General features: G+C 39.2%; 59 protein-coding genes (1 of these 59 running past the window's edge). 53 read left to right on the forward strand and 6 right to left on the reverse strand.

Annotated elements, in window-relative coordinates:
• Positions 1-602, reverse strand: a 602-nt coding sequence (locus E7276_RS04855; protein ID WP_294214439.1) for an ABC transporter ATP-binding protein, incomplete at its 3' end; no start/stop codon positions are given.
• Between the two features lie 215 nt (positions 603-817).
• On the opposite strand from E7276_RS04855, the gene E7276_RS04860 reads away from it, so the two are divergent.
• The 4 genes from E7276_RS04860 to E7276_RS04875 all read left to right on the forward strand — a co-directional run bounded on the left by E7276_RS04860 (position 818) and on the right by E7276_RS04875 (position 6801).
• Positions 818-2875, forward strand: a complete 2058-nt coding sequence (locus E7276_RS04860) for a DHH family phosphoesterase (protein WP_294214442.1) — start codon at positions 818-820, stop codon at positions 2873-2875.
• A complete protein-coding gene (gene rplI / locus E7276_RS04865) occupies positions 2872-3318 on the forward strand; it encodes a 50S ribosomal protein L9 (protein ID WP_294214444.1) in 447 nt (148 codons plus the stop codon). The genes E7276_RS04860 and rplI overlap by 4 nt, the downstream gene beginning before the upstream one ends.
• A gap of 2 nt (positions 3319-3320) precedes the next feature.
• Positions 3321-4670, forward strand: coding sequence for a replicative DNA helicase (gene dnaB, locus E7276_RS04870; RefSeq protein ID WP_330598924.1), 1350 nt, complete (start codon positions 3321-3323; stop codon positions 4668-4670).
• An 823-nt stretch (positions 4671-5493) separates the two neighbouring features.
• The gene (locus E7276_RS04875; RefSeq protein ID WP_294214446.1) at positions 5494-6801 is read left to right on the forward strand and encodes a zinc ribbon domain-containing protein; all 1308 of its coding nucleotides are present in this window, start codon (positions 5494-5496) and stop codon (positions 6799-6801) included.
• A 170-nt stretch (positions 6802-6971) separates the two neighbouring features.
• On the opposite strand, the gene E7276_RS04880 is transcribed toward E7276_RS04875, so the two are convergent.
• Both E7276_RS04880 and E7276_RS04885 read right to left on the reverse strand, forming a co-directional pair.
• Positions 6972-8288: an IS4 family transposase gene (locus E7276_RS04880; RefSeq protein ID WP_294214449.1), complete on the reverse strand. Its 1317-nt coding sequence runs from the start codon at positions 8286-8288 to the stop codon at positions 6972-6974.
• Between the two features lie 210 nt (positions 8289-8498).
• Entirely contained in the window at positions 8499-8705 is a 207-nt protein-coding gene (locus tag E7276_RS04885) for a DUF1858 domain-containing protein (RefSeq protein WP_015550586.1), read from the reverse strand.
• A gap of 343 nt (positions 8706-9048) precedes the next feature.
• On the opposite strand from E7276_RS04885, the gene E7276_RS04890 reads away from it, so the two are divergent.
• Positions 9049-9219 carry a DUF362 domain-containing protein gene (locus E7276_RS04890; protein ID WP_294214459.1) on the forward strand — a complete coding sequence of 57 codons (171 nt, stop codon included), beginning with the start codon at positions 9049-9051 and terminating at the stop codon, positions 9217-9219.
• 226 nt (positions 9220-9445) lie between these two features.
• Here E7276_RS04890 and E7276_RS04895 read toward each other — a convergent pair whose 3' ends face one another.
• Positions 9446-10195, reverse strand: a complete 750-nt coding sequence (locus E7276_RS04895) for an adaptor protein MecA (protein WP_294214461.1) — start codon at positions 10193-10195, stop codon at positions 9446-9448.
• Positions 10196-10440: 245 nt separating this feature from the next.
• Between E7276_RS04895 and E7276_RS04900 the strand changes: the two genes are divergently transcribed.
• The 23 genes from E7276_RS04900 to recR all read left to right on the forward strand — a co-directional run bounded on the left by E7276_RS04900 (position 10441) and on the right by recR (position 30081).
• Positions 10441-11739 (forward strand): serine/threonine protein kinase, encoded by a 1299-nt coding sequence (locus tag E7276_RS04900; protein WP_294214464.1) that lies wholly within the window; start codon positions 10441-10443, stop codon positions 11737-11739.
• Positions 11717-12328: a hypothetical protein gene (locus E7276_RS04905; RefSeq protein WP_294214467.1), complete on the forward strand. Its 612-nt coding sequence runs from the start codon at positions 11717-11719 to the stop codon at positions 12326-12328. Before E7276_RS04900 ends, E7276_RS04905 begins: the two co-directional genes overlap by 23 nt.
• Before the next feature lie 213 nt (positions 12329-12541).
• Complete coding sequence (locus E7276_RS04910) at positions 12542-14308, forward strand: glycosyl hydrolase family 18 protein (protein WP_294214470.1); 1767 nt, start codon at positions 12542-12544, stop codon at positions 14306-14308.
• A 106-nt stretch (positions 14309-14414) separates the two neighbouring features.
• Positions 14415-15476 carry an L-threonylcarbamoyladenylate synthase gene (locus E7276_RS04915; RefSeq protein ID WP_294214472.1) on the forward strand — a complete coding sequence of 354 codons (1062 nt, stop codon included), beginning with the start codon at positions 14415-14417 and terminating at the stop codon, positions 15474-15476.
• A 20-nt stretch (positions 15477-15496) separates the two neighbouring features.
• Positions 15497-15949 (forward strand): arsenate reductase/protein-tyrosine-phosphatase family protein, encoded by a 453-nt coding sequence (locus tag E7276_RS04920; protein WP_294214474.1) that lies wholly within the window; start codon positions 15497-15499, stop codon positions 15947-15949.
• Between the two features lie 112 nt (positions 15950-16061).
• Positions 16062-16547: a deoxycytidylate deaminase gene (locus tag E7276_RS04925; RefSeq protein ID WP_294214477.1), complete on the forward strand. Its 486-nt coding sequence runs from the start codon at positions 16062-16064 to the stop codon at positions 16545-16547.
• Positions 16548-16577: 30 nt separating this feature from the next.
• Complete coding sequence (locus E7276_RS04930) at positions 16578-16874, forward strand: AtpZ/AtpI family protein (RefSeq protein ID WP_294214666.1); 297 nt, start codon at positions 16578-16580, stop codon at positions 16872-16874.
• Positions 16867-17268, forward strand: a complete 402-nt coding sequence (locus E7276_RS04935) for a hypothetical protein (RefSeq protein ID WP_294214479.1) — start codon at positions 16867-16869, stop codon at positions 17266-17268. Before E7276_RS04930 ends, E7276_RS04935 begins: the two co-directional genes overlap by 8 nt.
• Before the next feature lie 21 nt (positions 17269-17289).
• Positions 17290-18018, forward strand: a complete 729-nt coding sequence (atpB, locus tag E7276_RS04940; protein ID WP_294214482.1) for a F0F1 ATP synthase subunit A — start codon at positions 17290-17292, stop codon at positions 18016-18018.
• Positions 18019-18045: 27 nt separating this feature from the next.
• Complete coding sequence (atpE, locus tag E7276_RS04945) at positions 18046-18303, forward strand: ATP synthase F0 subunit C (RefSeq protein WP_015550578.1); 258 nt, start codon at positions 18046-18048, stop codon at positions 18301-18303.
• 164 nt (positions 18304-18467) lie between these two features.
• The gene (atpF, locus tag E7276_RS04950) at positions 18468-18983 is read left to right on the forward strand and encodes a F0F1 ATP synthase subunit B (RefSeq protein WP_294214484.1); all 516 of its coding nucleotides are present in this window, start codon (positions 18468-18470) and stop codon (positions 18981-18983) included.
• Positions 18971-19537, forward strand: a complete 567-nt coding sequence (atpH, locus tag E7276_RS04955) for an ATP synthase F1 subunit delta (protein ID WP_294214487.1) — start codon at positions 18971-18973, stop codon at positions 19535-19537. The genes atpF and atpH overlap by 13 nt, the downstream gene beginning before the upstream one ends.
• Positions 19534-21039 carry a F0F1 ATP synthase subunit alpha gene (gene atpA / locus E7276_RS04960; RefSeq protein WP_294214490.1) on the forward strand — a complete coding sequence of 502 codons (1506 nt, stop codon included), beginning with the start codon at positions 19534-19536 and terminating at the stop codon, positions 21037-21039. The genes atpH and atpA overlap by 4 nt, the downstream gene beginning before the upstream one ends.
• Positions 21040-21054: 15 nt before the next feature.
• Positions 21055-21921, forward strand: a complete 867-nt coding sequence (atpG, locus tag E7276_RS04965) for an ATP synthase F1 subunit gamma (RefSeq protein ID WP_294214493.1) — start codon at positions 21055-21057, stop codon at positions 21919-21921.
• 97 nt (positions 21922-22018) lie between these two features.
• On the forward strand, positions 22019-23413 hold the full coding sequence (gene atpD, locus E7276_RS04970) for a F0F1 ATP synthase subunit beta (protein ID WP_294214496.1): 1395 nt from the start codon (positions 22019-22021) through the stop codon (positions 23411-23413).
• Positions 23414-23423: 10 nt separating this feature from the next.
• A complete protein-coding gene (gene atpC / locus E7276_RS04975; RefSeq protein ID WP_294214499.1) occupies positions 23424-23828 on the forward strand; it encodes an ATP synthase F1 subunit epsilon in 405 nt (134 codons plus the stop codon).
• A gap of 6 nt (positions 23829-23834) precedes the next feature.
• Positions 23835-24068 carry a hypothetical protein gene (locus E7276_RS04980; RefSeq protein WP_294214502.1) on the forward strand — a complete coding sequence of 78 codons (234 nt, stop codon included), beginning with the start codon at positions 23835-23837 and terminating at the stop codon, positions 24066-24068.
• Between the two features lie 167 nt (positions 24069-24235).
• On the forward strand, positions 24236-24739 hold the full coding sequence (locus E7276_RS04985) for a GreA/GreB family elongation factor (protein ID WP_294214504.1): 504 nt from the start codon (positions 24236-24238) through the stop codon (positions 24737-24739).
• Between the two features lie 191 nt (positions 24740-24930).
• Positions 24931-26367 carry an aminoacyl-histidine dipeptidase gene (locus E7276_RS04990; RefSeq protein ID WP_294214507.1) on the forward strand — a complete coding sequence of 479 codons (1437 nt, stop codon included), beginning with the start codon at positions 24931-24933 and terminating at the stop codon, positions 26365-26367.
• Positions 26368-26424: 57 nt separating this feature from the next.
• On the forward strand, positions 26425-27498 hold the full coding sequence (locus tag E7276_RS04995) for a 6-phosphofructokinase (RefSeq protein ID WP_294214510.1): 1074 nt from the start codon (positions 26425-26427) through the stop codon (positions 27496-27498).
• A 27-nt stretch (positions 27499-27525) separates the two neighbouring features.
• The gene (gene dnaX, locus E7276_RS05000) at positions 27526-29118 is read left to right on the forward strand and encodes a DNA polymerase III subunit gamma/tau (protein ID WP_294214513.1); all 1593 of its coding nucleotides are present in this window, start codon (positions 27526-27528) and stop codon (positions 29116-29118) included.
• 17 nt (positions 29119-29135) lie between these two features.
• On the forward strand, positions 29136-29477 hold the full coding sequence (locus E7276_RS05005; protein WP_294214515.1) for a YbaB/EbfC family nucleoid-associated protein: 342 nt from the start codon (positions 29136-29138) through the stop codon (positions 29475-29477).
• Positions 29478-29481: 4 nt separating this feature from the next.
• Complete coding sequence (gene recR, locus E7276_RS05010) at positions 29482-30081, forward strand: recombination mediator RecR (RefSeq protein ID WP_294214517.1); 600 nt, start codon at positions 29482-29484, stop codon at positions 30079-30081.
• Positions 30082-30115: 34 nt separating this feature from the next.
• On the opposite strand, the gene E7276_RS05015 is transcribed toward recR, so the two are convergent.
• Positions 30116-30973 (reverse strand): Rpn family recombination-promoting nuclease/putative transposase, encoded by an 858-nt coding sequence (locus tag E7276_RS05015; protein WP_294214518.1) that lies wholly within the window; start codon positions 30971-30973, stop codon positions 30116-30118.
• 400 nt (positions 30974-31373) lie between these two features.
• Here E7276_RS05015 and E7276_RS05020 point away from each other — a divergent pair, with 400 nt between their 5' ends.
• From E7276_RS05020 to E7276_RS05100, 17 genes are all read left to right on the forward strand, one after another.
• Positions 31374-34286, forward strand: coding sequence for a DUF6240 domain-containing protein (locus E7276_RS05020; protein WP_294214520.1), 2913 nt, complete (start codon positions 31374-31376; stop codon positions 34284-34286).
• Between the two features lie 120 nt (positions 34287-34406).
• A complete protein-coding gene (locus E7276_RS05025; protein ID WP_294214523.1) occupies positions 34407-36071 on the forward strand; it encodes a flagellin N-terminal helical domain-containing protein in 1665 nt (554 codons plus the stop codon).
• A gap of 128 nt (positions 36072-36199) precedes the next feature.
• A complete protein-coding gene (locus E7276_RS05030; protein WP_294214525.1) occupies positions 36200-36676 on the forward strand; it encodes a flagellar export chaperone FliS in 477 nt (158 codons plus the stop codon).
• Between the two features lie 125 nt (positions 36677-36801).
• Positions 36802-37269: a prepilin peptidase gene (locus E7276_RS05035; protein WP_294214527.1), complete on the forward strand. Its 468-nt coding sequence runs from the start codon at positions 36802-36804 to the stop codon at positions 37267-37269.
• Between the two features lie 21 nt (positions 37270-37290).
• Positions 37291-38280, forward strand: a complete 990-nt coding sequence (locus E7276_RS05040) for a hypothetical protein (RefSeq protein WP_294214529.1) — start codon at positions 37291-37293, stop codon at positions 38278-38280.
• The gene (locus tag E7276_RS05045) at positions 38249-39487 is read left to right on the forward strand and encodes a CpaF family protein (RefSeq protein ID WP_294214669.1); all 1239 of its coding nucleotides are present in this window, start codon (positions 38249-38251) and stop codon (positions 39485-39487) included. Before E7276_RS05040 ends, E7276_RS05045 begins: the two co-directional genes overlap by 32 nt.
• Entirely contained in the window at positions 39421-40197 is a 777-nt protein-coding gene (locus E7276_RS05050; RefSeq protein ID WP_294214532.1) for a type II secretion system F family protein, read from the forward strand. The genes E7276_RS05045 and E7276_RS05050 overlap by 67 nt, the downstream gene beginning before the upstream one ends.
• A gap of 13 nt (positions 40198-40210) precedes the next feature.
• A complete protein-coding gene (locus tag E7276_RS05055; protein ID WP_294214534.1) occupies positions 40211-41419 on the forward strand; it encodes a type II secretion system F family protein in 1209 nt (402 codons plus the stop codon).
• 16 nt (positions 41420-41435) lie between these two features.
• A complete protein-coding gene (locus tag E7276_RS05060) occupies positions 41436-41615 on the forward strand; it encodes a Flp1 family type IVb pilin (protein ID WP_294214536.1) in 180 nt (59 codons plus the stop codon).
• On the forward strand, positions 41615-43102 hold the full coding sequence (locus E7276_RS05065; protein WP_294214537.1) for a DUF5702 domain-containing protein: 1488 nt from the start codon (positions 41615-41617) through the stop codon (positions 43100-43102). The genes E7276_RS05060 and E7276_RS05065 overlap by 1 nt, the downstream gene beginning before the upstream one ends.
• Positions 43103-43124: 22 nt before the next feature.
• Positions 43125-44036, forward strand: a complete 912-nt coding sequence (locus E7276_RS05070) for a TadE/TadG family type IV pilus assembly protein (protein ID WP_294214539.1) — start codon at positions 43125-43127, stop codon at positions 44034-44036.
• A gap of 9 nt (positions 44037-44045) precedes the next feature.
• Complete coding sequence (locus tag E7276_RS05075; protein ID WP_294214541.1) at positions 44046-44483, forward strand: prepilin peptidase; 438 nt, start codon at positions 44046-44048, stop codon at positions 44481-44483.
• Positions 44480-44686 carry a hypothetical protein gene (locus E7276_RS05080; protein ID WP_294214542.1) on the forward strand — a complete coding sequence of 69 codons (207 nt, stop codon included), beginning with the start codon at positions 44480-44482 and terminating at the stop codon, positions 44684-44686. Before E7276_RS05075 ends, E7276_RS05080 begins: the two co-directional genes overlap by 4 nt.
• A 4-nt stretch (positions 44687-44690) precedes the next feature.
• Positions 44691-45809 carry a DUF6382 domain-containing protein gene (locus E7276_RS05085; protein WP_294214544.1) on the forward strand — a complete coding sequence of 373 codons (1119 nt, stop codon included), beginning with the start codon at positions 44691-44693 and terminating at the stop codon, positions 45807-45809.
• Between the two features lie 86 nt (positions 45810-45895).
• Complete coding sequence (gene secA / locus E7276_RS05090; RefSeq protein ID WP_294214547.1) at positions 45896-48466, forward strand: preprotein translocase subunit SecA; 2571 nt, start codon at positions 45896-45898, stop codon at positions 48464-48466.
• A gap of 1 nt (position 48467) precedes the next feature.
• Positions 48468-49262 (forward strand): class I SAM-dependent methyltransferase, encoded by a 795-nt coding sequence (locus tag E7276_RS05095; RefSeq protein ID WP_294214548.1) that lies wholly within the window; start codon positions 48468-48470, stop codon positions 49260-49262.
• A 140-nt stretch (positions 49263-49402) separates the two neighbouring features.
• Positions 49403-50242 carry a DUF5688 family protein gene (locus E7276_RS05100; RefSeq protein ID WP_294214551.1) on the forward strand — a complete coding sequence of 280 codons (840 nt, stop codon included), beginning with the start codon at positions 49403-49405 and terminating at the stop codon, positions 50240-50242.
• A gap of 239 nt (positions 50243-50481) precedes the next feature.
• On the opposite strand, the gene E7276_RS05105 is transcribed toward E7276_RS05100, so the two are convergent.
• Positions 50482-51339 (reverse strand): AraC family transcriptional regulator, encoded by an 858-nt coding sequence (locus E7276_RS05105; RefSeq protein WP_294214554.1) that lies wholly within the window; start codon positions 51337-51339, stop codon positions 50482-50484.
• Between the two features lie 159 nt (positions 51340-51498).
• On the opposite strand from E7276_RS05105, the gene dapF reads away from it, so the two are divergent.
• The 8 genes from dapF to E7276_RS05145 all read left to right on the forward strand — a co-directional run.
• A complete protein-coding gene (gene dapF, locus E7276_RS05110) occupies positions 51499-52332 on the forward strand; it encodes a diaminopimelate epimerase (RefSeq protein ID WP_294214557.1) in 834 nt (277 codons plus the stop codon).
• Position 52333: 1 nt separating this feature from the next.
• The gene (locus E7276_RS05115; RefSeq protein ID WP_294214559.1) at positions 52334-53806 is read left to right on the forward strand and encodes a UDP-N-acetylmuramoyl-L-alanyl-D-glutamate--2,6-diaminopimelate ligase; all 1473 of its coding nucleotides are present in this window, start codon (positions 52334-52336) and stop codon (positions 53804-53806) included.
• On the forward strand, positions 53793-54686 hold the full coding sequence (gene dapA, locus E7276_RS05120; RefSeq protein ID WP_294214561.1) for a 4-hydroxy-tetrahydrodipicolinate synthase: 894 nt from the start codon (positions 53793-53795) through the stop codon (positions 54684-54686). Before E7276_RS05115 ends, dapA begins: the two co-directional genes overlap by 14 nt.
• A gap of 2 nt (positions 54687-54688) precedes the next feature.
• On the forward strand, positions 54689-55318 hold the full coding sequence (locus E7276_RS05125) for a rhomboid family intramembrane serine protease (RefSeq protein WP_294214564.1): 630 nt from the start codon (positions 54689-54691) through the stop codon (positions 55316-55318).
• A 234-nt stretch (positions 55319-55552) separates the two neighbouring features.
• Positions 55553-55846 (forward strand): type II toxin-antitoxin system RelB/DinJ family antitoxin, encoded by a 294-nt coding sequence (locus E7276_RS05130; protein WP_294214566.1) that lies wholly within the window; start codon positions 55553-55555, stop codon positions 55844-55846.
• Entirely contained in the window at positions 55846-56127 is a 282-nt protein-coding gene (locus E7276_RS05135; RefSeq protein ID WP_294214570.1) for a type II toxin-antitoxin system YafQ family toxin, read from the forward strand. The genes E7276_RS05130 and E7276_RS05135 overlap by 1 nt, the downstream gene beginning before the upstream one ends.
• A gap of 440 nt (positions 56128-56567) precedes the next feature.
• Complete coding sequence (locus tag E7276_RS05140; protein ID WP_294214571.1) at positions 56568-57563, forward strand: SCP2 sterol-binding domain-containing protein; 996 nt, start codon at positions 56568-56570, stop codon at positions 57561-57563.
• A 24-nt stretch (positions 57564-57587) separates the two neighbouring features.
• Positions 57588-57671: the 5' portion of an HIT family protein gene (locus E7276_RS05145; RefSeq protein WP_294214572.1), read on the forward strand. Its footprint extends 333 nt past the window's final position; 84 of the gene's 417 nt are visible here — the first part of the coding sequence; its start codon is at positions 57588-57590; the stop codon falls past the right edge of the window.

Here is a 57671-nt window from a genome sequence, read left to right on the forward strand (position 1 = left end):
AGTGTCATAGCCTCTGTCTGATCATGTGTAACGTAGATCATTGTAGCGCCAAGTGAATCATGAAGCTTAGAAATCTCTGTTCTCATCTGAACACGAAGCTTTGCATCAAGGTTTGAAAGTGGCTCATCCATAAGGAATACCTTAGGATTACGAACGATTGCACGACCCATAGCAACACGCTGTCTCTGACCACCTGAAAGAGCCTTAGGCTTTCTGTCAAGAAGCTTCTCAAGGTCAAGAATCTTAGCAGCTTCACGAACCTTCTTATCGATTTCATCCTTTGGTACTTTTCTAAGCTTAAGACCAAATGCCATGTTATCGTAAACTGTCATATGTGGATAAAGAGCGTAGTTCTGGAATACCATTGCGATATCTCTATCCTTTGGCTCTACGTCGTTCATACGCTTGCCATCGATGAGAAGGTCACCAGAAGAAATCTCCTCAAGACCAGCGATCATACGAAGTGTTGTAGATTTACCACAACCTGAAGGACCTACGAAGATGATGAACTCCTGATCCTTAATGTCAAGATTGAAATCCTTAACAGCGTGGAAGCCGTTAGGATACTTTTTGTTAATGTCTTTTAATACGATGTCTGCCATAATAAAATATCCTCTCTTTTATAAATTTAGGTTACCCCGTTTACTAATACCAATTATAAAAAATGGTGAAATTGTGAACAATGTTAGAATAACCAAAAAATCAAACTGCCTTTCGTTATTTTAACGTAATAGAAAAAAGACTTACTTTATATAACATTGTTTTATGTTATAATGACAAAGAATGGGAGAAATTATAGTTTCGGGAGAATTGTACTATGGAAGCATTAAAATATAGGAATCGTTTAAGACGATATCTTAGATTTCCTCTTTATATGCTTATTATTTTTATAATAGGCTGTATCGCAGTTGGCTTTGTTGACAAAAAGACCGCAGGGGTTATGACGGCTTTTGTGGCCTGCTACGGAATCATATGCATAATCTATTACAAAGCTAATCTCAAATCATTCAAAAACACTATAGTTGAATATGCAGTTCATTATGGAACAGTTCAAAAGGAGCTTATCAAGAAGTTCCGTTTGCCATATGTGCTTTTGGATTCCACTGGTAGAATCATGTGGATGAATGAGGAGTTCTGTGAATTAGTAGACAAGAGCAAGACTTACAACAAGTCGATTACTAGCCTTTTCCCAGAAATCACACGTGAAGGAATCGAGCATGCAAAGGACGACAATTTTGACATTCACATAGAGTACAACGAGAGAAAGTACTTGGCGTGTTTACAGCGCCTTGATATGACTGAACCACTTTCAGGTGGCAATATGGTTATAAATATGGATGAATCAGCAGATGGACTAGTTGCAATCATCCTTTTTGATGAGACAGACATTCAGGCTACAAAGGCTAAAATTAATGACCAGGCAATGGTTATGGCCCTTTTATATGTAGACAATTATGATGAAGTATTTGATCAGGTAGAAAATGCAAAGCGCTCGATGCTTCTTGCACTTTTAGATAGAAAAATAAATAAGTACTTTGGCGAGGCAGAATCAATAGTTAGACGTCTCGAAAAGGATAAATACCTTATTGTTTTCCAGCACAAATATCTAGAGCAGTTTGAGAAAGACAAATTCTCCATTGTCGAAGATATTACCAGCATCAAAATGGGAAATGACAAGGACATTACAATCAGTATTGGTGTTGGACTTGGCAGCGACAACTACACACAAAAGGCACAATATGCCCACATGGCAATCGACCTTGCTCTTGCCCGTGGCGGATGCCAGGTTGTTGTTAAAAATGGTCAGAACGTTTCTTATTATGGTACCCACGGCAAGGAAGTTGAGCGTACCACTAGAGTAAAGGCTAGAGTTAAGGCTCAGGCCCTTAGAGAGCTTATGGAGACCCGTGAGAGAATCATCGTTATGGGTCACAACCTTTCAGATGCGGATTGCCTAGGCGCATCAGTAGGTGTTTACTGTGCAGGCCGTGAGATTGGCAAGCCAGTTAATATCGTAATTGACACAATTACAGGAGCAATGAGACCGGTAGTTGAGAGCTTCACATCCAAGGACGAATATCCAGCGGATATGTTTATTACCAGCGAGCAGGCCATTAATTTGTGCAATGACAACACACTTATTATGGTTGTTGATACAAATAGACCAAGCTACGTAGAGTGTCCTGGACTTCTCTACAAGAACAAAAACATTGTTGTAATTGATCACCACAGACAGGTTGAGGAAATTATTGAGAATCCAATTCTTTCCTATATCGAGCCTTATGCGTCATCAGCTTCAGAGATGATAGCAGAGGTTTTACAGTATTTCGCAGACAAAATTACAATCACACCTACTGAGGCAGATTGTATTTATGCAGGAATCCTTATTGATACAAACAACTTTATGACAAAGACCGGTGTTCGTACCTTTGAGGCCGCTGCATTCCTTCGTCGTAATGGCGCAGAGGTTACACGAGTACGTAAAATGCTCCGTGAAAATATGGAAACCTACAAGGCACGTGCTGAAATCGTTAGAAATGCAACCACTTACCGTGATGCATTTGCAATTTCAGAATGCGAGCCAGATGGCAACCTCGAGTCACCTACAGTTGTAGGCGCTCAGGCAGCAAACGAGCTTCTTAATATAGTTGGTATCAAGGCATCCTTTGTATTAACTAAATTTATGGACAAAATCTACATCAGTTCCCGTTCAATCGACGAGATTGATGTTCAAAGCATTATGACTAGACTTGGCGGTGGCGGTCACATCAACATTGCCGGCGCTCAGGTCCAGAACAGGACAATCGAAGAGGTCCGCGAGGCCCTTGAAAAGACAATAGATGAAATGCTAGAAGAAGGAGAAATTAAGCTATGAAAGTAATTTTACTTGCAGATGTTAAATCACTTGGAAAAAAAGGCGAAGTCGTAGAAGTTAGTGAAGGCTACGCTAGAAATATGTTATTTAAAAAGAAGCTTGGTGTTGAGGCTACAAACGCAGCTCTCAACGATTTAAAGCTTCAGAACAAGCACGACGAAAAGGTCGCTCAGGAAAACTATGAAGCAGCCGTTGCACTTTCAAAGGAAATCGAGGAATGGAAAGTAGAAACTAAAATCAAGACAGGTGAGGGCGGAAGAACTTTCGGTTCAGTTTCATCAAAGGAAATTGCAGAAGCAGCTAAGAAACAGTACGGTAAAGAAATCGACAAAAAGAAAATTGTCATGGATGACCCAATCAGAGCCCTTGGAACATATGAAGTTAAGGTTAAGCTTCACCCAAAGGTTACAGCAACACTTCGTGTGCACGTAGGAGAACAGTAATTATGGAAGACGTTATCCGCAGACAGATGCCCAACTCTCTAGAGGCTGAGCAATCTGTAATCGGTTCAATGATTATGGACAGGGACGCCATTGTAGAGTGTTCCGAGATTCTATTAAAGGATGATTTCTATCATCAGCAATATGGAATTCTCTTTGAGTCCATCGTTGAACTATACAATGCAGGACAGCCAGTTGACGAAATCACTTTACAGAACAAGCTTAAGGAAAAGGGAGTAGCCCCAGAGGTTGCTTCACTTGAGTTCATACAGGAATTAATCCTTGGTGTTCCTACAACTGTAAATGCCAAAAACTATGCCAACATTGTAAAAGACAAAGCAATACTTAGAAACATAATAAAAGTAAATCAGAATATTGAGAACATGTGCTTTGAAGGCGCAGAGGACGTTGATTCCATTTTGAATCAGACAGAAAAGGACATCTTTTCTTTGGTTCAGAATCGTGGAGAAACTGACTATGTACCTATCAAGCAGGTAGTTATGAATGCCATCGCCAAAATCGATCAGGCTTCAAAAACAAAGGGTACTGTAACAGGTATTCCTACAGGCTTCATTGACTTGGATCGACAGACTGCAGGACTTCAGCCATCTGACTTAATCCTTATTGCAGCCCGTCCATCAATGGGTAAAACTGCCTTCGTTCTTAACTTGGCACAGCATATTACACTTCGTGAGAATTTGTGTGCAGCAATATTCTCACTGGAAATGTCAAAGGAGCAGCTGGTTAACCGTATGTTTGCCCTAGAAGCTAGAGTAGACGCCCAGAAGCTCCGTACCGGTAACTTACAAGAAGCCGATTGGGAAAACCTCATCGAAGGTGCCGGCAAAATCGGTAACTCAAAGCTCATCATCGACGATACACCAGGTATTTCCATTAGCCAAATGCGCAGCAAATGCCGTAAATTCAAGATGGAGATGGGTCTAAACATCATTATCATCGACTACTTACAGTTGATGACCGGGTCAGGTAAATCCGAAAGTAGACAGCAGGAAATCTCAGAGATTTCTCGTTCCCTCAAGGCATTAGCTCGTGAGCTTAACGTGCCAGTTATTGCACTTTCACAGCTTTCTCGAGCCGTAGAGCAGAGACCTGACCACCGACCAATGATGTCCGATTTGCGTGAATCCGGAGCCATCGAGCAGGATGCCGACGTAGTAATGTTCATCTATCGTGACGACTACTACAATCACGATTCGGAAATGAAGGGTGTCTCAGAAATCATCGTTGCTAAACAACGTAACGGTCCAATCGGAACCATCGAACTTACATGGCTCCCAGAATACACACGATTCGCAAATCGCGATCGCAGCCAATATCACAACCACGACGAGTAGGGCACAGTCCCTACTCTTTTTTCATGTCCATAAACCCTACATATTTACTCCCGTGCTTGCCCCATTTTTATGTGTACCCAGCCCTCCCACCATGCCCACCAGATCCTAGGACCACCTTGGCATAACAGTTTCGCGAATATCGTAGTTTTCCAATATGCAAAAGGGAGCATCCCGCATGTGTCTTTCTATGGATGAACTGTTTTGAAAAATGTATTTTTTTGGGGCGGACATTTTAGTAAGTTCTAATTGGTACAACTCAGGTCTCAAGGGGGCATTGGCTCATAATACATTCACCAAGAAAAATCACATAGCTGGATTATCATATATTGGCACCGTGCTTTATACGACATCGTGTCGCGTGTCGCACTTGCGTCGCCGTCCTAGCGACGCATGCCAATATATTGATAATCCAGCTTTTATTTTTCTAGGTTCATTCCAAAATCGCCCAATTCCCCCTGAGCCTGAGTTGCACTAAATATAGTTTTTGGTGTCCGCCCATAAAATACCTTTTTCAAAACTGTACAGACATGAGAAAGACACATGCTAATAAAAGATGCGAGTCTTTGCATATTAGGAAAACAAGATATTCCTGCGAAGTTATGCCAAGGTGGTCCTAGGATCTGGTGGGCATGGCGGGAGGGCTGGGATTATACGGAGAAAATGGGGCAAGCAGGGTGTAGATACGCGGGGTGTTTGGAGACATAGAAAAAAGAGTGGGACTTTATTGAAAGTAGCGTCTTGGTTGTGTTATAATGTCGAACAGATTTGCGACATCGTGGTGAGACATAACGAAAGATATATGAAAGAGAAAGGTAATTAAGACATGTTTTGTGAGAAATGTGGTGCAGAAGTTGCTGAGAATTCGGCATTCTGCGAGAAGTGTGGTGCGCCTGTACAGGTAGTTGCTCCACAGCAGAATCCAGCAGTTAATACTATGAACGCTGGTGTTAAAAAATCAGAGACTATTGAGAAGATTAAGGCTTTACCTATGAAGGTTAAGATTGGTGTTGTAGCAGCTTTAGTAGTTGTTATTGCAGCAATTTGTGTATATGTTAAGGTATCAAACACAATCAACCTTAATAAGTATGTGACTGTAGAGTTCGAAGGTTACGATGGATACGGTACAGCTTATATTTCTATTGATTGGGAAGCAATCGAAGATAAGTATGGTGACAAGGTTAAGCTTACAAGCAAGGCTAAGAAGGAGCTTAAGAGTTGGGGTATGTCGGCTGATGATTATCCAGCTGTTGAGGCTTTAAATGATAGCATTAGCGTTTATTTAGATAAGACAACTGGTCTTAGCAATGGTGATAAGGTTAAATATAAGTGGTCTATCGATGATGAGTTATTCGATTATGTAAAATGCGATATTAAGTATAGTAATGAGAGTGTTACAGTAGAGGACCTTGAAGAGGTTGGTACTTTTGATGCATTTGCAAATCTTGAGGTAACATTTACTGGTACAGCTCCAAATGGTTCAGTTTCACTTGAGTATACAGGTGACGAGATGAGCACAGGAAACTTCACATATGAGAATGGCTCAAACCTTAGCAACGGAGATGAAGTTACAATTTCTATTTCGTCAGATGTAGCAGAAAATTTGGCTGGCACAATTGGAAAAGTTCCTGCAGAGTCTGAGAAGACTTATACAGTTGAGGGATTAAGCGAGTATATTACATCCCTTGATGGATTGACAGGTGATTATCTTAATGTATTAATGACTGCTGCAGAAGATGCAATCAACTCATATGCAGAGAGTGATTATGATGATGGTAATGCAATAAGTGGATTAGAATATGTAGGTTCAATCGTATGTGACAAAACTCAGGAATATTATGGTAACAATATTTGGGTTGTATACAAGGGAACAGTTGGTGGAAACATTGATGATGTAGAAGTTTATTTCCCTGTAAAGTTTTCAAATGTTGTGACTACAAATGGTGAAGTTTCATATGAATCAGATCCATATATCGAAGGATATAGCGAGATTTCAGATGACGGTGGTTGGTTTGGAACATATTCAAAAGGATATGCTGACGCTTCTGAAATGTACGAGTCTATAATTACAGATAATATAGAGTATAATGAATATCCATACACAGCTTCAGAGGAAATTGAGGCATTAAAGTAAAAAATAAGGGCTTCGCATTTGCGCAATGTCATTAAGTTAACATTGCAGTGGAGACTAAAATAAAGAAAACGAGATTGGAGCTATAAACTTCAATCTCGTTTTTTCATTTTTAAGCATAATAAATAGACAGATGATAAATCTGCCAGTAGAGCGTTTTTAAATTATTATTTTTATGCTACTCTATATAAGAAACCACGAAATACTTTTACTGTGAGGTTTCTTTCTCGGTGCCTTCCAGTTCTAATTGGGATTGTATTTCTAGCAATAATGGTTTCTAAATTAGGTGATGTTGTTTTTCCTTGAAAAAATTGTCTGCACACATGAGCAGCGACTGAGAAGTTCGCTTTGTATGTATATTTTCTTTGCTTTTTTTCAATGACTACGTGCGAGGTAATCATTTCTGCAAAGTTATACATTATCAAATGGGCATAGATTTCCTGATGAATACACATCACCTTTTTTGAATGAAAATTAAGCATTCCTATTGTGTATTTTAAGTCTCTAAATGAGCTTTCTATTCCCCAACGTTCTGCGTACAATTCTTTAAGTTTTGATGGCGGATATTTCAATGAATCTAAGTTTGTTACAACACTCTCATATATTCCATCACTAATTTCAAAACGTACAAGCCTAAAATTAAGCTTATAAAATCTGGTAGGGTCACTTTTCCTAGATTTAGAAGGAAGATAGTCAAACGGTGTGGTTGCAGGAAGTGCCCTGTAATGATTTCTGTCTTTAAACAATTTTTTTGTTTCATTCGTCTGCTTGCGAGTGAGGTTTAATTCAATACTAACATCATATTCAGGCTCTTCAGGTAATTCAAAACCTGCTTTTATTCCACATATTCCATCTCTTATACGAATTAGAAAGAACCATCCCTTTTCCTGTATATGTGCCATACTGTTATAAGATTCATATCCTCTGTCAGCTATGATGAGAGCACAATCTATATTTGATTTATCTACCATTTGTTGTAATGCTAAATGTTCATTTAGATTTCGTTTTCCCTGTATTAATGCATCTGCATATATGTGCTTATTTAAATCATACAGCGCATTCAAATGCAGAAGATTATATGGCTTTTGCCCATTAGAGCCTGGATGATACGAACTTTTATCATCATAATTGATTGGTATTTGTATATCAGAACCATCAACCGCAAGAGTTACCATATCGTTACCATCTTCCGACATCAACTTATTAGTAAAACCATTAAAAATAGCTTTAAATGCTTCTGCCTTAATCTTTTGTCGTTGCTGAACAAAAGCAGATGCAGACGGCAAGGATTCAACATTTGGGAAAATATCTATTAATTCATTTGTAAGACTTTTACTTTCCATACCGATAATGGATTTGATAATCGTTAGGAATGGTAATTTCCTATTTCTTGTGAAATCAGTTTCTTTACTAATTACATAACTACACATGCTCTTAGCGGTAGATTCAATCTCTGAAATTAAAAGTTTTTTGACATGTTTAGGTTTCATATGTTACCTCCTCGTAATCAAGTTTTCCCTTAATTACAAGGGCCGCTTTCGCTACCATAAAAACATCAGTAGCGAAAGTGACCACATATTTCTCTTGCTATGTCAACATATATTTATAAAAAAGAAGACCCCTATACCATTTCTGGTATAGAGATCTTAATTGAGTCATCTTAACTTAATGACATTGTCGCATTTGCGAAGCCCATTTTTTTATGCCTTTGAATCAAGGAATGTGTTGATCTCCTCAACGAGGTCATCAGCGTCAATACCGTGTACCATAGCAGCCTCCTCGATTGTTTCCATCTGTGAAGATGGGCATCCAAGGCAGTGCATACCGATATTAAGTAAAATAGGAGCTACATCAGCATCGATCTGAAGAAGCTCACCAATCATAGTTGCTTTAGAAACTCTTGCCATTACGTTTACTTCCTTTCTAAAATTTATCTTTTCAGATGATAACATGTCTACACAAAATAAGCAATTGATGTGTCGATATTTGTACAACTAAATTTAGCACAATCTATAAACAGATAATTGATGATGGGTTATAATAGACTAACTAATTTGTGTACACAATTTAAACTCTTGTTAGGGTTTATCAACGAAAGTTAGTTATATGAAACCTCTAAAGCCCCTATTTTGCGGTATTTTTAAAAATACAATTTTGTTCTTGAAATAGACACAATTTAGGTGTATGATTTACTCATCTAGTAAAAGATGATAATAAATATCATTTAGTAAATAAGGAGGATTTTTAATTATGGCATATGTAATTTCTGATTCATGCGTATCTTGTGGTACATGCGAGCCTGAGTGTCCAGTAGGAGCTATCTCACAGGGCGATTCACAGTTCCAGATCGATGCTGGCGCTTGTGTTGAGTGCGGTACTTGTGCAGGTGTTTGCCCAACAGGAGCTATTTCACAGGGCTAATAACAGCAAATAACAAAAAGACTAACAGCTTGCCTGTTAGTCTTTTTTTATTTGCCACGACGCACCCCATTGCCGAAGGCAATTAAAAATGGGTGCGTCTTCCCGTAGGTGACTCTTGAGAATTTAATTTTATGAAAGCCACGACGCACCCCATTGCCGAAGGCAATCATAATGGGTGCGTCTTCCCGTATAAAAAAAGTCCAAGAATAATCTTGGACTTTTACTTTTATAATTGTGCAAGTGACTGAATTGCATTGCCACTAACTATTGTTTCGTAGTGTTCTGACATGTATTGGTTTGTGCCCACTACAAAGTTTTGTTGATCAGAGTACTCTGAGAGAATGTTGCAAACTTTATTGTATACCTCTGGGGTATCATCTGATTTGCTCACTACTAAGTAGTACTGATTATCAAATGGACTCTTGTATAGAGAATTTTTGCCAGTGTAAAACTTTCCAAGTATGTAAGAAAGCTTGATAACATCATCAAGTGTCTCGAATACGAACATCTTTGTGATGTCCACAGGTAAGCCTTTTTCAGCAGCCTTTTCTGGTGAAGCGGCGATTGCTGCCTGTGCCTTTTCAAGTAGACTGTTGAAAATATTTAGAATATCATCTGCAGCAGCCTGGTTGAATTGCTTGGCAGGAGTAGTGTTTGTAACGTCGCTCTCCTCATCGTAATCCTCATCGTCTTCTGAAAATCTAGAAAAACGAGTATCTAATTCATCAGGATTGTCTACCTTTGTAACAAGTAAAACAATTGATTCTGATGAAAGAGGAATTGCTTCTATCATTAGTGGAATATCCTCGGCCTCGAAACCGTACTGGTATGAAGCCTGTTCCATTAGTTCTCTAAATAATTCTCTTGCCTTAGCTGAGCCATAGGCTAACTCAGAAAGTTTGATATGACGGCTTATTAAATCTTCTCTAGAAAGAATGCATCTGATCTGGTTCTCGTTGATTTTTTCTATTTTCATAAAATCACCTCCCGAATCAATATAGATGCGAATAGTCGCTTTTCTTTACATGGATTATATATATATTATATCGGAAAGTAAAGGAAAGTAACTATAAAAAAGGTGATAAAAGTATAAAATTTTTATTAAATGAAATAGTTATAAAAATGTGAGTATTAAAAAATAATACTTGCAATATAATTTTTACTGTGATATAAATTTATTCGCAAGATGCTTTTTTCAATATTTGGAAGGAGCGGATATAATTGATAAATATCGATTTGGATGACAAGTACGAAGTGATTCGAACACTGCATCAGTCAGCAGCTACAGCAGTTATTCTTGTCAGGCACAAAAAGATAGGAGCACTTAGGATTCTTAAGGCTATTTCAAAGGCTAGTCCTAATGCGAACAGCATCCTATCCGAAGCAAATCTTTTACAGGGGATTAATTCATCCCTGTTTCCCACCATTTTTGAAGTAGAAGAAAATGAACAGTTCTATTATTTGATTGAAGAATACATAGACGGATTATCTTTACGGGAGTATTTATTGTGCAACAAAATCACTAAGGAAGAGTTGATTGAGTTTGCAATAAAAATATGTGAGCTAATAGAAATTTTGCATACAGCAGGAAACGAGCCGATGTTATATCGAGATATGAAGCCTGAACATGTGATTATGCAGGATGGAAAGCTTAGACTTATTGATTTTGGAATAACTATAAAAAAGTCGAAGGCGTCTACAGCCCCTGTTTTTGGAACACCGGGCTGGGCTCCAAAGGAGCAATTGAATGGAAACTTTTACGATGAACGTTGTGATGTATACGGTGTAGGAAAAGTTATAGAGTTCATGCAGATAAATAGTTATGGAAAAGATGATTTAAGCATTAGCAGGATTATAAAGAAGGCTACAGCCGAAAATTTATTAAAAAGAACAAAAGACATTAAAGAGCTGAAGCAAAGCTTGATAAAACTGCAAGGGAGTAAAGAGAATGGAAAAGAGAAAAGGCATCTTGAAAAAGTAATTGCTGTAGTAGGCGCAGTATCAGGAGTTGGAACGACCCACATAGCAATAGCTATGACTCGTTTTTTCAACCAAAAAGGTATTAATGCTTACTATAAAGATTTAAAAAAGAATACAGTCAACGAATTATGGAAGAACCTTAGTGGTGCACGAATAAAGGAAGGGATTTTATACCACGAAAGCTTCAGTGGCCTAATGAATTATGGAGAGGCTACTATGCATTATCAACCTCCTGTTGGTGTGCAAATACTAGACTGTGGGATAGATATCGGCGAAACCCTAATTGAAGCAGACTTAATAATATATGTAACAAGCGGGACGCCTTGGCAGTTGGAATCAAAGTATCCTGACTGGCTAAAAGATAATAACGTTTATGTTATTGATAACTTTTCAAACAAATTGACAACGATAAAAAAAGCAAAAGATTTAAGCAAAAGAATATTTATGTATCCTATGGTGAAACAATCATTAAGGTTGACCAAAAACGAAGAAAGGGTATTCCAGGCAATTATCAATAATGAAAAGGATTTTAAAATTTAATAAAGGAAATAAAAAACGAGAAAAACATTTAATATGCGTAACTGGAGTGGCGTCAAGGCTTGGAGCTAGCCATACATCGCTTACCATAGCAAACTATATAAGCTCAGTTTTGAGAGAGCCTGTCTTATATATAGAGCCGAAAAAATACAGTAACCTGCTTTTATTAGTAGGCCAAAAGCAGGTTGAGTTTCAAGGCGTAGATTGTTACAGATTTAAGGGAGTGAATTATCTTTTCTCCCAAAACATAGAAAAACTTGTCAAAACAATGCTTAATGTAGATGCATGGGTGATAGTGGATTTAGGTGAGCTGACAGAGGATAATGACAGATTATTTCAGATATGCAGTACAAAAATAGTTATTGGCTCTATGATGCCTTGGTGTCGCAGAGATTATCAAGAATTCATCCGAAATAAGCTGATTGACAAATATGACTTAAGTAGTATTTCCTTTTATGAGAAAAATATCTCTTGGGAAAATAAAAGGGAATTTAATAAGATTTTTGGATGTAAGCTTAGGAGTATGCCAATAATTAATGATCCATTTTCATTAAAAGAACCGGAATTTGAAGAAATTAAAAAATTATTATAGTAGCTGCGGAAAGGAGAGTTTTTCAGTTAATAGTATTCTAATACCGTTTAATTAATAGGAAAAAGATAAAAAGAAATAGTAGAGGAAATAATTCTATTTATAAACAGTAGTAAGAGGGCAAGAAAATGCCCTCTTTTTGTTATATTTGAAAAGTGGAATTTAAAAGGGTGATTTGCTATACTTTTAGCGTAATAACGAAGGGAGACAATGATTATGAGCCAAAGTCGCCAGAGAAATAGAAATTATAGAAGAAGAAAGAAAAGTTATATACCTAGAGGATATGTTTATATAGCAGCAATAGCAATATTGTTTACTGTTGTTTTAGTAGGCATTGTTGGTTATAAAAAATACTCGTTTACAAATGAACATGTTGAGCTTACTGAATTCTTTACCAACACTCATGATAGCGAGGTTGCTGTTGTATTAAATGGAGACTACAAGAAATCTGTTGATGAATCAGGTGTAGATTTGCCTTATGCAAATGCTATCAAGGAAGATGGAACAGTATATTTAGAACTCAATTTTATAAAAGGCAATATTGATGATGGATATGTATATGATTCAACAGAAATTACATTGCGTTATGCTACTGATACGGAGATTTATACAGCAACGCTTGGCAGTGCTGATTATTCGATTGATAAAAGCTATAATTCTTTGTCTGCCCCTGCACTTGTGGCAAAAGGGGATTACGTATATGTTTCTCTTGAGTATCTTCATTTATTATCTGACTTCCAAAGTACTATTTTTGAAGACCCAGATAGAATTATTATTGAAACAGCAGGTTATGAAAAGCAGGTTGCTACAGCTAAAAAAGATACAGCCATCAGAATTCTCAATGGTAAAAAGAGCGCTATTCTTGAGGATGTAGAAAAGGGCGAGGAGCTCAATGTAATCAGAGCAACTGAGGATGAGGATTGGAGCTTTGTAGTATCTGAAAAGGGTGTTATGGGCTACATTCAGAACAAGAGATTCTCAGAGCCTGAAGCCACAACAGTTGAGGCCACACTTCCAGAGAGAACCTATAACCACATCAATGCTGGAAGCGATATCTCATTATTATGGCACCAGATGTTGTCTCAGGACGGAAATGCTAATATAGCTACAGTTCTTGCTGATTCTGGAAATATTGATGTTATTTCGCCAACCTGGTTTAGACTGAGCGATAACCAAGGAAATATTTCATCAGTAGCAAGCTCAAATTATGTCAGCGTTTGCCATGCTGCCAATGTTCAGGTTTGGGGATTAGTAACAAATGTTGATAGCGCAGAGGTTGATGCAGATACGGTTTTAAATACAACTTCTTCACGAGATAAGCTTGTAAACAATATCATTGCTCAAGCAATTACTTACGGACTTGATGGAGTTAATATTGATTTTGAGGCTCTTGGCGGTGGAGATGGATTCATTGAATTTATAAAAGAGCTTTCAATCAAATGTGAGAAAAACGACATTATTTTATCAGTAGATAATCATGCACCAGCAGAATACAACGCATTCTACAACCTTGAGGAGCAGGCTAAATATGCAGATTATGTAGTTGTAATGGCATATGATGAGCATGCAGGAAACAGCGAAGAAGCAGGCTCGGTAGCATCTATCAGCTGGGTTGAGGAAGCAGTTAAAAATACATTAAACAGCGTTCCAGCAGAACAGGTCATTATGGCAATGCCATTCTATTGCAGAGTATGGAAGACTTCAGCTGAGGGAACTGTACTTGACAGCGAAGCATATGGATTTGATGGAATACAGAAATTCCTTAATAATCATGAAGTTACTGCAGAATGGAATGAAGAGTACGGACAGAATTACGTTGAGTTTGTAGAAGGTGACATTACATACAAGGTATGGGTAGAGGATGAAACTTCACTTGAAGAAAAACTCAAGGTAATGGATAACTACGGATTGGCTGGAGGCGCCTTCTGGAAGAAAGGCTTCGACAATTCAGCAGCTTGGAATGTTATTGCAAAATATCTTTAAGATTTACACAAAAGACACAGAAAAATCATAGTTTTTGCCCATTTTACAAGGGTTTAGACATTCTAAAAATATTGTGTTCTATAGGAAAAGTGTTATAATTTTGAGTATGATTACTAAGATTATGGATGTTTCTGAGGAGCCAATAAATATTGATTATATCAGAGAGGCTTCCGAGATACTAAAAAATGGTGGGTTGGTTGCATTCCCAACGGAAACAGTTTATGGACTGGGAGGAGACGCAACGGACATGGAGGCCTCGCGCAAGATATATGCAGCAAAGGGTCGTCCATCGGATAACCCTTTAATTGTACATATAGCTAGATACGAACAACTAGAAGCAATTACAGAGAATTTACCTAAGACAGCAAAACTACTTGCAGATGCGTTTTGGCCAGGACCGCTTACAATGGTTTGTAACAAAAATCAGGTTATACCATACGAGACGACAGGAGGACTTGATACAGTAGCGGTTAGAATGCCAAACAATCCAGTTGCGCTAGCACTTATTAACGAAAGCGGATGTATGATTGCCGCACCTAGTGCAAATACATCAGGCAGACCTAGCCCTACAAAGGCTAGCCATGTCTATGAGGATTTATCAGGGAAAATAGATTGTATCTTAGACGGTGGACCAGTTGACATAGGACTGGAGTCCACGATTGTAGATTTAACCGAAGACGTTGTTACTATACTTAGACCAGGATTCATCAACATGGACATGCTTAGAGAAGTAGTTGGTGAGGTCAGAATGGATCCGGGCATTGTCTATAATGACAAGGGCACCACCAGTGGAGCCAGACCAAAGGCACCGGGTATGCGCTACAAGCATTATGCACCAAAGGGCGATTTGACAATCGTTTCTGGTGACGAGGACGATGTTGTTTCAAAGATTAACGAATTAACAGCACAGGCTATAGCATCTGACTTGAAGGTTGGTATTATTGCCACATCTGTTACAGCGGACAGATATGATCAGGGTCAGATTTTAGTTATAGGTGACAGGGCAGACGAAAAAAGTATTGCCCACAACCTCTACGATATACTCAGAAGATTTGATGAGCTAGGGGTAGATGTGATATATTCAGAAAGCTTTTCCACTCCTCAGATGGGACAGGCAATCATGAATAGATTACTAAAAGCGGCAGGCCAAAAGACCATAGAGGTTTAGCCTGTTTTGGAGAATAAGGAATGAAAAATATTAATAGAGTTATATTTGCTTCGGGAAGCGGAACCTCCAGAGCCCCCATGGCAACGGCGATTTTTCATGCCACTGCTCATGAGCGGCCGATTATTTGTGAGGCCAGGGGCTTAATTGTCCAGTTTCCAGAGCCTTTGAATCAAAAGGCCGAGGCAGTTTTAATTAGCAATGGCATAGAGCTAAAGGATTACTCCTCCAAACAATTAGTTGAATCGGATTTTTCCGATAACACACTGGTCATTACGATGGAGGAGACCGGAAGGCAAAAGATATTAAGTGAATATGCAAACGCTACCGAAGAGAATACGCGCCTGCTAAACGAGCTTGTAGGGGACGAGCTTGAGGTGATGGATCCTTACGGTGGTTCGGTACAGACATACGGTCTGTGCTATGAAGTCTTAAAGGCATCAATTGAGAAGTTAATGAGGGTATTAGAGGCATAAAAAGGATACTTTCTTGAAGAATCCAAGAAAGTAGTCTGGCTGAAGGTCAGATTTAATTGCATTATAGCGATTAAACCTATATATACACACACAGGTATTGGAGGAGAAGACCATGAGTGATAAGAGACTTGATTACATTAGCTGGGATGAGTACTTTATGGGCGTTGCAGTATTATCGGGTATGAGATCTAAAGACCCAAATACACAGGTTGGAGCTTGTATTGTTAGCCAGGACAATAAGATTCTTTCCATGGGCTACAATGGTTTTCCAAATGGTTGTTCAGATGACGAGTTTCCTTGGGCAAGAGTAGGAGACCCTCTGGAGAATAAATATTTCTATACAACACACAGTGAGCTTAATGCAATTTTGAACTACAGAGGTGGTTCACTTGAAGGCTCAAAACTGTATGTATCACTTTTTCCATGTAATGAATGTGCTAAGGCTATTATTCAGTCTGGCATCAAGACTATCATTTATGATAGCGATAAATATGAAAACACACCATCGGTTATTGCATCTAAGAGAATGCTTAGAGCTGCCGGTGTAGAGTTCCATCAGTATGAGCATACTGGTAGGGAGATTTCATTTACACTATAAATTTAAAAGGTCAAATAGGAGCAAGCTGTGATGGACAAAAGAAGGACAAACGATATTGGAAATGCACTGATAATGGTGCTCCAATTGGGATTAAATGTCATAGTGCCCATTTTTCTATGTATGATAGCAGGCGGCTTACTAGCTAAATTGTTTGACGTAGACAGTGATGGATTTTTAATCGGGGGAATGTTGATTGGCATAGTGGCTGCATTTAATGGGGCCTACCGATCCTTCAAAAAATATTTGAAGAATCAGGAAAGTCCAGGTCAACGAGCTAGAAGATTAGAGGAAGAGGCAAAACAAGGCCAAAAAATCAAAAATGATTAAATGGATGAAACGACTCAATCAGGCCTTACCGGGCTTGGTTTTCGGAATAGTTTTGTATGGTGTAATAGTTGAACTCGTAGGAGTTTGGTTTGTCACAGACAAAATTAGATATACAACAGGACTATTTATAGGAATAGCTTGCGCTTGTGGTATGGCTATTCACATTGCCATGATTATTGAAGAATCAGTGAGAATTGGCAAAGGACATGAAAAATATCTGTCCTTCAAATCTGTAATGCGCTATTTGGTTTTATGCGCAATTATGATAACGATGACTTATTTCAAGCTGGGCAATATGTTCACAGCAATCATCGGTATACTCGGGCTTAAGGTTAGTGCATATGCACAGCCTTTGCTAATAAAGGCTTTCAAAAGATTTTTGAAATCTGAATAAATTAATAAAGGAGGTGAAAGTGTGACAGAAGGAATTTTACTGGCCTCAAGCGATACTGTGGACATGATAAAGGGCTTGTTCTCATATAAGCTGTTTGGTCAGGAAGTATGGATAACCACTTCCCACGTCTGCATCCTAATCGTTTGGCTGTCGTTGGTATTGTTTTCTATAATTGCCAACCGCAAGTTAAAACGAGCCACTGAAGTTCCTGATACCTTCCAGAGTATCCTTGAGTTGATAGTTGGATTTTTGGATAATATAGTGGAAGGAAGTATGGGTAAGCACGCACCAGTGTTTGCAAACTGGATATGTACCATATTCTGTTTTATCTTGGTATCGAATCTATCTGGTTTGGTTGGCCTAAGACCACCAACAGCCGATTATGGTACAACACTGGCTCTTGCATTAATTACCTTTGTTTGCATTCATGTAGTAAAGGTAAGGCATCAATCTGCTAAGGATATTTGGATTGACAAATGTTCTCCATTACCACCTTGGTTGCCAATTTGGATGCCAATTAACGTAATTTCAGATATTGCGGTGCCTATTTCAATGTCACTACGTTTATTTGCAAACGTTCTTTCAGGAACAATCATTATGGGTCTTGTATATGGATTGCTAGGAAAGTTCGCCTTAGTATGGCCTGCAGCATTGCATGTATACTTTGATATTTTCTCAGGTGCAATCCAGACCTACGTATTTTGTATGTTGACTATGACATACATAACCCAGAGTTATGGAGATTCTTAAAAAATTACTTTTAGGAGGAAAAGATTTATGAACATTTCAGGTACAGATTTAATTAAGGCTTGTTCAGCAATTGGTGCTGGTCTTGCAGTTATCGCAGGTATTGGACCTGGTATTGGCCAAGGTATTGCAGCTGGTCATGGTGCAGCAGCTGTAGGACGTAACCCAGGAGCACAGGGACAGATCATGTCTACTATGTTACTTGGTCAGGCCGTTGCCGAGACAACAGGTCTTTACGGTTTGGTTATCGCCCTTCTGTTACTCTTTGTACAGCCATTGGTAGGATAATAAAAATCATCAAGATTTTTATTATCCGTATAAGGATGCTTTTTTGAAAACATGTTTACAAAAAAGTAGTCTGGCTGAAAGCCAGATTAAAATGAAGTTTTCATATACTTCATTTTAACCATGGTTAATAGCTAGGAAGAAAAAATATAAAGGAGGGCTAAAAGTTGGAAAGACTGTTTGACTTGGACTTACAATTGCTTAACGATGCTGTACTTTTAGCCATTGCAGTATTCTTCCTATTCCTTATAATGTCTAATCTTTTATTTAATCCAGCAAGAAAGCTTTTGCAGGATAGAAAAGATGGCATTGCAAAGGATATTGCAGATGCAAAGAATGATAAGGAAGAGGCGGAAAAGCTAAAGGCAGAGTACGAAGCAAAGCTCAAGGACATCAACAAAGAAAGAGATGCCATCTTGAGTGAAGCAAGACAAAAGGCCTTGAAGAATGAAACCAAGATTGTAAGCGACGCTAAGGCAGAAGCAGCAGCCATCGTTGCAAGAGCTAACGAAGAGGCTGAGCTTGAAAAGAAGAAGGTTGCTGATGATGTTAAACAGGAAATGATCTCTGTTGCAGCTGTTATGGCACAGAAGGTTGTTGCAGCAAACATTGATACAACTATTCAGAGTACCTTAGTAGAGCAAACACTTAAGGAAATGGGTGAAAGCACATGGCTAAATTAGTCTCAAACGTATATGGTGACGCGTTGTTTGAGCTAGCCGTGGAAACAGGAAAGGTCGATGCTTTCTTAAGCGAAGCAGAAGGAATTATTGACGTAATTCAAAATAACGACGGCTTTTCTCAAATGATGAATCATCCAAAGATCAATAAAGAAGAGAAGCTTCAAATTATCGACGATGTTTTCAAAGGTAGAGTAAGTGATGAATTGGTAGGACTCCTCAGAATGCTTGAGGAAAAGGATCATATAAAGGATGCCGTTTCAGTTTTTAATTACTTTATAGAAAAGGTCTATGAGTACAAAAAAATTGGACGTGCAACTGTTTCCACACCAATGGAACTTACAGACACACAGAAGGCAGATGTTGAGAAGCGTTTACTTCAAACTACCGACTATAGCTCATTTATAATGAACTATACAGTAGACCCTGAATTAATCGGGGGTATGGTAATTCGCATTAAAGATAGAGTTGTTGATAGTTCAATCAAAACTCAGATTAATAAATTGTCACACGAGTTATCAAATATTCAATTGAAAGTAGGTGAATGCGCTCCATGAATTTAAAACCAGAAGAAATTAGCTCGGTTATTAAAGAGCAAATGAAACGCTATGCAGCGCAGCTTGACGTGGCAGACGTAGGTACTGTTATTCAGGTTGCTGATGGAATTGCACGTATTCACGGATTACAGAACGCTATGCAGGGTGAGCTCCTTGAGTTCCCTGGTGAAGTTTACGGCATGGTCTTAAACCTTGAGGAAGACAATGTTGGTTGTGTTCTTTTAGGAAACGATAAGAATATCAACGAAGGCGATACAGTAAAGACTACTGGTCGTGTTGTTGAGGTTCCTGTTGGAAATGCAATGTTAGGACGTGTAGTAAATGCACTTGGACAGCCTATTGATGGAAAGGGACCTATTGATTCCTCTAAATTCCGTCCAATTGAGCGTGTAGCATCAGGTGTTATTTCGCGTAAATCCGTAGATACTCCGCTGCAGACAGGTATTAAAGCTATCGATTCCATGATTCCTATCGGACGTGGACAGCGTGAGCTTATTATCGGTGATAGACAGACAGGTAAAACTGCTATCGCTATTGATACAATTATCAATCAAAAGGGACAGGGCGTAAAATGTATTTACGTTGCAATTGGCCAGAAGGCTTCTACAGTTGCAGCCCTTGTTAAAACATTAGAAGAATATGGTGCTATGGCATGGACAACAGTAGTTGCAGCTACAGCATCAGAGCTTGCACCACTTCAGTATATCGCTCCTTACTCAGGATGCGCTATCGGTGAAGAGTGGATGGAGAATGGAGAGGACGTACTCATCATTTATGATGATTTGAGTAAGCATGCTACTGCATACCGTACACTCTCATTACTTCTTCGCCGTCCACCAGGACGTGAGGCTTACCCAGGTGATGTATTCTACTTACACTCAAGACTTCTTGAGCGTGCAGCTAGACTTTCTGATAAGCTGGGCGGTGGCTCACTTACAGCATTACCTATCATTGAGACACAGGCAGGCGATGTATCTGCATACATTCCTACAAACGTTATCTCAATTACTGATGGTCAGATTTATCTTGAGACAGAAGCTTTCAACGCAGGTTTCAGACCAGCCGTTAACGCAGGTCTTTCAGTATCCCGTGTAGGTGGTTCTGCTCAGATTAAGGCTATGAAGAAAATCGCAGCTCCTATCCGTGTTGAGCTTGCTCAGTACAGAGAGCTTGCAGCTTTTGCACAGTTTGGTTCAGAGCTTGATGCTGATACAGCTGAAAAGCTTGCACAAGGTGAGAGAATCAAAGAGATGCTTAAGCAGCCACAGTATGCTCCAATGCCTGTAGAGTATCAGATTATGATTATCTACGCTGCTACAAAGAAATATCTTCTTGATATTCCAACAGCAGATATTCAGGCTTTCGAAAAGGCATTGTTTGATTTAGTTGATACTAAATATCCAGAGGTTCCAGAGGCTATTAGAACAACTAAGGTTCTTGAGGACGATATGGAACAGAAGCTAATTAAGGCTATCGAGGAGTGTAAAAAGAGCTACAAGTAAGGAGGGTGATCTGTTATGGCCTCAATGAGAGACATAAAAAGAAGAAAACAGAGTGTTAGTAGCACTCAGCAGATCACTAAGGCCATGAAGCTTGTATCTACAGTAAAGCTCCAGAAGGCTCGTACCAAGGCAGAGCAGACTACACCATACTTCAACGCTATGTACAACACGATTTGTAGTATGCTTGCTAAGGCAGGAGCAGTTAACAATAAATACCTTAGAGACAATGGTTCAGAAAAAATTGGCGTTATCGTCATTACTTCTAACCGCGGTCTTGCAGGTGGTTACAACTCCAACGTTGTAAAACAGATAACTGGTTCTGATATGAAGCCTGAGGATGTAAAGCTTTACGTTATAGGACATAAGGGCGGTGAAAGCCTTTCTCATAAGGGATATACAATTGAGAAGGATTATTCTCCAGTAATGGAGGCACCTACCTATGCAGATGCAATGGCTATCTGCAAGGATGTCCTTGAAGCATATGCAAGTGGGGATATCGGGCAGATTTACCTTGTTTATACTCACTTCAAAAACACAGTTAGCCAAATTCCAAAGCTTATGAAGCTACTTCCAGCAGAGGTTGCTGAAGAGGATGTTGAGGCAGTAAAGAGTGCCGGTCCAGAGGCTCTTATGAATTTTGAGCCAAACGAAGAGGAAGCTCTTGACCTTATCGTTCCTAAATACGTAACTTCTCTTGTATATGGTGCATTAGTAGAGGCTGTTGCCTCAGAAAATGGTGCCAGAATGCAAGCAATGGATTCAGCAACAAACAACGCTGAGGAAATTATTAGTGATCTATCATTAAAATACAATCGTGCCCGCCAGGGATCAATTACTCAGGAATTGACCGAGATTATCGCTGGTGCAGAGGCTTTAAGCTAATCAATAGTTTCAGAGAAACTGTTGATTACAGCACATCCTTGCCGCAGGCAACTTAAGATGGATGTGCAACCCGCAAATAAAATAAAGGAGTGAACAAATGGCAAATAATATTGGTAAAATCACTCAGATTATCGGTGCCGTACTTGACGTAAAGTTCCCAGAAGGCGAGCTTCCAGAAATCAACGACGCTCTTGAAATCACAAGAGCGGGTGGTGAGAGACTGGTTGTTGAGGTAGCACAGCATTTGGGTGACGATACAGTTCGTTGTATTGCCATGGGTCCTACAGACGGTTTAGTACGTGGAATGGATGTTTTAGCTACAGGAGCTCCAATTTCAGTTCCTGTTGGTGAGGCAACATTAGGACGTATTTTCAACGTACTTGGTGAAGCTATTGATGAGCAGCCAGCACCTGAAGGTGTTGAGAAGATGCCAATCCATAGAAAAGCACCAACGTTTGAGGAGCAGGCAACATCAACTGAAATGCTTGAGACAGGTATTAAGGTCGTTGACCTTCTTTGCCCATATCAAAAAGGTGGAAAAATCGGTTTGTTCGGTGGTGCCGGTGTAGGTAAAACCGTACTTATCCAGGAGCTTATCCACAACATCGCTACTGAGCACGGCGGATATTCAGTATTCACAGGTGTAGGTGAGCGTACACGTGAAGGTAATGACCTTTACTACGAAATGAAGGAGTCAGGCGTTATCGACAAGACCTGCATGGTTTTCGGTCAGATGAACGAGCCACCAGGAGCTAGAATGAGAGTTGGTCTTACTGGACTTACAATGGCTGAGTACTTCAGAGATAAAGGTGGAAAGGATGTACTTCTTTTCATCGATAACATCTTCCGTTTTACTCAGGCTGGTTCAGAGGTTTCAGCCCTTCTTGGTCGTATGCCTTCAGCCGTTGGTTATCAGCCAACACTTCAGACAGAGATGGGTGCTCTCCAGGAGCGTATCACATCTACAAAGAACGGATCAATTACATCAGTACAGGCTGTTTACGTGCCTGCCGACGATTTAACTGACCCAGCTCCAGCTACAACCTTCGCACACTTGGATGCTACTACAGTTCTTGAGCGTTCTATCGCTGAGCTTGGTATTTATCCAGCTGTAGATCCACTTGGTTCTACATCTCGTATCCTTGACCCACGTATCGTTGGTCAGGAGCATTTCCAGGTTGCACGTGGTGTACAGGAGATTCTTCAGAAATATAAGGAATTACAAGATATTATCGCCATCCTTGGTATGGATGAGCTTTCAGAAGAAGATAAGCTTGTTGTTAACCGTGCTCGTAAGATTCAGAGATTCTTGTCACAGCCATTCTTCGTAGCTGGTCAGTTTACTGGTCTCGAAGGAAAGTATGTGCCAATCGCTGAGACAGTACGTGGCTTCAAGGAAATCCTCGAAGGAAAGCATGATGACATTCCAGAGAGCTACTTCCTTAATGCAGGTACAATCGACGAGGTTCGTGCCAAGATGAACGCAAAGTAGGAGGTGGCAAATGGCAGATAACACCTTTAAAGTTTCAATCATAACGCCTGAGCGGACCTTTTATGAAGGAGAGGCTACAATGGTTGAATTTAATACAGTCGAAGGACAGATAGGTGTGTTTCCAAAGCACATTCCTTTGACAACTGTTATTGCGCCGGGTATTTGCACAATCCACGAGGCAGAATCTGAGAAAAAGGCTGCAGTTCATGCGGGACTTGCTGAGGTTTTACCTGATAAGGTTACAATATTAGCGGAGATTGCTGAGTGGCCAGATGAGATTGATTTAAATCGTGCCCGCAGCGCAGAAGATAGAGCTAGAGAACGCCTTGAGAAAAAGGACGAAGGAATTGATGTTCTCAGAGCAGAAATAGCTCTTAAGAAAGCTTTAGTTAGACAAGATATTCTTGCTAAATAAGGAGGCATGACCATGATAGATGCTGATACAAAAAGAGATATCGAAGACCTCAAAAGACAATTAAAAACCTTTGAGGATGAAGAAGCTCAGTTACTTAAAGAGCTTGAGACCTGTCGTGCTCGTAAAACAGAAATTAAAGATAAGCTCAAGGTCCTAAGTAATGACGATAAGTACCAGCAGGATATGCTGGCTATGGTCTATCAGCAGCGTCATGGCGCAGGCAAAAAACCAAGTGAATAAAAAATAATATTTTTGGCGTCGCATTTTGCGGCGCCATTTTTTATAGAAACTTAAGAAATACTAAATCTGGCTTGCATAATCTCTAAAATGTTTAATGTGATATAATATAATCTGACTTCGCTAAAGCTGGGAAGTCAGAGACTATTATTTAGTTTGGAGGAAATGCAATGGGCGAAAGACTTACACAAAGTGATGTAGATAAAATACAGGCAGAAATTGATGAGCGTAAGCTTGTACTTAGACCAAAGCTTCTTGAAGAGGTTAAGGAGACCAGAGCGCAGGGAGATTTATCAGAGAATTTTGAGTATCACGAAGCAAAACGTGCTAAGAACATGAATGATAGCCGTATCAGATACCTAGAGAAAATGCTCAAATTTGCTGATGTAATAGATGATAGCAGTGCAGAAGATGAGGTAGGTATTAACAACACAGTTACTATCTATATTCCAGAGGATGATTGTGAGGAAACATACAAGCTTGTTACAAGTATCAGGGGAAACTCACTTAAAGGGTTAATTTCCATCGAATCGCCGCTTGGTTCCGCAATACGTGGCAAACATGTTGGTGACAGAGTCATGGTCAAAGTAAACGATGATTATTCCTACGAAGTGGAAATTAGATTGATAGACAAGTCAACTACCGACGAAGATGACGCCATTAAAGAATATTAAATATTGGTCTGACACGAATCTACCAAAAGCTGCCTGTATACGACAGCTTTTTTCTATTACATACGAATAGAATTTACACTCAATAAATGGTATAGTTATTGTAGATTTTTATGAGAAAATTCCAGCTAGTGGATGACTTAGTCAAAAGCTTGTTGGTATTTATGAGAAATATAGTTAGGAGAGTAATTTAAATGGCAGTTTTAAGTGGTTTAAAGCCAGAGAGAGTATTTCATTATTTCGAGGAAATATGTTCAATTCCTCACCCAAGTTATCATGAAGAAAAGATTAGTGCTTATCTTGTAGATTTTGCAAAGGCACATAACTTAGAGTATTACCAGGATGATTTATACAATGTCATCATGATCAAGGAAGCATCTGAGGGCAAGGAGAATGTAGCTCCTATTATCCTTCAGGGCCACATGGACATGGTTGCAGAGCAGGATCCAGATTGCACAAAGAACATGCTTGAAGAAGGTCTTGACCTTGAAATCGTAGATGGATTTGTTACTGCAAAGGGCACTACACTTGGTGGTGATGATGGTATCGCAGTTGCTATGGCTCTTGCTATTTTAGAGGACGAGGAGCTCAAGCATCCACGTCTTGAGGTTATTATCACTGTTTCTGAGGAAGTAGGAATGGAAGGTGCAGCAGGCATTGATGTTTCTATGCTTAAGGGCCGCAAGCTTCTCAACCTTGACTCAGAAGAAGAAGGACATTTCTTAGCAGGCTGTGCAGGCGGATGTCGCATGGATGTTAAATATCCATTTAACAAAACTGAGCTTAAGGGTGCACTTGTTACAGTTAATGTTAAGGATTGTACAGGTGGACATTCTGGAGCAGAAATCAACAAGGGTAGAGCAAATGCTACACACATTGCAAACAGAATTCTTTGCGCAGGTGTTGAGGCAGGCGAGATTTGTCTTGTTGATTATGTTGGTGGAACAAAGGATAACGCTATCCCACGTGCTACAGTTGCAAAGGTTGTTGCAGCAGCTGATGCTATTTCAGCAATGGAGACAGAGGCAAAGGCTATCATCAATGAATATGCAATTACTGACCCTGAGATGAAAATTGATATCGTTAACGAGGGTAACGTAGTTGTTGATGGTGTTAATGCTTCAGATTCAAGAAGAGTTATTGAGCTTATTAACTGCATGCCAAATGGTATTCAGACAATGAGCCACGACATAGAAGGCTTAGTAGAGACTTCATTGAACTTAGGAATCCTTAATTTACTTGAGGATGGACTTCAGTTCTCATGCTCACTTAGAAGCTCAGTTGATAGCGCTAAGACAGCACTTATGAGAAAGGTTTCTATGGTTGGTAAGGCATTCGGTTGCGAGATTTCTGTACACGGTGAATATCCAGCATGGGAATATGTTAGAGAGTCAGCCTTCAGAGATGAGCTTGTAAAAATCTACAAGGACATGACTGGAAAAGAGGCAATCGTTGAAACAATTCACGCTGGAGTAGAGTGCGGACTTTTAGCATCAAAACTTCCAGGTCTTGATGGCGTTTCAATCGGACCAGAGATGTACGATATTCATACTCCAAAGGAGCGTTTATCAATTGCTTCTACAGAGAGAATATACAATTACGTAAGAAGGGTTATTCAAGAAAGTAAATAACCATAAAGAAAGTAAATAATTAATTGAAGGGTTTTGCACGAGGAAGGAGAAGAGACTATGTTTAGAATCGGAATGCTTACTAGTGGTGGTGACTGCCAAGCTTTGAACGCTGCTATGCGTGGTGTTGTAAAGGGTTTGGCTGCAAATGTAAAGGATCTGGAAGTATACGGATTCTTTAATGGCTATAAGGGCCTTATCTATGGGGACTACAGGCTCCTTACCAGCTCAGATTTTTCCGGTATTCTTACACGAGGCGGTACTATTTTGGGCTCTAGCCGTCAGCCATTCAAGCTCATGCGCGAGCCAGATGAAAATGGACTTGATAAGGTAGAGGCTATGAAGTCAAATTACTACAAGCTCAATTTACAGTGCCTTGTTATCTTAGGTGGTAACGGTACTCAAAAGACAGCTAATTTGCTTCGTGAAGAAGGTCTTAACATAATCCATCTTCCAAAGACCATTGATAATGATATCTTTGGCACTGATTTCACATTTGGATTCCAAAGTGCCATCGATATTGCATGTAATACAATAGATTGCATCCATACTACTGCTTCATCTCACAGCCGCGTATTTATCGTTGAGGTTATGGGACACAAGGTTGGTTGGCTGACCTTGTATGCGGGAGTTGCTTCAGGAGCTGATATTATTTTGCTTCCAGAGATACCATATGATATCAAAAAGGTAGTAAAAGCAATTAATAAGCGTGCTGAGGAAGGCAAGGGCTTTACTATTCTTGCAGTTGCTGAGGGTGCTATCTCAAAAGAAGATGCAAAGCTTTCAAAGAAGGATTACAAGAAAAAATTAGAGACTTCTAAATACCCATCAGTTTCATATGAAATTGCAGACAGAATTCAAAAGGAAACAGGTATTGAGGTTCGAGTTACTGTACCTGGTCACATGCAGCGAGGCGGTAGCCCAGATCCTTATGATAGAGTTCTTTGTACACGCCTTGGCTCAGCAGCCGCTGCAGCTATTATGGATGGCGACTATGGCAATATGATTGCTATGGTAGATGGCAAAACAAAGCGTGTACCACTTGAAAAGGTAGCTGGAAAGCTAAAAATGGTTGAGCCAGATTGCCAGATGATTGAAGAGGCAAAACGAATCGGAATTAGTTTCGGTGATTAATTATTAGAATTAGGTAGGTAAACTAGTATGTCCTATATGGCATTGTATAGAAAGTTCAGACCACAAGTCTTTGATGATGTTAAGGGTCAGGACCATATCGTAACAACATTAAAAAACCAAGTGAAAAATGACCGTATAGGACATGCATACCTTTTTACAGGAACTAGAGGTACAGGAAAGACTACTGTTGCCAAGATTCTTGCCAGAGCAGTTAATTGCGAGAATCCAATAGATGGATGCCCATGTATGGAATGTGCCATGTGCAAATCCATAACAGACGGTACCTCGATGAATGTAATTGAGATGGATGCTGCATCAAACAATGGTGTAGAGGACATCCGTAAAATTAAAGAAGAAGTTTCCTATGGACCTACTCAGGGTAAATACAAGGTCTATATCATTGATGAGGCTCATATGCTTACAGATGCAGCTGAAAATGCATTGCTGAAGACACTAGAGGAGCCACCTTCATATGTTATTTTTATTCTAGCAACAACTGAGGTTGATAGAATCCAGATTACTATCAGAAGTAGATGTCAGCGATATGATTTCCATCGTATTTCCATTGACACAATAGCTGGTCGACTTCAGGAATTAATGGATAAAGAAAACATCGAAGTAGAAGAAAAGGCTATTCGCTACATTGCAAAGGCAGCTGATGGTTCAATGCGTGATGCATTGAGTCTTCTTGACCAGTGTATAGCATTTTACATTGGACAAAAGCTTACCTATGACAATGTACTAAAAGTACTTGGCGCCACAGATAACGAAGTTTTCTCTAGACTGACTCGTAGCGTAGTAGGCGGTCAGGTTATGGACTGCGTATCAGTTCTTGAGGATGTTATTAATCAGGGACGTGATATGAACCAGTTTGTAAATGATTTTACATGGTATCTTAGAAATCTGATGCTTATTAAGAGCGCAGACAACATGGAAGATGCAGTAGAAATGTCTTCTGACAATCTTGCTCTTTTAAAAGAAGAAGCTCAGATGATTGACACAGAGATTTTGATGCGATACATTCAGGTTCTGTCAGCATTGTCAAACGACATCAAATTCGCTAGTCAAAAAAGAGTGCTTATTGAAATAGCTCTTATTAAATTATGCAAGCCAGAAATGGAGCAGGATATATCTGCTCTTAACAATAGAATTGCAAATCTTGAAAAAAAGGTTGAGGCTGGAGTTCCTGTAATCATGGCACCTGCAGCAGCAAATGCAGGACCAGCACCCAGTGCAGCTCCTATAAAAAAGGAGCCACTTCCAGCAGCTGTACCTGAAGAGGTTAAACAGATTTCCCAGCAATGGAGCTCTGTTCTTGGAAAGGTTCCAGCAAATATAAAGATTTGTCTCAAAGAGGTAAATACAGTTACAGTTAACGAAGCTGGAGACTTGGTATTGGTTTATGACCAGCCAGAGGGTTCAGGCAGAATGTACGGTGATTTGGCAGCTAGACCAGAGGTTATAGAAGAGGTTCAGCAGGTCATTGAGCAGATGATTCAAAAAACTGTAAATGTAAAAGTAGAAATCAATTCAAGCGGAGTAGGCTCACAAAATACAATGACTGATGTGAGAGATTATTTCGCTAGTGTAGGAGTAGAGGTCGAGTCAGACCCAGTATAGAAAGAGAGGATTTAAAAATGGGAAAAGGTAGAGGCGGATTTCCAGGTGGAGCAATGGGTGGAGCAAACATGGCTAACCTTATGAAGCAGGCACAGCGTATGCAGCGCCAGATGGAAGAAGCTCAGGCAAAATTAGAGGAAACAGAAGTTACTGGTACAGCAGGTGGCGGTGTTGTTGAGGTTACTTGCACAGGAGCAAAGGAAATCACAAAGGTACATATTGATCCAGAAGCTGTTGATCCAGAGGACGTAGAGATGCTTGAGGACCTTGTTATGGCTGCTACAAATGAAGCTCTTCACAAAATCGATGAGATTACAGCAGCATCTATGCCAAAGATGCCTGGAGGATTAGGATTTTAATTAAATGGAATACTACAGCAAAGAAATTAGCAATTTAATAGCAGAGCTAAGTGATTTGCCTAGCATTGGAAGTAAGTCAGCCCAGAGGCTGGCTTTCCATATATTAGGGATGGATGAAGAAAAAGTAAATGACCTTGCAAATGCCATTATTCAAGCAAGGAAAAACGTTAGATATTGTAAGCAATGCTATACCTTGACGGATGATGAACTTTGCCCGATTTGTTCAAATCCAAAGCGAAATCAGAATGTTATCATGGTTGTAGAGGATACACGTGATTTAGCAGCTTATGAAAAGACTTGCAAGTATGAGGGCGTTTACCATGTGCTTCATGGAGCAATTTCTCCTATGGCAGGTATTGGACCAGGAGATATTAAGCTCAAGGAATTGATGGTTCGTCTGCAGCAAAATGATGTAGAAGAAGTCATAGTAGCCACCAACTCATCTCTCGAGGGGGAGACTACCGCAGCTTATATCAGCAAGCTTATCAAGCCTACAGGTATAAAGGTCAGCCGTATTGCATCAGGTGTGCCAGTCGGTGGCAACTTAGAATATATCGATGAAGTCACATTACTTCGTGCCCTTGATGGCAGAACAGAATTATAAAAAATGAAGCCGAGGAAATCCTCGGCTTTTATTGTTATTTGGAAGATTTTAATTCTTCTAGTTGTTTTTCTAGTTCTGCAATCTTTGCATTTTTCTCAGCAAGTTCAGAATCCATTTGAGCTAATTTCTCTTCCTTCTCTGCAATAGAGTCTTTGAGTCGTTGCTCATAAATTTCTCTGTCATTAGCTCTGCGAATTGCATCCTGACGAGCACGTAGCTCAAGTCTTGACTCGTTTTCAGCAGTTATCTCATAAATAGTTTTAGATGCTTCGTCTATTATAGGCATATCCTTTGCTAACATACGTAATTCCTCCCATTTTGTAGATCTAAACATCATAGCCCACATATCCAAACGGTATTGTTTGTCTTCGGGTGTAGCTAATTCTATTTTTTTTAAGTCTAACACGTATATTTGGAATTTGTCACTATATATTAAATGATTTTCTACATTAGACATAAGATATTTTGAATAAAACTGTGGATGATCTTCAAAAAGCGTGAAATTTAAAATACCTATCTGATAAACAGGCTTTACATTGAGATAACTATCACCTTTATTTAAATTTTGATATTCATCACATGCATAATACAAAGATCGTTCTGGCCAGTCATGCTCGTTGATAACCTGCATTTCTAAATTCACTATAGAATTATCATTTAAGATTGCTTCAATATCTAAAATGATTGATTTCTGATTAAAAGAATCTCCTAAATGAATAGGGTTCGTAATAGTAATTGTGTCAATGGAACCTTGTTCCATATGAAGTAAATCTTGGACTAATTCTTTAAGTACAAGATTATTCCTTTGTAACAACATTTTAAAAAGGTAATCATTTGTCATAGGAACAAACAACTCACCTTCTAAAGGTATTTCTATATTTAATTCTTTCATTAAGTTATCCTTTCAAAAAATATTGGTGGGAAAAATTTTGAAACGTTGGTGAAATATAAAAAGATAAATATGAAAAAAATGAACATATGTATATTAATATAGGATGATTAATGATGCAAGTAAAAAATTGATGTGGAAAAATACATAAAATCCATAAAGCTGTTGACTTTTTTTGGGGGGGGTAAGCGCTGCCAAAAGAAAAAAATATGAACAAAAGCTTATATGCAAGAATTGTGGATCTGTTGTTGGATATGGAGAAAAGTTTTGTTATAAGTGTGGTAGTTCAGTGAACGAATAATGATGATTATATATTTGTGCCGAGGAGAAATCCTCGGCATTATTTTTTTTGAAAAGTGTCCGACATATATGTTGTAAGCGAAAAATACCCTGGAGGAACTGTATGCAAATTGAAGGACTCAAGGTAACGGATTACATCAAAACAGAAGGTGCAGACGACCAGATGATGGGCGTTGGAACCAGCGGTATCAAGGATGATAGCAAAGCAAATAAATATAAGGAGCTAAAGGCTCTTAGTGTAGATAATGCATTTTATGATAATAGGGGAAAGATGACTGATGAAGAGTTCATGAAGGACGTGGACAAGGCATCAGCTCTTGGCATGTCTACAATTGACAAAGTGAAAAATGTAGAGCGTGGCTGGGACGATGAGGCTACAGCGAAAACTAGGGAAGACGGTCATAATCCAATGGATATGGACGTTGATACTTTAGTTACTGTAGTGGATGAGATAAAGATGAACCTTGCTAAGGGTGGAAAAGACATTAGCAAAATGGGTGGTCTTGATACAGATGAGATAGAGGCAATGTCTAGCTCTATATCTCAGGCTGTAGAAATGTCAAAGGGCTTAACACAAACCCTTCCTGTGGAGACCCAAGCTTACCTTGTAAAAAATGATTTAGAGCCAACTATTACTAATATTTACAATGCCACATATGCAGCCCCTGCAATGCCAGCAGAAAAGGCGGTGGAATCAGATGAGGAAATCATCAATTTATTAGAAAAACTAGGAGATAAGCTAGATTCACTTATAGCTGAAATAGAGAGTGAACAAACCGAGTCTGCGCAAAGACCTATGTCACCAGAAGAACTGAAAAATATGGTGGCAACCATGATGAAGCAAGATGTTCCTGTTACAAAGGAGCATCTTGAGTACATGGTTGAGTTGGATCAGTATGAAAAACCATCAGAGGATAATATCGTAAATGCGATAACGGATATTGTTGCTGAGGGCAAGGAGCCAACCGATGCATATCTAATCGAAGGCTATTCATTAATGGATCAAGCCAAGAAAACATTTGCTGAAGTAATGGGAATGGACCCTTATGCTCTTCCTACTGTTACAGCACAGCGTCAATTAACAGAGATCCAGCTGACTATGACTGTTGAAGCCACATTTACCATGATGAAAAATGGTGTCAGCGTGAATACCAATGATTTATCTGATTTACTTGATAAGCTTAAACTACAGGAAACTAATTTGCTTCAAATTCTCATGAAGGCCGAAACTGGGGAAGCAACCACAAATAATGTAAATCTTTTCAAGCAGGTGATGAATAACATTGCAGATATTCAGGAAGCACCAGCTGCAATGCTTGGAAGATTTTCTAATATTAACGCAGAGACTTTTTCATATGTTCATGAGGTAAGTGTTTCTGTCACTGCAGAATACTCACGTATGGAAATGACCTATGAGTCGGTTGGTACCGAGGTTAGAGTTGACCTTGGCGATAGTATGCAAAAAGCCTTCCAAAATGTGGATGATATTTTAGATGATTTAGGCATTCAAGCCACTGAATCAAGTCAGAAGGCAGTTAGAATACTTTCCTACAATCAAATGGAAATTACTGCAGAGTCAGTAACTACAGTGAAGGCCTCAGCAGAAATGGTTAGCCGCACATTTAAGAGCATGACACCGGCAGTAGTGGCTGAGATGATTAAGCGCGGAGAGAATCCTCTTGATATGAAGATGGAGGATTTAAAGAATAAAGCAGAAGAAATTAAAGCAGAGCTAGGAAGTAGCTCTGACGAGGAAAATTTCTCTAAATTCCTTTGGAAAGCACAGCAGAGTTCTGCAATTACAGAGGAAGAAAGAGAAGCCTATATTGGTGTTTATAGATTGTTACATCAAGTGGATAAGTCTGATGGCGCAGCCATAGGAGCGTTGATAAGTCAGGGTACAGAAGTTACTCTTCGAAATCTTATGACAGCAGTCCGCTCTAGTAAGCACACAGGAAGAGAATACGAAATCAATGACAAATTTGGTGCTTTAGATGAAATGGTAGTCAAGGATCTTTCTATTACAGAACAGGTTGAAAAAGTATTTTTGACAAACCGCTGTCGTGATGCCAAAGAGGCGATGACTCCTGCAAAGATGGCTACTTTTGGCGAAGAAAAGATTCTTAACATGAATCCAGATGAATTCGCAACAGCTATGGAAGAGCAGGCGGATGAAGCATCTGAGGCTGCCTACAATAATTATGTTACTGAGCAGATAAAGAATGCATTTAGATTTAATGAACAGGTTGAGAATGTAATTGAAGAATTCAACATTCCTAATTCTGCCAACATGATTACAGCGGTAGAAGCTCTTATGCAAAACAATAATTCCTATATTAAGGATTTGTACGGTCGAGCTGCAAAGCAGCAGGATATGGAAATTGAAGATTTAATTGACTTGGCATATCAGAGATTTTCTGATGCATGTCATACCCCTGAGGATATGGCAGATGCTGAGGAAGCTCTTGGCGTTCTAGCTGAGAATGTCATGAAGACCATGGTTCAAATGGAAGACGTTCGCACAATCGAAATGGATGAAATGAAGCTTGTAGTGCAGCAATCAAAGGCTATTGAGGAAATGGCGAGAAATAATGAGACCTACCATATTCCAATTATGATTGCTGATGAAGCTGGAAACATGAACCTTAGAATCGTAAGAGGTGACGGCGAATCAGGTCTTATTAAGATGGCATTGTACCTGCAGCAGACCGGCACAGTTTCAACCACATTCCGTTATGAAGCAGGCTCCGTAAGTGCAAATGTAGAATGTGAAACGGCAAAAATGCGAGATGAATTTGCTTCAAAGGCAGAGCAGATTGCAGAAAAAATGCAGCAGGAAACAGGCTTTGATTTTAGCTTTTCGTTCACTAGAGAAGTGGGCGTAAGCGTAAATGATGTATATAATTGGCAGCTTGGAAACTTCAAAGAAAATTCTTCAAAAGATAACGAGGTTCAAACCGAGGCTTTATACGGCATTGCCAGAGGATACATAAAACTTATCGGAGAAATGTTCTAAATTCAGGTTTAGAAATTTTTTACTTAACCGATATTAATGTTGTAAGGACATGGATGCCTTTACAATTCAAATACACCGCATGGATGCTAGACTTGTTTTACGGCTATTAGGAGGCGACATATGAGAATTAATAACAACATGTCAGCGGTGATTACTAACAATCAACTTCTTGGTACTGAAAGTTCCCTTTCCGATGTAATGGAAAAATTAAGTTCTGGTTTTAGCATTAACCACGCATCAGATAACCCATCTGGTATTGCTATTGCGGGCAAAATGCAAGCTCAGATCGATGGTTTAGGCCAAGCATCAACAAATGGTTCAGATGGAATTTCCGTACTGCAGACAGCAGAAGGTGCTTTAAATGAAGTAACAGACATGATTCAAAGAATGCGTGAACTATCAGTTCAGGCAGCTAACGGTACAAACTCAGACTCAGAGCGTGAGTCAATCCAAAAGGAAATCGATTCACTATTAAGCGAGATAGACAGAGTAGCTCAGACAACGGAGTTCAACACAATCAACCTGTTAGATGGTTCATTAGATTGCAGAACTTATGCAAACAATGTTACCAGAATTGCTACTTCAAACTCGGTGCCATCAGGTATTTATCAACTAAGAATTACCCAGGCAGCTCTTCGTGCAAGTACCAGCACAATAACAGTATCAACTGGAGAGAAAATCGTTGAGAATTTTGACAACACTTATGCAAAGGTAGAAACCACAACAACAGTTACTACCCCAGCTTTAACAGCAGGAAATTTCGATTACAAGAAATTTATTGACGGGACAAAATGGGAGACTGTTACCAGAGATTATTCTGGAGAAACAACTGAAACTACAACAACTGGAGAACAGTCAGGACTTGGTATATCAGGATCAATCACAATTAACGGATATCCAATAACACTAGCCCAAGGCTCATCAGGAGAAATGGTTTACGGCCAGCTTAGAGCAGCTTGTGAAAAAGGTGGAGCAATAATTTCAGATTACAATGCAGAAGAAGGCTTATCAATTTCTTCTTATAAGTATGGTGCTCAGGCAGATCTAAAAATCGAATTTACAAGCGTTGAATTTGCAAAAGCATTAGGCTTCCCTGAATCAGCGCTAGACCATGACGATGCAGGAAATGTATTACCTACTATTAATAAACAAGGTACAGATGCAAAGCTGAAATTATACACAGAAACTGATACGGTTGATGAGAATGGTAATGAGGTAAAATCCCTATTTGGAACTCAAGCTACCTATTCAACCGATGGACGCCACATCACAATAAGAGATACACAGGGATTTGAGATGTCATTCCTTGCAGATGATGGCTTCATGGAAGGCGCAACTCTAGCAGATGGCACGGTTTCTGATGGTATGGTTACATTTAACGTAACAGATATCGGCTCAATGACACTTCAAGTTGGTGCAAATGAAGGCCAGCAGATGAAGGTTAGAATTGCAGCAGTTACAACAGAATTTATGTACATCGATGATGTGGATGTAACAAGATCAAATGGACCTGAGGACGCAATGGATGCCTTGGGAGATGCTCTAAGCTATGTTACATCTGTACGTTCTCAGTTAGGTGCATATGAAAACCGACTAGAGCACACAACAAAGTCGCTAGATGCAACAGAAGAAAATATGACATCTGCTATTTCTCGAATCGAGGATGCAGATATGGCTACAACAATGGTTGAATATACTAAGCTAAATGTATTGGAACAAGCTGGTGTATCAGCATTAGCACAGGCAAATGAGCTTCCACAGTTGGCATTACAGCTTTTACAATAACATGATGCTAAAAACTTTCCGAAGGAAATTTTTCGCATCAGGAGAGCGCTAGCTCGACGAAAAACCTTCTGAAAGAAATTTTTCGCATCAGGAGAGCTTTAATTAGCCTAATAAGGAGTAATAGTAATATGAACAAAGATATGATTTCGGCTTTTACCTTAAAAATTGCATCAAGCAATGGATGTGGATTGATTTCTATTCTTTATGAAATATATGAAGAATATGAGAAGGACGCCATAGAATATTTTAAAGCTGGGAACGTGGACGAAGCAGTTGAGGCACTAAAAAAATGTGCTGAGGTTGTCAGTCATCTCCAGAAGGATTTGAACTTTGAATACAAGGTAAGTTGGAATCTGTACGCGCTGTACGATTATGTTCAGCGAAATGTTAGCAAATCCATATATAAGGCTAATGACGAAGGATTAAAAGAAGCAAAAAAAGTAATGGATAGTCTAGGTGATGCGTTTGGACAAATCGCAAAGGAGGATAAATCAAATCCAATTATGAAAAATACGCAACGAGTAGTTGCTGGAATCACCTATAGTAAGAAATCACTTAACGAAAGTATGGTGGGAAACCAAGTAAATAGAGGCTTTTTGGCATAAATAAAATAATAATCACATGGCTCTCGGCAATGCCGAGGGCCATTTTTGTGCAGAGCTATTATGATAATCAAAATGTTCTCTTAATAATCAGCAATGTGCTGTATTTTTTTATGGCGTCTTTCGCTATGGGAATAGCAGATCTCGCATTCTATAATCGTGTGGAAACGGAGGTGAAAAAGACGGACAAGTTCCTGGTTTGGAGTATTCTGACGACGGCGAACTTATTTGACGCTAGAAACTACAAGATTCCAAATGAGTTAATTATCTTAGGTTATTGCGCAGGGTTATTCCTAAATGTGCAGAACCATCAGATGATGGGAGTTGTCTTCTTTATCGCAAAGGCAATATGGCCGATCCTCTTATTATTTTTGCTGACTGATATAGGAGGTTTGGGAGCTGGTGACGTTAAACTATTTTCTGTAATGGCCACAATGGTGGGAGCCAAAGAAGTAGTGGACACCATGATTTACTCGGTGATGCTTGCTGGCATCATAGCCATATATATTTGTGTAAAGGAAGGACATATAGTTAAAAGAAAGCTTCATTTTTCTCTATATATTACGTTCGCGTTTTTTTTACTGCAGTTCAAATAAAGAGAATAGATGGAGGTATAAATGAAAAATTTGGAAATAGCCTTATGTGACTCCTGTGATGATTACATACTAAAGTTTGCTTCATACATTATGGAGCGAGCAAAGGTAGGAGTTCATATATTTACAACTCCGGAGAGCTTTTATTCAGATGAAGGCGACTATGACTACGCCTTGATTGCTGAGGAATTTAAAGAGGTCATGGAGTTTCGGCCAAAGGGAGTTGTAAAGAACAAATATTACTTGGTTGAAAATCAAGAGAATGAGCAGGACAACAATATTTTCAAATATCAATCTGTTGAAAAAATATTGAACAAGATCCCGATTCTAAAGGAGACAAAAGCTAGTATTAAGAAGTCTAATGAAAAATCTAGAATTATTGGAGTTTATTCTCCAGTAAGTCACGAATTGCAGTTGCCATTTTCTATGGCAATGGCTCAATCATATAGGACAAATGGAAATGTCCTATTCATTGATCTTGAAGAATTGTCAATCATGCCAAAGCTAATTGGTAACCAAAATGATTTCAATTTGATGGATTTTCTATATGAGATTAATACTAACTCAAAAGATGTAAATATATCTAAATACGTACAGAGCTTTATGGGGTTCGATTACATTGAACCATTTGCTAACCCAAGCGAAATAAGTGAAATTGATGAGGATGCATGGAGTATGTTTTTCTCAGTGATTTCTAAGGCATCCTATGATGCTGTAGTTGTGTTATTTGGTAGGGCAATAAATGGATTTTCGAAATTCATAGAAGCTGTGGATAAATTATATATCCTGGGAAAGCCAGGGGATTATTTTAGAAAAGGTCAAGAGTTGTTCTGGAACTATTTAGATAAGCTTGATATTCAGACGGAAAGGCAAGAGGTTATTCTTCCTATGTCTGCAGGAAACTTATCGGATGGTGCTTATAGGATAGAGGAACTTTTGCAAGGGAACCTGGGAGTGTTTGTAAAGAAACTGATTAATGAAAATGGAAAATGTGAGTATAAAATGTGCGGATAATATCGAAGATGAAATTAGAGCTCAAGTAATGGACGAAATCGATTTATCCTACGATGTGTCAGATGAAGAAATTCATAAACTAATAAAAGAAAAAATAATTTTAAAAGCTAGACAATATCCCATTTCACTCAAGAAGAGGCAGCAGATAGAAAGCCATGTTTTTAACTCCTTAAGAAAATTAGATGTACTAGAGGATTTGCTGAATGATGAGGATATTACTGAAATTATGATCAACGGACCGGACCATATTTTTATTGAAAAGGCCGGTAGAGTCATACACTCAAAGGAGAAATTTTCTTCTGAAGAAAAGCTGAATGACATAATACAAAACATAGTTGCAAACAGCAACAAAATCGTAAACGAGTCAAATCCAATAGTGGACACGAGGCTAAAGGATGGCTCGAGAGTAAATATTGTTTTAAAGCCTGCAGCAGTAGACTATAGCATTATTTCTATCAGAAAGTTTCCGAAGGAACAGATGACTATGTCGAAGCTGGAGCAATATGGATCTATTTCAAAGGAGCAGATTCAGTTTTTACAAAAGATGGTAAAGGCTGGATACAACATATTTGTATCTGGTGGAACCGGTAGTGGCAAAACATCCTTTTTGAATGCTTTGGGAGAGTTTATTCCAGAGGACGAACGAGTAATAACCATAGAAGATTCTGCAGAGCTCCAGTTGAAGAAGGTGGAAAACCTAGTCCGACTAGAAGCTAGAAATGCGAATCTAGAAGGTAAAAACGAAATCAGCATTAGGGATTTATTGAAATCAAGCCTTAGAATGCGACCTAATAGAATCATAGTTGGTGAGTGTAGAGGTGCAGAAGCGCTGGAAATGCTTCAAGCTTTTAACACAGGTCACGACGGGAGTTGCTCGACGGGCCACAGCAATTCATGTAAGGATATGCTGTCACGTCTTGAGACCATGGTGCTTATGGGGGCGGAAATTCCGTTGCCGGCCATAAGGCAGCAGATAGCCTCAGGAATAGATATTATAGTTCAACTTGGAAGGCTTCGTGACAAAAGCAGAAAGCTGCTTGAAATAGCCGAAGTTGAAGGAATTGAAAACAATGAAATAAAGCTAAATACCCTTTACAAGTTTAAAGAACAGGGCGAAAAAGAAGGGAGGATAATTGGCGGATGGGAAAAAGTAGGAAAGCTGATTCACACCGACAAGCTGTACGCAAGCGGTCTCTCCCTAGATTAGCGAAAGCAAATTTAAAGGATTTTGGACAGGCAGTAGCACTGAGCGGAATCATTGCCTATTTGTTTTATAAATCATTGTACGGCTTATTAATAATGCCGATAATTGTGCCTTTTTGGATGAAACTATGTGCCAAGAAGCATGAAGAAGAGCAGATGGCAAAAACGGCAGTAGAGTTTAAAGAGTACATGATGCTTATAGTGACTTCGCTACAGGCAGGGTACTCACTAGAAAAATCTCTTTTGCAGTCCGAAAAGGAGCTGAGTCGACTTTATTCCAAGGATGCAGTGATTATAGGCCCTGTTCATATAATGAATCAAAAAATAGCAATGAATATCCAGGTTGAAAAGGCATTTGAAGAATTTGCAAATGCTATAGGCCTTGATGATGCCATGAGCCTTGCAGAAATTATTGCATTCGCAAAACGAAGCGGTGGTAACTACGGCAAGAATATTCATGATACAGCTATAAAGATAGAAGAGAATTTAGCAGTCAAAGAAGAGATAGAAACCATAACAACCGAAAAGCGATTAGAGCTAAAGGTTATGTGTGTAATGCCAATGGGAATCTTAGCTTATATTTCTATAACTTCAAAAAGCTTTATTGCTCCCTTGTATGGTAATTTGTTAGGAATTTTTGTTATGACAATATGCCTGATTATATACGGAATATTGATTTTGATAGGAAGAAAGATAATTACCATAAAGGTTTAGAAAGGAATATAGGTTGAAGAATATAAAAATCATTCTCATAGCAATAGTAGCGTTGGGAGTTCTCCTGTTGGTTGTTGATTATAGGGCTACAAAGGTTAATTTTGATGGACGGCTCGAACGAAATGCGGTAGGCGGTTCAGCTAGACGCGAAACATTGAATCTGAGCTTTTTAGAGGAAAATCAAGAGCTGGAAGTAGAGGTATCCCCTAAGGGTATGTCTGAAAAGGAGATAGAACAGGCCTTTGAGACTGCAGTTGCAGAAATTGATAAAACCTACCTAGGTGAAAATGTCAGTGCCAATGCAGTAAGTCATAATCTGGTTTTAAAGGATAGCTATGCAAATGGCTTAGTAGAGGCGGAATGGACATTTGATAAATTCGGATACATTTCCGAAAAGGGAGTAATCAATAAGGATAAGGTCCCAAAGGATGGCCAATTAATAACCCTTACTGCAAATATGTTTTGCCAGGAAGCTCAGCGAATATACAGCTTTTGTCTAGTGGTTGTACCGCCTGGATTAGATACAACAGAAGGCCAATTAGATGCAATAAAAAATGCTGTGAAAGAAGTGGATGAAAGTAGTCAAAAGGAGGATGTGCTGGTTCTCCCTAATCAGGTGGCTGATATGAAGCTTACCTGGAAAAAGAAAATGAATTACCGAGGTCTACAAATTATCATACTTGGTTTCATTACTGTTGCAGGGATAACGCTAGGTAAAAAGAAGGATCAGCAAAAGCTAAAGAATCAAATGATTGATGAGATGGATATTGATTATCCAATGATTGTAAGTGAGCTCTCCATATTAATGGGAGCAGGTATGAGCTTTAGAAAAGCCTTAGAGCGAATGGTTGTTAAATATAGCAATAGCTTAAAAAACGGCAAAACTCAGAAGAGACCGGGCTTTGAGCAGATGCTGGTTACCTATAGGCGAATGACAGATGGATTAAGTGAAATCCAAGCCATAGAAGAGCTTGGAGCAAAATGCGAAAGCAAAAATTATAGAAAGCTGTCAATGTTGCTAAGTCAGAATCTAAGAAAGGGTTCAAAGGATTTGATAGATTGTTTGGAAAAAGAACAGCAGAACGCCTTTGAGCTAAGAAAACAAAGGGCAATCAGAGCAGGTGAGGAGGCATCAACAAAGCTGCTGATTCCAATGGCGGGGATGTTGTTTATTGTAATTGTCATTCTTGTTATACCTGCTGTGCTTCAAATAAATATTTAAAAGAGAGGAAAGAAACATGTATTTAATAAAGAATAAGATAAAGAAATTTCTAATTGAAGAAGATGGAATTGGTACCGTTGAGATGATACTTATCCTGGTTGTTCTCATTGGACTTGTTATCATCTTCAAAACACAGTTAACAGAGCTTGTTAACAGCATATTTGAGAAAATCAATAGTCAAGCTGGTAGAGTGTAGTGCTTAAAGGTTCGTTAACGGTATTTTTGTCTTTAATCATGGTGTCAGTAATGACCCTGATATTTGCTATGTCTGAATTGGTTCGTTTGGTTTCAATAGACCAGCTGGCCCAGGAATATACAGACATGGCAGTGGAGAGTGCGTTTTCAGAATACAATCCCTACCTTTGGACAAACTACAGGATATTGGCAATAGATTTAGGATACGGGACAGAAAATGTAGGTCCTGAAATGTTTGAAACTAAAATTGCTGATTACTGTCAGGTGAATTCAGATGTGGAAGAAGGAAATAACTATGGTCGTCTACCTGTGGCCAGTTGTCAGGCTTTGAAATATGGTTTGCTAACAGATAAAAGCGGCCAGCCAGTAGTAGAGCTTGGCGTAAAGGCTGCGGGGGAAGGCTTGGCAGCCCAGATAATTGATGGAGTCCAAGGCAATATTGATGAAATAAATGGAGTTGAAAAAGTAGAGGTTGAGGAGCAGGCAAGCTCTGGAAATAAAGAATTAGAGAATGCCAAGGCTGCTAATGCGGAAGCAAAAAGAAGAGCAGCTGAAGACCACAACCCGCAAACGAATCCATCTGATTATCCTGACCCAGGCAGTGTGGAGGACGACCCATTTGATGCATTTGATGTTTTAAAGGAATCCGCATCCACAGGCTTGCTATCAATGGTGGTAGCAACAGATAAAGTGTCAAACCTAGAAATCGATGTAGATAACATGCCAAGTGCCAGACAGTTAAATGTAGGCAATCTAGAAATAGAAGCTGATACAGGGATGATTGATAAAGCATTGTTTATTGACTATTTAATGACGAATTACAGTAGCTATAACAATAGCTTGAAGCATGATGGCATCCAGTATGAGGTGGAATATTTAATAGCTGGAGCCCAGTCAGATACACAAAATCTTGCGGCGGTGGTGGGAGAGATTCTGCTGCTTAGAGAAGCTGCAAATTTTGCCACCATAATGAACAATACCCATCTAAATCTTCAAGCTGAAGCAGTAGCTGATACCCTCGCAGGATTTACCATGAATCCCGCTATTATTAAGGCGGTGAAGTTAGGTTTAATAGCTGCATGGGCATATGCAGAAAGCATACTTGATTTACGATTGTTACTCTCTGGCGGTAAGGTGCCTATAGTCAAAAATTTAGATCAATGGACATCAGACATTTACCATTTGTCCCAGATAGCAAATTTAAATACAAAAGCGAAGGATTGCAGCAGCGGAATGAGCTATGACGCATATCTTATGGCTTTTCTAGCGCTAAATTCAAACGAAACACTTGGAATGAGAGCACTGGACGTTATGGAAAATGCATTGGCACAAACAGAGGATTACAAAACTGTAAAGATGGACAATATGCTTTATGCTGCAGAAATAGAATTAAGCTTTGCTCCAGAAGAAATGTTTTTGTCACTACTGGACAGCAGTAGAGGAGCAGAAGGTTACAGCATAGCAAAAAGAAAATTCCTGACATATTAAAAAGGAGAGGAGGTGTAAAAAGGTGTCTCTAACAATCAAAAATTTATTTTTTCCCCATAAATCTAATACTAAAAAATATACAACAATCAAATCGCCTATCTGTATACAATCAAAAGAGATGCCTTTTTATGCCTCCTCTAAAAAGGCAAGCTACACAATTGAAGCGGCAATCATAATGCCCCTTTTTATAACGATGATGATTTTTGGAGTATTTCTTTTTCGAGTTATACAAGTGCAAACGGGAGTGCAGCAGGCCATAGATATCTCCAGTAGAACTATGGCAGTGACTCTTGGAAATGTTCTAAACGAGGGTGAGTCAGACAAAGATGTTGAACCATCTGAACAAAATCCTAGCAGCGAAGCGCTTTTGGTGGCAACGATTGCCATGTCAGAAGCAGAAATATTGGAAAAGTCAGTACCTGCTGAATTTGTAGATGGCGGATATGCTGGTTTTAATTTTCTGGAGAGTAATGTTGAAGGAAATTATATAGATTTAAAAGTCAATTATACTATGACATTTCCGGTTGGATTGTTGGGAGACTACTCCTTTGAAGTCAGTCAAAGAGCAAGAAATAGGAAATGGGTAGGTTACGATAAGGCTGAGAATACCGTGGATTCACAATATGTGTACATTACGGATCACGGAGAGGTTTACCACTCAAGCTGTAACTGCACCTATTTGAGGCCATCAGTACACCGAAAGCCAATTGAGGAGTTGGCAACTGCTAGAAATATGGGTGGGGCAATTTATTATGAGTGCCAACGATGTAAAAACACCGTAGCCCACGATTTTGTATTTTTGACAGATTACGGAACTGCATATCATAACGATGCCAATTGTACAGAGATAAAGCACAACATTAAAAAGGTTTTATACGAAGAGGTCAAGGACACCATGAGGCCCTGCAGCAAATGTGGGAAAGTTTACGAATAGGATACTTAAATGAGAGAAATAGGATTAATTTGCCTGTTTGGCTTTACATCCTTTGATGATATAAAAACCAAACAGGTTAGAGTGTTAGAGCTGATAGTTTTTGGATTGCTTGGAATAATTATTAATTTCATAAGTCCTTCGATTACCTTAAAAAGCATTGCTGGCGGGGTAGGGATAGGACTAGTACTATTTTTGATTAGTCATATTACGAAGGAAAAAATTGGCAAAGGGGACGCTATCATCATAGCGATTACTGGCTTATATCTTGGATGGATAAATACGCTGGTTTTGCTGTGGATTAGCTCAATATTTGCATTGATTGCCGGAGTAATAATTATTAAAAAATACGGATTAAGGACAGATCATGAGATTCCCTTTATTCCATTTTTAACACTTGGGTATTTATCCATGTATTTAATTCGTTTTATAGGGAGCGTATTTTTATGAGATTAAAAGCCAGCTACACAGTGGAGGCAGCAGTTATTATTAGCTTTAGTTTTATTGTGTTTGGTATGGCTGTAGGAGTTGTCTATGAAGTGTTTCAACAGTGTGTATCCTATCCAGCTGAACACGGCAGTTCCTTTGACGCAATCCAATTATTCAGACTAAAAGAAGCTTTAATGGGAGTTATAAATGCAGTAAAGGATTAGTTATATGGAAATTAACTATACACGAAAACACAATGATAGTGTTATGTCGATTGTAGGTCAGGTTGATGCAGTAGATTACGAAAAGAAAATGATAGAGGCAAACAAGATTGGCCTATTACTGGATTTTTCAGTTATGGAAATTAATGGTATGACACATTATAACTACACCATCAGTCGAATGGAAAATGTGGAAGACTATTTAGAAGGAATGAACTTTTCGCTAGAAGCCATAGAAAAAATCGTAATCAATTTGCAAATCGCCCTGTCCGAATTAGAAAAATATTTAATTGATGAAAACCATATTCTTCTAAGAAAAGAAACCCTGTTTTTAGAGAGAGCTAACGGTAGCGTTAGGATTCAGCTATGTTACTATCCAGTAGACAATGGCACCATACAGGAACAATTTAGAGGGCTGATGGAATATATTATTACCCATATTGATAGTGGTGACAGAAAAAATGCTGAAAAGATTTTTGGGCTATATGACATCTGTGTGAAGGATGATTACACCTTAGAAGAACTTAGGGATTTCATACAAGAAAACAAAGAAGAAGAGCCGGAAATAATTGTAAATAAAATTGAGCTTGAACCTACAAGCACTCAAAGTACTGAGGATTGGCAGGAGCCAAATAATGATTTTAGCGAAAATCTATATGACTTATATCCTCAGGAAGAAAAGAAAAATATATTCTCGGAATTGTTTGCAAAGGTCAAAGGTTCATTTGGAAAAAATGGCACCCAGTCATTTACAAAATCTTTAAAATTCGAAGATTTTATAGTAGAGCCATCTGAGGAAATCGAAGAGAAAACAGTCTTGTTAAAAGACGCAGTTCCGGCAGGAAAATTGGTATACGACGGCCAAAGTGATGAGGAGAACTTTATTATCACGAAGGACATTTTCAGAATTGGAAGTGGGAAAAATAATGATGCAGTCCTTCATTCTAGAGCAGTTAGTTCAACTCACGCCAAAATATACCGGGAAAATGGTAGTTATTTTCTAGAGGATTTAAATTCCTTAAATGGTAGCTTTGTGGGAAGCAACCTTTTGGAGTACAAGAATAGAGTAAAATTAAAAACAATGGATGTTATCAGATTTGCTGATGTGCAGTTTGTATTTATGTAAGCAATTTATTGTTATAATCCCCTATATTTGGTACAATAGTCTAGGTTTCGGGTGTTTGTACCCAATTATAGTTAGGAGATATATAAATGGGAATCATTGATAAGGTATTTGGCACACATTCTGAGCGCGAGCTCAAAAGAATCAAGCCAATCGTGGATAAAATAGAATCCTACAGGGATGACATGGGCAAGCTCTCTGATGAGCAGCTTCGTGACAAGACTACAGAATTCAAGGAGCGTCTTGTTAAGGGTGAGACATTAGATGACATTCTTCCAGAGGCTTATGCTGTTGTCCGTGAGGCAGGCAAGCGTGCCCTTGGTATGGAGCACTTTAGAGTACAGCTCATCGGTGGTATTATTCTCCATCAGGGTCGTATTGCAGAGATGCGTACTGGTGAAGGAAAGACACTTGTATCTACACTTCCAGCATATCTTAATGCTCTTGAGGGCAAGGGTGTTCACATCGTTACTGTTAACGATTACCTTGCTAAGCGTGATGCTGAGTGGATGGGTGAGGTTCACCGTTTCTTAGGCCTTACAGTTGGTGTCGTTTTAAATGATATGACAAAGGAAGAGCGTCAGGCTGCTTACAATTGTGATATTACATACATCACAAACAACGAGCTTGGTTTCGACTATCTTCGTGACAATATGTGTGTATATGAGAAGGACCTCGTTCAGAGAGGACTTCACTACTGCATCATCGACGAGGTTGACTCAGTTCTTATTGATGAGGCTCGTACACCACTTATCATTTCAGGTCAGTCAGGCAAGTCTACTAAGCTCTACGAGCTTTGCGATGTTTTAGCTCGTCAGTTAAAGCGTGGTGAAGATTTACCAGAATTCTCTAAAATGGATGCCATCATGGGCGTTGAGAGAAATGAGACAGGTGACTTCATCGTTGATGAAAAGGACAAGGTTGTTAACCTTACAGCACAGGGTGTTGAAAAGGTTGAGCAGTTCTTCCATATTGAGAACCTTGCAGATCCAGAGAATCTTGAGATTCAGCACAATATTATCCTTGCACTTCGTGCTCACAATCTTATGTTCAAGGATCAGGATTACGTTGTTTCAGATGGTCAGGTAATGATCGTTGATTCGTTTACAGGACGTATCATGCCAGGTCGTCGTTACTCTGATGGTTTACATCAGGCTATCGAGGCAAAGGAGCATGTTGAGGTTAAGCGTGAGTCTATGACTCTTGCTAACATCACATTCCAGAACTTCTTCAACAAATACGACAAGAAGGCTGGTATGACAGGTACTGCTCTTACAGAGGAGCAGGAGTTCCGTGATATCTATGGAATGGACGTTGTTGAGGTTCCTACAAACAGACCTGTTCAGCGTATCGACCATGATGATGCCGTTTACAAGACAAAGGCTGAAAAGTACAAGGCAGTTGTTGAGGAAGTTAAAAAGGCTCATGCCAAGGGACAGCCAGTACTTGTTGGTACTATTGATATTGATATTTCAGAGCTTGTATCTAAGATGCTTCGCAAAGAGGGCATTGAGCACAACGTACTTAATGCAAAGTTCCATGAAAAGGAAGCTGAGATTGTAGCCGAGGCTGGTAAGCACGGCGCTGTTACAATTGCCACTAACATGGCTGGTCGTGGTACTGATATCAAGCTTGATGAGGAGGCTCGTGCAGCAGGTGGTCTTAAAATTATCGGTACAGAACGTCACGAATCTCGTCGTATAGACAATCAGCTCCGTGGACGTTCAGGTCGTCAGGGTGATGTTGGTGAATCACAGTTCTTCATCTCACTTGAGGATGATCTTATGAGACTCTTCGGTTCAGAGAGACTTATCACTATGTTCAACGCTCTTGGTATTCCAGAGGGTGAGCAGATTAAACATAAAATGCTTTCAGGTGCCATCGAAAAGGCTCAGAAGAAGATTGAGGAAAACAACTTCTCAGCTCGTAAGAACCTTCTTGATTACGATCAGGTTATGAATGAGCAGAGAGAGCTTATTTACGCTCAGAGACGTAGAGTTCTACAGGGAGAGGATATGCATGATCAGATTCTCTCAATGATTCGTGATAAGGTTGACGAGTGTGTAGAGAAGACTATTCCAGATGATGTGGAAAAAGAACTTTGGGAGTTACCAGAGCTTAATCATCTCCTTTGCCCAGTTATTCCAGTGCCAGTTATGACACAGCTTTCTATTGGCAACATCAAGAACAAAAAGGAGCTTAAAGAAAAGCTTACAGACATCGCTCTCAAAATGTACGATGCAAAGGAAAAGGAATTCGAACAGCCAGAACAGTTTAGAGAGGTTGAGCGAGTTATCCTCCTTAGAGTTATCGACCGTAAGTGGATGGAAGAAATCGATGACATGGAGCAGCTTCGTCAGGGTATTCGTCTCCAGGCATACGGTAACCGTAATCCTATCGATGAGTACAAGGCAGCCAGCTACGATATGTTGGATGCAATGAATGCATCAATTATCAACGATACACTTACAATGCTTTACAGAATTCGTATCGAGAAGAAGGTAGAGCGTGAAGAAGTAGCCAAGGTTACAGGAACAAACAAGGATGAGTCAGCTACTCGTGCACCAAAGAAGCGTGCCGAGAAGAAGATTTTCCCTAATGATCCATGTCCATGCGGCTCAGGATTAAAGTATAAGCTTTGCCATGGTCGTGTGAAATAATATGAATCAATTAGAAGAATACTACAATAAATTCAACGAGGATAAACGCCTTAACAGCCGTCACGGCAAAATGGAGTTTATCGTTACAATGAAATATGTTCATAAGTATTTGGATGTTTTAACAAAGGAAATGGGGATGTCTAAATCAGACATCTCCATTTTAGATATAGGCGCCGGAACAGGTCGCTACAGTATTCCTCTTTACGAAGAGGGCTATGATGTGACTGCAGTAGAGCTTGTTAAGCATAATCTTGGCATGCTCAAGGCAAAAGGTAGCGGAGTTAAAGCATTTCAGGGCAACGCATTGAAGCTCAAGCGTTTTGATGCAGACACCTTTGATTTCACATTACTCTTTGGCCCAATGTATCATCTAAAGACAAAGGAAGAACAGCTACAGGCTCTCTTAGAGGCCAAGCGTGTTACAAAGCCTGGTGGATATATTCTTGTAGCTTATGTTATGAACGAATACGCTTTTCTTACCTATGGTATTAAGGAGGGGCATGTTTTAGAAAACATAGCAGATGGCAAGCTTGACGATACATTCCATGTTCGCCCTGGTGAGGATGACCTCTATATGTTCATGAGAACAGAGGATATCGAGGCATTAAATGCCGAGGCAGGGTTAGAGAGAGTTCAGATTATCTCTCCAGATGGTCCAGCAAACCACATGCGCCGTGAGGTTAATGCCCTTACAGAAGAGCAGTTTCAGCAGTTTATCAATTACCAATTAGCAGTTTGTGAGAGAGCTGATTTGCTTGGTGCATCTGCACATACAGTAGACATACTTAGAAAATAACTTTATTTATCCTTCGGTATATCGCCGAATTTCCCACTATTTATTAATAAAACAATGACCATAAACTTGGGTCCTATGCAAAGGACCTTAGTTTTTGATGGAAATTTTAGAAGAAATAGAAACAAAGAGGATAAAGAATTATGGAAGTTACGAATAAATTAATAGAACAAATTAACGAGAAGCTTGAAAAGCACTATGTTACTATAAGCCAGGTGAAAAAGAATAATGTTGAAAAAAAGGGTATAACAATCATCCCTAAAGAAGGCAACAGAACAGTATGTCCTACTGTTTATGTAGATGATATCAGTACATTTAGTGAAGTAATGGAGATTGTTAGAGCAGCAGCGGATATTGAAGCTCCAGTTCTTGATATAGAAAAGCTAACTTCAAGAGAATATATTACCAATAACTTGAGAGCAGCTGTAATATCAAGGGATAATGTGATTTTAGAAGATGAGGATGTTGTTTATCGTCCATTTTTAGATATGGCAATTATTTATAGAATTGTTGTGCCTGCACCAGCAACTGGGCAAATAGGCACAATTCTACTGAAAAAAAGCATGCTAGAAAATAGTGGAATAAAGGAAGTGGAACTCTATGAGATTGCAAAAGCTAATAGAGAGTACCAGGTCAAGACTTTGTTTGAAATGCTTTACGATATCACAGGAGTGGATTACGAAGCTAAATACAAAGACGATGCGCCTGAAGTATATGTAGTGACTTCTTTAGACAGAAGATTAGGAGCATCAATTTTATTTACAGACCTATTTAAAGAAGTAGGTGAAAAAATTAGTGAAAAGGTATATGTAATCCCATGCAGCATTCATGAGATTCTTTTAGTTCCTTGTGATGAGCGTATTGATATAGATGGCCTGCGAGAATTAGTTAAGTATGTAAATGCGACCGAGGTTTCATTAGAAGATAAGCTAACTGACTCTGTTTATTGCTTGGATGAAAATGGAATTAGCATAGCAGCATAGTGATAATGTACAAAATTGACCATTTCAAATTGTGCAATTCGTACGATTTATCAATAGAACTTTCTGAAAAAGGTGGTATTCTATAGACAACAATTGTTTTACGGTTTTATTTGGAGGTTCTTATGGGTATTTTCAGAGAATTATTTGACAGTGAAGACGGCAAGGTTATGACATTCATAGATTATTTAAAAAGCAGCTACATCGACTAATAGTCGATAGCTGCTTTTGCTTTATTAAAACTAGAAAGATAATGAGGCCTGTGACTCAGCCTTTTTGCGAGGGCTGGTGCCATAGGTCTTTTTGTATGCTCGCAAGAATGTTGAGTAGGTTTTAAACCCCGCAGCTTCAGCTGCCTCTACAATAGATGCACCGGTATTTATAAAGGATTGAGCCAAGGATAGTCTTTTTATGGTAATATAATTCCCAACTGTATATCCAGTTTCCTGTTTAAAGGTATGCATTAAATAATATCTGGATATGTAGAATTGCTCACTAATCGAGTCAACGGATAAATCCTCTGTTAAATGCTGGTTTATGTATTGGATAATGGAAAAGACAGTGCTGCCAGCATAGTTAGTAGAAATATATTCCACCTCGTCGCTTAAAGTAGCTCGATTCAATTCAATCATGAATTCAAGGAAAAGCACCTGCATCAATAGTTCATTGGCGTAGGCATCGTTTCCTAGATTGTTGATGAGCCTGTTTATAGATGCAGCCACAGGAGAATTCTTGAAGGAGCGGAGCCTCAGCACGTGGGTATCATTTTCAATTGCATTTACAAAACAGTAGGATAGATCGTTATTTTCCTTAGAATACTCAGCAAGGAAATCCTTGGAAATATAGATAATGATACGCTCATAAACTGAATTGTCATTAAAAATTGGACGGTGAACCTCTCCAGCATTTACAAAAACAATATCGTCAGGCTGCAAGTCATAGTTTTGTCCTTCGATAGAATATGAAGTGTTGCCTGCCAAATGTATAAGAATCTTGTGGAAATCATGATAATGGAAGTCAATTTCCCCAAGATTTGAGTCAGAAAGATGGAATATTTTAAAGTCAGAATACAAATAACCCTTTTTAAAGAATTCTGTCATTTTGCCTACCTCCATGAATATTTTAATGCAAAATAACACTATTTGCAATATATAGGGCACTATAAACAATTAACATAGAGAAAAGTGCGATGTATACTAAAAATAGTTAAATGACTATCGTTACATACACGCGCTTGTTCACTCAAGAAAGGATAGGATATGAAATTTACAAAAATGCATGGCTGTGGAAATGATTATGTTTATGTCAATCTCTTCCAAGAAAAGCTTGAAAATCCAGCGGAAACATCAATTAAAGTAAGCGACAGACATTTTGGTATCGGCTCGGATGGTCTTATTACAATCGGTCCTAGCGACATTGCAGATTTCAGAATGAGAATATATAACGCAGACGGCTCTGAAGCAGAGATGTGCGGTAATGGAATCCGTTGCGTAGCAAAATATGTTTATGACCACAAGCTTACAGACAAAACTGAGATTTCAGTTGAGTCAGGAGCAGGTATCAAGTATTTGACCCTCTATGTAAAAGATGGCAAGGTTGATCAGGTAAGAGTCGATATGGGCGAGCCAATTCTCGAGCCAGCTCAGATTCCAGTAATATCTGACAAGGATAAAGTCATCGACGAGCCAATCGAGGTTGGTGGCAAAACATGGAATATGACTTGCGTTTCTATGGGAAACCCACACGCCGTTGTTTTTGTAGATGACACAGAGCATTTTGAGCTGGAAAAATATGGTCCACTTTTTGAAAACCATGAGAGATTTCCAAAGCGCACCAATACAGAGTTTGTACAGGTTATTTCAAGGACCGAAGCAAACATGCGAGTTTGGGAAAGAGGTTCTGCAGAGACTTGGGCTTGCGGAACAGGTACCTGCGCCACAGTAATGGCATGTATTTTAAATAAAAAAACAGACAACAAGGTTTTGGTACATCTCAGAGGCGGTGACCTGACAATCGAGTACGATGAGAGTACAAACCACGTATTTATGACTGGCCCAGCCACCGAGGTATTTAACGGAGAAATCGAGGTATAACATGAAATTAGTAGATTTATTAGATAGATTAGATTACGAATTATATGCAGGTGAGCTTGATAGAGAGATTTCTACACTTACATATGATTCTAGAAAAGTTGAGAAGGACAGCGTTTTTGTTTGCATCTCAGGTACAGTAAGAGATGCTCACGACTTTATCCCTGACGTTATCGAAAAGGGAGCTAGCGTCATCATCATCGAAAAGGACGTAGAGCCAGTTGATGGCATTACTTACATCAAGGTAAAAAACAGTCGTGAGGCACTTGCTTACACATCTGCAGCTTACTTTGGTCATCCAGCTGAGCAGCTCAAAACCATTGGTATCACAGGTACAAAGGGCAAAACCACTACTACATACATGGTTAAATCAATCCTTGAGAGCGCTGGCATCAAAACAGGACTTATCGGAACAATCGAGTCTATCGTAGGCGAGGAGCGTATTCCAGCAGTTAACACTACACCAGAGTCATACCGTGTACAGGAGCTTTTCCGCCAGATGGTAGATGCTGGTCTTGATGCAGTTGTAATGGAAGTTAGCTCACAGGCCCTTATGCTTCATAGAGTATCAGGCTTTACATTTGATATAGGCGTATTTACAAATCTTGAGCCAGACCACATTGGTGAGAATGAGCACAAGGATTTCGAGGACTACATGCATTGCAAGAGTCTTCTCTTCAGACAGTGTAAAACAGGTATCTTCAATGGCGATAGCGAGCACATCGAAGGCATTTTAAAAGGTCACACATGCGACGTTGTAAAGTACGGCTACGGAAAAGACAACGACCTTATTGCTGAGAATGTTGAGCTCCTTAACGAGAATGGAGCTCTTGGTGTTAGATACCACATCACTGGCAAGGAAGACATGACAGTAGAGGTAAACGTACCAGGAACATTCTCGGTATATAATTCACTTACTGCAGTGGCTATTTGCAAGCAGTTTAATGTTGCTGAGGACAAAATCAAGGCAGCCCTTATGGATGTACATGTAAAGGGACGTATTGAGCTTATCCCAGTTTCAAAGAAGTTTACAGTAATGATTGATTATGCACACAACGCTATGGCACTTGAGAGCCTGCTTACTACACTCAAGGCTTATGAGCCAGGTCGCTTGGTTTGCTTATTTGGATGCGGTGGAAACCGTGCAAAATCAAGAAGATACGAAATGGGTGAGGTTTCATCAAAGCTTGCTGATTTAACAGTAGTTACATCTGACAACCCACGTAACGAGGAGCCAATGGACATCATCAATGACATTCTTGTTGGTGTGCATAAGGCAGACGGCGAGTACGTAACAATACCTGACCGCAAGGAGGCAATCAGATATTGCCTTACAAATGCAAAAGAGGGCGACATCATCGTTCTCGCTGGTAAGGGACATGAGGACTACCAGGAAATTAAAGGTGTAAAGCACCACATGGATGAGAGAGAATTAATCGCAGATATTATTAAGGAGGACGGTCATGACATTATTTAGAGGTGCAGGAGTAGCGCTTATTACTCCATTTAATGACGATGAAACTGTAAATTATGACATGCTTGGTACTCTTATTGACAGACAGATAGAGGGCGGCACTGACGCTATCATTGTATGCGGCACAACAGGCGAGCCAGCTACAATGAGCGAGGAAGAAAAGCTTTCTGTAATTGACTTTACAGTAAAGCGCGTTAATCATAGAATCCCTGTTATTGCAGGCTCTGGCGGCAACTCTACTAGACTTGTAATTGATTTTTCAAAAAAGATCGAAGCACTTGGTGTAGATGGACTTCTTATTGTTACACCATTTTACAACAAGGCTACACAGCAGGGACTCTACGAGCATTATACAAAAATTGCCAAGGCAATCGATTTACCTATTATCATGTACAACGTTCCTAGCAGAACAGGTTGCAATATCCTTCCTGAGACAGCCATGAGACTTGGACTTGAAAATCACAATATTGTAGGTATCAAGGAAGCCTGCGGAGATATTTCCCAGATTACAAAGCTTGCCAGCCTTTGTAGAGGATGCCTCGATATTTACTCAGGCAATGATGACCAGGTTATTCCAATCCTTTCATTAGGCGGAGTTGGCGTTATCTCTGTCCTTTCAAATGTTGCTCCAAAGGGCACACATGACATGGTTATGGAGTATTTAAATGGTCACGAGGCAAAGGCTAGAAAGCTCCAGCTGGACTACCTTGAATTAGTGGATGCACTTTTCTGCGAAGTAAATCCAATCCCTGTTAAATCCACAATGAATATGTTAGGATTTAATGTAGGAAGTCTTAGACTTCCACTAACAGAGATGGAGGAGGAGCATAAGGTTCAGATGAGCAAATTGCTCAGCAGAATGCCACAGGAAATGCTCGCATAATTTTGGAGACTAACTATTTCAAGCCAACCAAAACACCAATTACATACATAATAGTGGCAATTAATATAATTGTCTTTATTGTGCTGGAAATAATGGGCGATACTACAAATGGCATCTTTATGTTATACAACGGTGCCATGAATCCCGATTACATTCTTGATAATGGGGAGTGGTATCGTCTTTTTACGTCTACATTTATGCATTTTGGTATCGAGCATTTAGCTAATAATATGCTCTTATTATTTTTATTAGGACAAATATTTGAAGAGGCAGTAGGACCTACCAGATTCCTTGGTATTTACCTTGGATCAGGTCTGACTGGCTCTTTTTTGTCGTTCTTTATGATGTGCCTCATGGGGCAAAATGATATTGTAGCAGGAGCCTCAGGTGCAATATTTGGAATCATCGGAGGCATGATAGTGGTAATTCTTGTAAACAGAGGCAGATATCAGGGAATCAGCACCAGACGAATGCTTTTCATGGCAGTGCTCACCCTGTACTTTGGATTTGCAACCTCAGGAACGGACAATGTAGGACATGTAGGAGGGTTGGTAGCAGGAATTATATTAACATTCCTTAGCTATGGGCTAACAACGATTATAAAACGTAAGCATTCAAAAATGCTTCAATAACTAATATACAATAAAGCGAGGCGCTAATATGAAAAATTCAACTGTTAGCGTACGTGTTGAGGATAATATAAAACGTGAAGCCGAGGATATTATGCAAAGGTTGGGGCTGTCAATGTAACTGCGACGCTATTTATCTATATTGCGGTTATGTTGACAGTTTTATATTTTGTAAAACATTGTATTGCAAATGTAAAACATTGGGTGTATTCTATGATTAGAAGGAGGTAGTTGATTATGGCAGCTACAGCAGTAAAAGATACAAATTTCAATATGAGAATGAATAAGCAGAAAAAGGTTAGGTTAGAAGATTTATATGGTAACCTTGGCATGACTCTAGCAGAAGCAGTAAATATATTTTTTGAAAAATCATTAATGGAAGGTGGCATTCCTTTTGATGTTAGAATGCCACGCTATAATAAAGAAACTGAAGAAGCTATACAAGAGGCCAGAGATATAATGTCTGGTAAAGTATCAGCTAAGTCTTATTCTTCTTCTAAAGAATTATTTGAGGAGCTTGATGAAGAATAATGAAATATACATTACAACCTACCACTAAATTCAAAAAGGATTACAAAAGATGTAAAAAACGTGGTTATGACATGGATTTATTGTCTGAAGTCATTGATACTTTATTAGATGGTAAAGAATTAGATGAAAAGTATTATGACCATCCGTTGCGTGGTAATTATGAGGGTTTCAATGAATGTCATATCTTATCAGACTGGCTTTTGATTTACGCTAAAAATGAAAACAAACTAATACTTACTGCTTCCAGAACAGGAACTCATAGCGATTTATTTGACGAATAACCATCTCAATCGAGGTGGTTTTTCTTTTTTTAACAGAGATGGTTTGAGAACGATTTTATCAGGTGGTATTTCTTCTACACCAAGCAATGTAAAGAAATCTTTTGTTTGACTTACTTGGAGGTGATAAAACAATTAGCTTTTGTTATCGTCAAGAAAATGAGTTAGATGATGCAACTGTGTCAAAGTTAGTGCAACACCCCATGCAGTATATGATACATACAATAAGCCAGACCCTAATTGCCAGTTTCTTAAGAAAGAAACAAGTGAAAATAATTGTATATGGTGTGATGGATGTACCCTATAACCATGGGTAAAAAACTTTGGTGCAAGAGAAGTCAAGAGGAAGGCTCCAAATACATAGATATTTTTGTAAAATGCTAATAGGAAGTGTTATAATTTTTTTATCTATATAATGTGCGCTAGAAGAATGAGGGGTAATAATGAAGGTAAATATTTACTATGGCGGGCGAGGTCTACTTGAAGACCCTACACTTTACGTAATTAATAAAATGGAGCAGGTGCTGACGGAGCTTCAGGTCGAGGTGAAGCTTTACAACATCTACGAACAGAAAAATGCAATTTCTATGCTTCCACAGACATTGAAGGATGCTGATGGAATCATTCTTGCTACCACAGTTGAATGGCTTGGAATTGGCGGCTATATGAATCAATTCTTGGATGCCTGCTGGCTCTACGCAGACAAAACAGCCCTTGCAACTACATATATGCAGCCTGTGGTTATGTCCACCACCTACGGGGAGCGAGAGGCAATGGTGACACTTGAGAATGCTTGGGAAATTCTCGGCGGCTTGCCATGCTCTGGTTTTTGCGGCTATGTTGAGGATCTCAAGGAATTCAGGGAGAATTCTGAGTATGCCCACATCATTGAGAAAAAGGTGGAGACACTTTATCGTACGATTTCTCAGCATACAAAGGGACTTCCTACCAGTAATCAGGCTGTTACACGCAGTATTTCTAGAACTCAGCAGCTGGAGCTTTCTCCACAGGAATCTGAGCAGCTTTCAAAATTTGTTTCCGATGACGAATATGTTCAGACCCAAAAGGCTGATATTGCCGACCTTAGCAATTTGTTTAGGGACATGATGGGCAAAAAACAAGAGGACAGTTCTAACGAATATATCAGTGATTTCACAGTTCACTTTGCCGGAAATAAGGAGTTCTATGCAAAGTACCTATTTATGATAGAAGGAAAGCAGCAGCCACTTTTTATTCACGCCAATGGACAGCAGCTGGATTGTCACTACGGCAAAGAGGAAAACATTGATGTATACATGAAGCTCACAAGTGGCATCATGGACAATATAGTAGCAGGTCGCGAGACCTTCCAGAGGGCTTTTTCAGTGGGAGATATGACGGCAAAGGGCAATTTCAAAACCCTTAGGATGCTTGATGAAATTTTCCCATTTTCAAATTAGTTAATACAAATGGAGGATAACGATATGAAGGACAACAACTGTATTTTTTGTAAATTAGCAAATGGAGATATTCCTACAAATTCTATTTTTGAAGATAATGATTTCAAG

The organism is Pseudobutyrivibrio sp. (assembly GCF_015057185.1).
Classification (GTDB): Bacteria; Bacillota; Clostridia; order Lachnospirales; family Lachnospiraceae; genus Pseudobutyrivibrio.

What these genes read in the sequence shown, in the direction of transcription:
- E7276_RS04980 (WP_294214502.1), top strand. Translation starts at nt 23,835, where the DNA reads ATGACCATGATAGATGCTGATACAAAAAGAGATATCGAAGACCTCAAA.
- E7276_RS05130 (WP_294214566.1), top strand. Translation starts at nt 55,553, where the DNA reads ATGGCAGCTACAGCAGTAAAAGATACAAATTTCAATATGAGAATGAAT.
- E7276_RS04890 (WP_294214459.1), top strand. Translation starts at nt 9,049, where the DNA reads ATGGCATATGTAATTTCTGATTCATGCGTATCTTGTGGTACATGCGAG.
- E7276_RS05020 (WP_294214520.1), top strand. Translation starts at nt 31,374, where the DNA reads ATGCAAATTGAAGGACTCAAGGTAACGGATTACATCAAAACAGAAGGT.
- atpD (WP_294214496.1), top strand. Translation starts at nt 22,019, where the DNA reads ATGGCAAATAATATTGGTAAAATCACTCAGATTATCGGTGCCGTACTT.
- atpC (WP_294214499.1), top strand. Translation starts at nt 23,424, where the DNA reads ATGGCAGATAACACCTTTAAAGTTTCAATCATAACGCCTGAGCGGACC.
- dapA (WP_294214561.1), top strand. Translation starts at nt 53,793, where the DNA reads ATGACATTATTTAGAGGTGCAGGAGTAGCGCTTATTACTCCATTTAAT.
- dnaB (WP_330598924.1), top strand. Translation starts at nt 3,321, where the DNA reads ATGGAAGACGTTATCCGCAGACAGATGCCCAACTCTCTAGAGGCTGAG.
- atpG (WP_294214493.1), top strand. Translation starts at nt 21,055, where the DNA reads ATGGCCTCAATGAGAGACATAAAAAGAAGAAAACAGAGTGTTAGTAGC.
- E7276_RS04860 (WP_294214442.1), top strand. Translation starts at nt 818, where the DNA reads ATGGAAGCATTAAAATATAGGAATCGTTTAAGACGATATCTTAGATTT.
- E7276_RS05080 (WP_294214542.1), top strand. Translation starts at nt 44,480, where the DNA reads ATGAGATTAAAAGCCAGCTACACAGTGGAGGCAGCAGTTATTATTAGC.
- dnaX (WP_294214513.1), top strand. Translation starts at nt 27,526, where the DNA reads ATGTCCTATATGGCATTGTATAGAAAGTTCAGACCACAAGTCTTTGAT.
- E7276_RS05025 (WP_294214523.1), top strand. Translation starts at nt 34,407, where the DNA reads ATGAGAATTAATAACAACATGTCAGCGGTGATTACTAACAATCAACTT.
- E7276_RS05060 (WP_294214536.1), top strand. Translation starts at nt 41,436, where the DNA reads ATGTATTTAATAAAGAATAAGATAAAGAAATTTCTAATTGAAGAAGAT.
- E7276_RS05100 (WP_294214551.1), top strand. Translation starts at nt 49,403, where the DNA reads ATGGAAGTTACGAATAAATTAATAGAACAAATTAACGAGAAGCTTGAA.
- E7276_RS05050 (WP_294214532.1), top strand. Translation starts at nt 39,421, where the DNA reads ATGGGAAAAAGTAGGAAAGCTGATTCACACCGACAAGCTGTACGCAAG.
- E7276_RS05040 (WP_294214529.1), top strand. Translation starts at nt 37,291, where the DNA reads ATGAAAAATTTGGAAATAGCCTTATGTGACTCCTGTGATGATTACATA.
- E7276_RS04875 (WP_294214446.1), top strand. Translation starts at nt 5,494, where the DNA reads ATGTTTTGTGAGAAATGTGGTGCAGAAGTTGCTGAGAATTCGGCATTC.
- E7276_RS04895 (WP_294214461.1), bottom strand. Translation starts at nt 10,195, where the DNA reads ATGAAAATAGAAAAAATCAACGAGAACCAGATCAGATGCATTCTTTCT.
- secA (WP_294214547.1), top strand. Translation starts at nt 45,896, where the DNA reads ATGGGAATCATTGATAAGGTATTTGGCACACATTCTGAGCGCGAGCTC.
- recR (WP_294214517.1), top strand. Translation starts at nt 29,482, where the DNA reads ATGGAATACTACAGCAAAGAAATTAGCAATTTAATAGCAGAGCTAAGT.
- E7276_RS05045 (WP_294214669.1), top strand. Translation starts at nt 38,249, where the DNA reads ATGGAAAATGTGAGTATAAAATGTGCGGATAATATCGAAGATGAAATT.
- E7276_RS05005 (WP_294214515.1), top strand. Translation starts at nt 29,136, where the DNA reads ATGGGAAAAGGTAGAGGCGGATTTCCAGGTGGAGCAATGGGTGGAGCA.
- E7276_RS05030 (WP_294214525.1), top strand. Translation starts at nt 36,200, where the DNA reads ATGAACAAAGATATGATTTCGGCTTTTACCTTAAAAATTGCATCAAGC.
- E7276_RS05105 (WP_294214554.1), bottom strand. Translation starts at nt 51,339, where the DNA reads ATGACAGAATTCTTTAAAAAGGGTTATTTGTATTCTGACTTTAAAATA.
- E7276_RS04885 (WP_015550586.1), bottom strand. Translation starts at nt 8,705, where the DNA reads ATGGCAAGAGTTTCTAAAGCAACTATGATTGGTGAGCTTCTTCAGATC.
- E7276_RS04880 (WP_294214449.1), bottom strand. Translation starts at nt 8,288, where the DNA reads ATGAAACCTAAACATGTCAAAAAACTTTTAATTTCAGAGATTGAATCT.
- E7276_RS04910 (WP_294214470.1), top strand. Translation starts at nt 12,542, where the DNA reads ATGAGCCAAAGTCGCCAGAGAAATAGAAATTATAGAAGAAGAAAGAAA.
- E7276_RS05115 (WP_294214559.1), top strand. Translation starts at nt 52,334, where the DNA reads ATGAAATTAGTAGATTTATTAGATAGATTAGATTACGAATTATATGCA.
- E7276_RS05095 (WP_294214548.1), top strand. Translation starts at nt 48,468, where the DNA reads ATGAATCAATTAGAAGAATACTACAATAAATTCAACGAGGATAAACGC.
- atpE (WP_015550578.1), top strand. Translation starts at nt 18,046, where the DNA reads ATGAACATTTCAGGTACAGATTTAATTAAGGCTTGTTCAGCAATTGGT.
- E7276_RS05035 (WP_294214527.1), top strand. Translation starts at nt 36,802, where the DNA reads ATGGGAATAGCAGATCTCGCATTCTATAATCGTGTGGAAACGGAGGTG.
- E7276_RS04935 (WP_294214479.1), top strand. Translation starts at nt 16,867, where the DNA reads ATGATTAAATGGATGAAACGACTCAATCAGGCCTTACCGGGCTTGGTT.
- atpH (WP_294214487.1), top strand. Translation starts at nt 18,971, where the DNA reads ATGGCTAAATTAGTCTCAAACGTATATGGTGACGCGTTGTTTGAGCTA.
- E7276_RS04930 (WP_294214666.1), top strand. Translation starts at nt 16,578, where the DNA reads ATGGACAAAAGAAGGACAAACGATATTGGAAATGCACTGATAATGGTG.
- E7276_RS05015 (WP_294214518.1), bottom strand. Translation starts at nt 30,973, where the DNA reads ATGAAAGAATTAAATATAGAAATACCTTTAGAAGGTGAGTTGTTTGTT.
- dapF (WP_294214557.1), top strand. Translation starts at nt 51,499, where the DNA reads ATGAAATTTACAAAAATGCATGGCTGTGGAAATGATTATGTTTATGTC.
- E7276_RS04925 (WP_294214477.1), top strand. Translation starts at nt 16,062, where the DNA reads ATGAGTGATAAGAGACTTGATTACATTAGCTGGGATGAGTACTTTATG.
- E7276_RS05140 (WP_294214571.1), top strand. Translation starts at nt 56,568, where the DNA reads ATGAAGGTAAATATTTACTATGGCGGGCGAGGTCTACTTGAAGACCCT.
- E7276_RS04990 (WP_294214507.1), top strand. Translation starts at nt 24,931, where the DNA reads ATGGCAGTTTTAAGTGGTTTAAAGCCAGAGAGAGTATTTCATTATTTC.
- E7276_RS04985 (WP_294214504.1), top strand. Translation starts at nt 24,236, where the DNA reads ATGGGCGAAAGACTTACACAAAGTGATGTAGATAAAATACAGGCAGAA.
- E7276_RS05135 (WP_294214570.1), top strand. Translation starts at nt 55,846, where the DNA reads ATGAAATATACATTACAACCTACCACTAAATTCAAAAAGGATTACAAA.
- E7276_RS04995 (WP_294214510.1), top strand. Translation starts at nt 26,425, where the DNA reads ATGTTTAGAATCGGAATGCTTACTAGTGGTGGTGACTGCCAAGCTTTG.
- E7276_RS04915 (WP_294214472.1), top strand. Translation starts at nt 14,415, where the DNA reads ATGATTACTAAGATTATGGATGTTTCTGAGGAGCCAATAAATATTGAT.
- atpA (WP_294214490.1), top strand. Translation starts at nt 19,534, where the DNA reads ATGAATTTAAAACCAGAAGAAATTAGCTCGGTTATTAAAGAGCAAATG.
- E7276_RS05085 (WP_294214544.1), top strand. Translation starts at nt 44,691, where the DNA reads ATGGAAATTAACTATACACGAAAACACAATGATAGTGTTATGTCGATT.
- E7276_RS04905 (WP_294214467.1), top strand. Translation starts at nt 11,717, where the DNA reads ATGAAAAGGATTTTAAAATTTAATAAAGGAAATAAAAAACGAGAAAAA.
- rplI (WP_294214444.1), top strand. Translation starts at nt 2,872, where the DNA reads ATGAAAGTAATTTTACTTGCAGATGTTAAATCACTTGGAAAAAAAGGC.
- E7276_RS04920 (WP_294214474.1), top strand. Translation starts at nt 15,497, where the DNA reads ATGAAAAATATTAATAGAGTTATATTTGCTTCGGGAAGCGGAACCTCC.
- E7276_RS05075 (WP_294214541.1), top strand. Translation starts at nt 44,046, where the DNA reads ATGAGAGAAATAGGATTAATTTGCCTGTTTGGCTTTACATCCTTTGAT.